Origin of the sequence: Pseudomonas morbosilactucae, from assembly GCF_023241715.1 — a bacterium.
GTDB classification, from domain to species: domain Bacteria; phylum Pseudomonadota; class Gammaproteobacteria; order Pseudomonadales; family Pseudomonadaceae; genus Aquipseudomonas; species Aquipseudomonas morbosilactucae.
On record NZ_JALQCW010000069.1, the window covers coordinates 1 to 57671 of the forward strand.

General features: G+C 66.0%; 41 protein-coding genes and 3 pseudogenes (1 of these 44 running past the window's edge). 22 read left to right on the forward strand and 22 right to left on the reverse strand.

The window, feature by feature from the left end; all coding sequences use genetic code 11:
- Together M1B34_RS24250 and M1B34_RS24255 are read left to right on the forward strand one after the other, a co-directional pair.
- The coding region (locus M1B34_RS24250) for a methyl-accepting chemotaxis protein (protein WP_268266415.1) at positions 1-487 on the forward strand (487 nt) is incomplete at its 5' end.
- Positions 488-628: 141 nt separating this feature from the next.
- Positions 629-1021 carry a VOC family protein gene (locus M1B34_RS24255; RefSeq protein ID WP_123335217.1) on the forward strand — a complete coding sequence of 131 codons (393 nt, stop codon included), beginning with the start codon at positions 629-631 and terminating at the stop codon, positions 1019-1021.
- Between the two features lie 36 nt (positions 1022-1057).
- Here M1B34_RS24255 and M1B34_RS24260 read toward each other — a convergent pair whose 3' ends face one another.
- From M1B34_RS24260 to M1B34_RS24270, 3 genes are all read right to left on the reverse strand, one after another.
- On the reverse strand, positions 1058-1531 hold the full coding sequence (locus tag M1B34_RS24260; protein ID WP_268266416.1) for a DUF6386 family protein: 474 nt from the start codon (positions 1529-1531) through the stop codon (positions 1058-1060).
- A 12-nt stretch (positions 1532-1543) separates the two neighbouring features.
- Positions 1544-1813 (reverse strand): hypothetical protein, encoded by a 270-nt coding sequence (locus M1B34_RS24265; protein ID WP_268266417.1) that lies wholly within the window; start codon positions 1811-1813, stop codon positions 1544-1546.
- Positions 1814-1878: 65 nt separating this feature from the next.
- Positions 1879-2835, reverse strand: coding sequence for a GlxA family transcriptional regulator (locus M1B34_RS24270; protein ID WP_268266418.1), 957 nt, complete (start codon positions 2833-2835; stop codon positions 1879-1881).
- Positions 2836-2934: 99 nt separating this feature from the next.
- Between M1B34_RS24270 and M1B34_RS24275 the strand changes: the two genes are divergently transcribed.
- Entirely contained in the window at positions 2935-3786 is an 852-nt protein-coding gene (locus tag M1B34_RS24275; protein WP_268266419.1) for an MBL fold metallo-hydrolase, read from the forward strand.
- On the opposite strand, the gene M1B34_RS24280 is transcribed toward M1B34_RS24275, so the two are convergent.
- Positions 3732-6116 carry a hybrid sensor histidine kinase/response regulator gene (locus M1B34_RS24280; RefSeq protein ID WP_268266442.1) on the reverse strand — a complete coding sequence of 795 codons (2385 nt, stop codon included), beginning with the start codon at positions 6114-6116 and terminating at the stop codon, positions 3732-3734. The two genes, M1B34_RS24275 and M1B34_RS24280, sit on opposite strands and share 55 nt — an antisense overlap.
- A gap of 256 nt (positions 6117-6372) precedes the next feature.
- Here M1B34_RS24280 and M1B34_RS24285 point away from each other — a divergent pair, with 256 nt between their 5' ends.
- Positions 6373-6993 carry a LysE family translocator gene (locus tag M1B34_RS24285; protein ID WP_268266420.1) on the forward strand — a complete coding sequence of 207 codons (621 nt, stop codon included), beginning with the start codon at positions 6373-6375 and terminating at the stop codon, positions 6991-6993.
- Positions 6994-6998: 5 nt separating this feature from the next.
- Here the strand turns inward: M1B34_RS24285 and M1B34_RS24290 are convergent, their stop codons facing one another.
- Positions 6999-7457 (reverse strand): Lrp/AsnC family transcriptional regulator, encoded by a 459-nt coding sequence (locus M1B34_RS24290; RefSeq protein WP_268266421.1) that lies wholly within the window; start codon positions 7455-7457, stop codon positions 6999-7001.
- A gap of 119 nt (positions 7458-7576) precedes the next feature.
- Here M1B34_RS24290 and M1B34_RS24295 point away from each other — a divergent pair, with 119 nt between their 5' ends.
- Positions 7577-8119 (forward strand): RBBP9/YdeN family alpha/beta hydrolase, encoded by a 543-nt coding sequence (locus tag M1B34_RS24295; protein ID WP_268266422.1) that lies wholly within the window; start codon positions 7577-7579, stop codon positions 8117-8119.
- A gap of 25 nt (positions 8120-8144) precedes the next feature.
- Here M1B34_RS24295 and M1B34_RS24300 read toward each other — a convergent pair.
- Positions 8145-8929, reverse strand: a pseudogene (locus M1B34_RS24300) (sulfite exporter TauE/SafE family protein).
- A 155-nt stretch (positions 8930-9084) separates the two neighbouring features.
- Complete coding sequence (locus tag M1B34_RS24305) at positions 9085-9825, reverse strand: GntR family transcriptional regulator (RefSeq protein WP_268266423.1); 741 nt, start codon at positions 9823-9825, stop codon at positions 9085-9087.
- 115 nt (positions 9826-9940) lie between these two features.
- Between M1B34_RS24305 and M1B34_RS24310 the strand changes: the two genes are divergently transcribed.
- The 3 genes from M1B34_RS24310 to M1B34_RS24320 all read left to right on the forward strand — a co-directional run bounded on the left by M1B34_RS24310 (position 9941) and on the right by M1B34_RS24320 (position 13795).
- Positions 9941-11296 (forward strand): class-II fumarase/aspartase family protein, encoded by a 1356-nt coding sequence (locus M1B34_RS24310; RefSeq protein ID WP_268262421.1) that lies wholly within the window; start codon positions 9941-9943, stop codon positions 11294-11296.
- Between the two features lie 155 nt (positions 11297-11451).
- Complete coding sequence (locus M1B34_RS24315) at positions 11452-12756, forward strand: cation:dicarboxylate symporter family transporter (protein ID WP_268262420.1); 1305 nt, start codon at positions 11452-11454, stop codon at positions 12754-12756.
- Positions 12757-12952: 196 nt separating this feature from the next.
- Entirely contained in the window at positions 12953-13795 is an 843-nt protein-coding gene (locus M1B34_RS24320) for an alpha/beta fold hydrolase (RefSeq protein WP_268262419.1), read from the forward strand.
- A gap of 59 nt (positions 13796-13854) precedes the next feature.
- Here M1B34_RS24320 and M1B34_RS24325 read toward each other — a convergent pair whose 3' ends face one another.
- The 3 genes from M1B34_RS24325 to M1B34_RS24335 all read right to left on the reverse strand — a co-directional run bounded on the left by M1B34_RS24325 (position 13855) and on the right by M1B34_RS24335 (position 16935).
- A complete protein-coding gene (locus M1B34_RS24325) occupies positions 13855-15930 on the reverse strand; it encodes a TonB-dependent receptor (RefSeq protein WP_268262418.1) in 2076 nt (691 codons plus the stop codon).
- Positions 15931-16127: 197 nt separating this feature from the next.
- On the reverse strand, positions 16128-16661 hold the full coding sequence (locus M1B34_RS24330; protein ID WP_268266443.1) for a DUF3087 family protein: 534 nt from the start codon (positions 16659-16661) through the stop codon (positions 16128-16130).
- A 79-nt stretch (positions 16662-16740) separates the two neighbouring features.
- Positions 16741-16935, reverse strand: a complete 195-nt coding sequence (locus M1B34_RS24335; RefSeq protein ID WP_268266424.1) for a hypothetical protein — start codon at positions 16933-16935, stop codon at positions 16741-16743.
- A gap of 300 nt (positions 16936-17235) precedes the next feature.
- On the opposite strand from M1B34_RS24335, the pseudogene M1B34_RS24340 reads away from it, so the two are divergent.
- From M1B34_RS24340 to M1B34_RS24380, 9 genes and pseudogenes are all read left to right on the forward strand, one after another.
- Positions 17236-25937: pseudogene (locus tag M1B34_RS24340) on the forward strand (glycoside hydrolase family 94 protein).
- 77 nt (positions 25938-26014) lie between these two features.
- The gene (locus M1B34_RS24345; RefSeq protein ID WP_123335167.1) at positions 26015-26746 is read left to right on the forward strand and encodes a Crp/Fnr family transcriptional regulator; all 732 of its coding nucleotides are present in this window, start codon (positions 26015-26017) and stop codon (positions 26744-26746) included.
- A 112-nt stretch (positions 26747-26858) separates the two neighbouring features.
- The gene (locus M1B34_RS24350; protein WP_123336074.1) at positions 26859-27557 is read left to right on the forward strand and encodes a Crp/Fnr family transcriptional regulator; all 699 of its coding nucleotides are present in this window, start codon (positions 26859-26861) and stop codon (positions 27555-27557) included.
- 202 nt (positions 27558-27759) lie between these two features.
- Complete coding sequence (locus tag M1B34_RS24355; RefSeq protein WP_268266425.1) at positions 27760-28188, forward strand: hypothetical protein; 429 nt, start codon at positions 27760-27762, stop codon at positions 28186-28188.
- Positions 28185-29672 (forward strand): ATPase domain-containing protein, encoded by a 1488-nt coding sequence (locus M1B34_RS24360; protein WP_268266426.1) that lies wholly within the window; start codon positions 28185-28187, stop codon positions 29670-29672. Before M1B34_RS24355 ends, M1B34_RS24360 begins: the two co-directional genes overlap by 4 nt.
- A gap of 3 nt (positions 29673-29675) precedes the next feature.
- Positions 29676-31289 (forward strand): diguanylate cyclase domain-containing protein, encoded by a 1614-nt coding sequence (locus tag M1B34_RS24365; protein ID WP_268266427.1) that lies wholly within the window; start codon positions 29676-29678, stop codon positions 31287-31289.
- Between the two features lie 230 nt (positions 31290-31519).
- Positions 31520-34030: a sensor domain-containing protein gene (locus M1B34_RS24370; RefSeq protein ID WP_268262512.1), complete on the forward strand. Its 2511-nt coding sequence runs from the start codon at positions 31520-31522 to the stop codon at positions 34028-34030.
- Between the two features lie 198 nt (positions 34031-34228).
- Positions 34229-34834, forward strand: coding sequence for an SCO family protein (locus M1B34_RS24375; protein WP_123335160.1), 606 nt, complete (start codon positions 34229-34231; stop codon positions 34832-34834).
- Entirely contained in the window at positions 34834-35319 is a 486-nt protein-coding gene (locus M1B34_RS24380; RefSeq protein ID WP_123335158.1) for a copper chaperone PCu(A)C, read from the forward strand. The genes M1B34_RS24375 and M1B34_RS24380 overlap by 1 nt, the downstream gene beginning before the upstream one ends.
- Positions 35320-35395: 76 nt before the next feature.
- Here M1B34_RS24380 and M1B34_RS24385 read toward each other — a convergent pair.
- The 5 genes and pseudogenes from M1B34_RS24385 to M1B34_RS24405 all read right to left on the reverse strand — a co-directional run bounded on the left by M1B34_RS24385 (position 35396) and on the right by M1B34_RS24405 (position 41842).
- A pseudogene (locus M1B34_RS24385) lies at positions 35396-36882 on the reverse strand (PepSY domain-containing protein).
- Between the two features lie 49 nt (positions 36883-36931).
- On the reverse strand, positions 36932-39097 hold the full coding sequence (locus M1B34_RS24390) for a TonB-dependent receptor (RefSeq protein ID WP_268266428.1): 2166 nt from the start codon (positions 39095-39097) through the stop codon (positions 36932-36934).
- Positions 39098-39215: 118 nt separating this feature from the next.
- Positions 39216-39599: a DUF2946 domain-containing protein gene (locus M1B34_RS24395; protein ID WP_268266429.1), complete on the reverse strand. Its 384-nt coding sequence runs from the start codon at positions 39597-39599 to the stop codon at positions 39216-39218.
- Between the two features lie 172 nt (positions 39600-39771).
- A complete protein-coding gene (locus M1B34_RS24400) occupies positions 39772-40677 on the reverse strand; it encodes a universal stress protein (protein WP_123335151.1) in 906 nt (301 codons plus the stop codon).
- 91 nt (positions 40678-40768) lie between these two features.
- Complete coding sequence (locus M1B34_RS24405) at positions 40769-41842, reverse strand: NAD(P)-dependent alcohol dehydrogenase (RefSeq protein WP_123335149.1); 1074 nt, start codon at positions 41840-41842, stop codon at positions 40769-40771.
- Positions 41843-42063: 221 nt separating this feature from the next.
- Here M1B34_RS24405 and M1B34_RS24410 point away from each other — a divergent pair, with 221 nt between their 5' ends.
- Positions 42064-43200 (forward strand): HlyD family secretion protein, encoded by a 1137-nt coding sequence (locus M1B34_RS24410; RefSeq protein WP_268266430.1) that lies wholly within the window; start codon positions 42064-42066, stop codon positions 43198-43200.
- Entirely contained in the window at positions 43197-44798 is a 1602-nt protein-coding gene (locus M1B34_RS24415) for a DHA2 family efflux MFS transporter permease subunit (protein WP_268266431.1), read from the forward strand. Before M1B34_RS24410 ends, M1B34_RS24415 begins: the two co-directional genes overlap by 4 nt.
- A 9-nt stretch (positions 44799-44807) precedes the next feature.
- Here M1B34_RS24415 and M1B34_RS24420 read toward each other — a convergent pair whose 3' ends face one another.
- The 7 genes from M1B34_RS24420 to M1B34_RS24450 are packed head-to-tail and all read right to left on the reverse strand — an operon-like array spanning position 44808 to position 55241.
- Positions 44808-46892: a hypothetical protein gene (locus tag M1B34_RS24420; RefSeq protein WP_268266432.1), complete on the reverse strand. Its 2085-nt coding sequence runs from the start codon at positions 46890-46892 to the stop codon at positions 44808-44810.
- Complete coding sequence (locus M1B34_RS24425) at positions 46889-48016, reverse strand: VWA domain-containing protein (RefSeq protein ID WP_268266433.1); 1128 nt, start codon at positions 48014-48016, stop codon at positions 46889-46891. The genes M1B34_RS24420 and M1B34_RS24425 overlap by 4 nt, the downstream gene beginning before the upstream one ends.
- Entirely contained in the window at positions 48013-50469 is a 2457-nt protein-coding gene (locus M1B34_RS24430) for a DUF5682 family protein (RefSeq protein ID WP_268266434.1), read from the reverse strand. Before M1B34_RS24430 ends, M1B34_RS24425 begins: the two co-directional genes overlap by 4 nt.
- Positions 50453-51553: an ATP-binding protein gene (locus M1B34_RS24435; RefSeq protein WP_123335136.1), complete on the reverse strand. Its 1101-nt coding sequence runs from the start codon at positions 51551-51553 to the stop codon at positions 50453-50455. Before M1B34_RS24435 ends, M1B34_RS24430 begins: the two co-directional genes overlap by 17 nt.
- A gap of 21 nt (positions 51554-51574) precedes the next feature.
- A complete protein-coding gene (locus M1B34_RS24440; RefSeq protein WP_341870557.1) occupies positions 51575-52132 on the reverse strand; it encodes a DUF4132 domain-containing protein in 558 nt (185 codons plus the stop codon).
- Complete coding sequence (locus M1B34_RS24445; protein WP_268266435.1) at positions 52114-54951, reverse strand: DUF4132 domain-containing protein; 2838 nt, start codon at positions 54949-54951, stop codon at positions 52114-52116. Before M1B34_RS24445 ends, M1B34_RS24440 begins: the two co-directional genes overlap by 19 nt.
- A complete protein-coding gene (locus tag M1B34_RS24450) occupies positions 54948-55241 on the reverse strand; it encodes a hypothetical protein (protein WP_268266436.1) in 294 nt (97 codons plus the stop codon). Before M1B34_RS24450 ends, M1B34_RS24445 begins: the two co-directional genes overlap by 4 nt.
- Before the next feature lie 294 nt (positions 55242-55535).
- On the opposite strand from M1B34_RS24450, the gene M1B34_RS24455 reads away from it, so the two are divergent.
- From M1B34_RS24455 to M1B34_RS24465, 3 genes are all read left to right on the forward strand, one after another.
- The gene (locus M1B34_RS24455; protein WP_123335131.1) at positions 55536-56042 is read left to right on the forward strand and encodes a sigma-70 family RNA polymerase sigma factor; all 507 of its coding nucleotides are present in this window, start codon (positions 55536-55538) and stop codon (positions 56040-56042) included.
- Entirely contained in the window at positions 56042-57001 is a 960-nt protein-coding gene (locus M1B34_RS24460; RefSeq protein WP_268266437.1) for a FecR domain-containing protein, read from the forward strand. The genes M1B34_RS24455 and M1B34_RS24460 overlap by 1 nt, the downstream gene beginning before the upstream one ends.
- 107 nt (positions 57002-57108) lie before the next feature.
- On the forward strand, positions 57109-57671 hold the 5' end (the start) of the coding sequence (locus M1B34_RS24465; protein WP_268266438.1) for a TonB-dependent receptor. 1861 nt of this gene lie beyond the right edge of the window; 563 of the gene's 2424 nt are visible here — the first part of the coding sequence; the start codon lies at positions 57109-57111; its stop codon lies beyond the right edge, outside the window.

A 57671-nucleotide genomic window follows, 5' to 3' on the forward strand; every position in this document is an offset into this window, starting at 1 on the left:
CCATTGCGAGCAGACCAACCTGCTGGTCCTCAACGCCGCCATCGAAGCCGCTCGCGCCGGTGAGCAAGGCCGTGGTTTTGCCGTGGTCGCCGATGAAGTGCGGGCCCTGGCCCATCGCACCCAGACCTCGACCGTTGAAATCGAAGGCATGATCAACACTGCCCAGGCCAGCGCCACCTCGGTGGTCGGCACCATGAGCCGCAGCCAGACCCAGGCCGACAGCACCCGTGCCCTGGCCCAGGCAGCCGGTGCCGCGCTGGTGTCGATCACCGAAGGCGTGGCGCAGATCACCGAGCGCAACCTGGTGATCGCCAGCGCCTCCGAAGAACAGGCCCAAGTGGCTCGCGAAGTTGACCGCAACCTGGTGAACATCCAGGGCCTGTCCGCCCAGACCGCGACCGGCGCCCACCAGACCAGCGCCTCGAGCCATGAGCTGTCACGCCTGGCGGTGTCGTTCAACGCGTTGGTGGCCAAGTTCAAACTCTAAGGCCGCGCTGACGGCAAGGCCTGCCGCCCTGGCAGGCCTTGCACAGCAGACACGCCGGCGATGGGCTGAGAGCAAGCAGTCGATCAACGCCCGGACAGTCTGCTAGGGTGCCTGACAGCCTCCACGCTCAGGAACACCCCTATGTTTTCCCATGTATTCATCGGCGTTAACGACTTCGACCAGGCCCTGGCCTTCTATCAGCCCCTGGTGACGCTGTTGGGCCTTGAAGCCAAATTCATCGACCCGCAACACCCTTGGGCCGGCTGGCAATCACCCGGGCAAGCGCGCCCGCTGTTGGTGATTGGCCGCCCGTTCGATGACCAACCCGCCTGCGCCGGCAACGGCCAGATGATCGCCCTGCTGGCCCCGGATCGCACCACGGTCGACCGCGCCCACGCCCTGGCCCTGAGCCTCGGCGGCCAATGCGAAGGCGCCCCGGGCCTGCGCCCGCACTACCACGCGAATTACTACGGCACCTACTTCCGCGACCCCGAGGGCAACAAGCTGTGCCTGTGCTGCCACGATCCGTTGTGATGGCGGGTATCGAGTCGGTCGCGACGGATTAAGCCCTCAAGGCATGGGCAAACGTGGGGTCGCGGCAAAGGCATTGCCGGCGACCTCGCTTGACGGTGCGTACTCCACCACCAGCCGCTCAGGCGTCGGGCGAAAGACCTGCACGTCCACGGTGCCGCACTGGGCAAACAGCAAGACCCCGCCATACACGGTTTCCGGCCCCAGGCCGTCGGCTGGCACCTGTTCGCCGGCACCGATGTACAGGCAGCCGGAACGCACGTGCAGGCGCGCCGCCACACCTTCGGCCAGGCCCGAACGCCCCAGCCCCTGATACACCTCGACGTCGTAGTCGCCATCGCTGCCCAGGTTGGCGAACAGCACATGGCCGAGGTTGATCTCCAACACTTCATCCTCGGCAATGGACCACCAGTCCGCCGTATCGGCGGCTCGATGGGCCAGGCAGGCCGGGTCGAAGATCGCCAGGGTCGCGGTGTCGGTGGCAAAGCGGGTGTGGGCGTAGACGGGGTTCATCAGGGGCGGCTCTCAGCTCAGAAGGTCCAGGGCGCGTACGCGGGCCAGCAGCGGCTCGACCAGGGCGGCCGGCAAACCCGGTACACTCAGCACCAGCACGTGGTACCAGGGGTTGGGGTGGCGGCTGTCAAAGTCAAAATGGCAGGCGTAACTCCCCAGCTCCGCCACGCAGGCGCACAGCTCGTCGCCGGCATCGTCGAAATTGCCAGGGCCGTAGCGCGCTTCGATCAAGCGCAAGGGAATGCTCAGGGTCCAGCGGGCTTCAGGTATCGGTTTGGGCATGGGTTCAGACACAGAATCAGCGTCGGCGGCCGGGGCCAAATTGGAGCACAGCCCCAGGGCCGCCGTCACCCCGCCGCGCCATAGCGCTGGCGATAAGGCAGCGGTGCCAGCCCGGTCTGCTGCTTGAACATGCGGCTCAGGTTCGAGTCGCTGCTGAAGCCCAGCGCCGCGCTGATCTGGCTCACCGACAGGGTGCTGAACAGCAAGCGCTCACTGACCTGATTGAGCTTGACCAAGCGCATCCACGTCCCCACCGCCTGGCCCTGCTCCAGCCGCACCCGGCGCGCCAGGCTGCGCTCGGACACGCCCATGGCCAGTGCCAGGCGCGCCACGGTGGCCTGCTCTGCCGGCGTCTGTTCGACCCACAGTTGCAGGCGACGCAGCCAGGGGCTGTCTTGCTGGATCAGGCTCAAGGCGGCAAAGACCGGGTGCGGCTGCACCGGGCGCGGCAACACCAGCAACTGGTTCAACTGCTGCATGCGTTCCGCGCCCAAGTGGCGCTGGATCAACTCCTGGGCGATTGGCAGGTAGCCACCCACACCGCTGGCCGTGGCCACGCCGCGATCAAAGACCCAAGTGCGCTCGCTGCGCCAATCCACCTCGGGAAACTGCTGCAGCATGGGTTCCAGCAACCACCAGGTCAGGGTCGCGGCGCGGCCCTGGAGCTGGCCACTGGCAGCCAGTAACACCACCCCGGTGCAATAGCTCCACAGCTGCGGGCCACGCTGGCGCGCCAGGGCTTGCAGCAACTCGCCGCTGGCCGCCAGGGTGGCGCTGACCTCGGCCGCCGACTCGGCCCAGAACCCCGGGATCAACAGGCCATCGAGGGGCGTCTGCTCCAGGCCCGCCTCGGCGCTCAACAGCACGCCGTGGGCACAGCGCACCGGGCCCGGCGCCAGGGCCACGAACAGCGGGTGGAACAACTCGCGCCCGGCGTGGCGGTTGGCGCCGTGCAACAGGTCGGCAAAGGCCAGCAAGCCGGCGGGCATGCAACCGGGGTACAGCAACAGGCCGATGTTCATCCGAGGCTCCGGCAGAAATTGAATGCAGATTGTCAAAAACCGCCATTCTGCAAGGCACCGCCCACCAAGACAATGCAGCCTTCGCCACCGAGGTCTGCCATGCGCCTTCATCAGCTTCGCAATGCCACCCTGATTATCGAATCCGGGCCTTATCGGATCCTCCTCGACCCCATGCTCGGCGCGCGCCACAGCCTGCCGCCGTTGCGCCTGCTACGGCCGCTGCAGCGCAACCCGCTGGTGGACTTGCCGGATTCGGCGGCAGCGGCCCTGGCGTCAGTGACCCACTGCCTGCTGACCCATTGCCAGAAAGGCCATTTCGACCACCTGGACCGGGCCGGGCGGGAGTTCCTGCGCCAACGGCAGATCCCGGTGATCTGCACCGCCCACGACGCCCCGTACCTGCAAGCGCGCGGGCTCCGGGTCCAGGTCCTGCCCACCGCACACGGGCAGCCGACGGCCTTTCTCGACGGGCAGATCCACACCCTGCCCTGCGTCCATGGGCGCGGGCTGGTCGGGCGATTGATGGAGCACGGCGTGGGGTATTTCATCGAATGGCCCGACGAACCGAGCCTGTACCTGTGCGGCGACACCCTGCTGACGCCGGCCCTGCGCGACTTTATCCAGGCCCATCAACCCGAGGTCTGCGTGGCGCCGGCCGGCGGCGCGCATTTCGACCTGGGCGGCGAGATCATCATGGGCATTGAAGAGCTGCTTGAATTGCGCCGCCTCAGCCACGGTCAGGTCGTGGCCAACCATCTGCAGGCGCTGAGCCACTGCCCGGTCAGCCGCCAGGCCCTGGCTGCGGCGGCGCACCGGGCCGGGCTGGCGCAACGGTTACTGATTCCAGAGGACGGCGAGGTCCTGACCTTTGCCAAGAATGGATTGAGTGCTGGGACTCAAGCAGGCCGAATGGCCTCGCTCAACGCCTCGGCCAGGGCCGCCACCGAGTAGGGCTTCTGCAAAAACACGAACTCTTGCGTATCGCCCTGGGCCAGGGCCGGGCTGAAACCGCTGGTGAGAATCACCGGCAACCCGGGGTGTTGCTGGCGAATCTGCTGGGCCAGTTCCACACCGCTCATGCCCGGCATCACCACATCGGAAAACACCGCTTGGAAGGCTCCGGCATCCTTGGCAAGCCAGGCCAGGGCCGCAGCAGCGCTGGTGGCCCATTCGGTGCGGTACCCCAACTCCGTCAGGGCCAGGGCCAACAGGCCGCCCACTTCGGGGTTGTCTTCCACCACCAGCAGGGTCGCGCCCTGGCCATCCAGGTTGACCGCCACCGAGCGCACCTCGGGCTCGGCCCCCGGCGCCTCCAGGGAACGGGGCAAGTACAGGGTGAAGCGCGTGCCCTGCCCCGGCTGGCTCTGGACCAGGAGTTCGCCGCCCGATTGCTTGGCGAAACCGAACACCTGGGACAGGCCCAGGCCGGTGCCTTTGCCCACCTCTTTGGTGGTGAAGAACGGTTCGAAAATCCGCTCGATCTGCAACGGGTCGATGCCCGAGCCGTTGTCCGTCAGCGACACCGCGACAAAGTCCCCCGGCACCTCGCCCTGGGCGCCATGGGCCGGGGTGCTGTGCGCTCGCTCCACGGCAATCACCAACAGACCTTCGCCTTGCATCGCGTCGCGGGCGTTGACCGCCATGTTGATCAAGGCAGTGTCAAACTGACCGGCGTCGGCATGAATAAAACACGGCTCCTCAGGCAGCTCGATGCGCACCTCGATGCACGAGCCAATCAGTGGGTTGATCATCTCGCCCAGGGCCTGGACGCTGCGCCCCACATCAAACACCTGGGGCCGCAGGTTCTGCTGGCGGGCGTACGCCAGCAGCTGGCCGGTGAGCTTGCTGGCGCGATCGACGGTGTCGGAAATCGCGTCGATGTACACCTGCCGGCGCTGCTCGCTGAGGTTGCGCCGCAGCAGGTCGGTGGACGAGCGGATCACCGTCAGCAGGTTGTTGAAGTCATGGGCCACACCTCCGGTGAGCTGCCCCACGGCTTCCATTTTCTGCGCCTGACGCAATACGTCTTCGGTCTTGCGCAGGGCCAGGGCAGCCTCGCGCTCGGCCTGGGTGTCGCGGCCCACGGCGTGGATGTAGCTGCGATCCGGCACGGCTGTCCAGGACACGCTGCGATAGGAACCGTCCTGGTGCAGGTAACGGTTTTCAAAGTTGCCGACGCTGCTGCCCTGGGCCAGATCGCCGGTGACGGCCAGGGTCGCAGGACGATCCTCGGGGTGCACCAGTTCGTGGAAACTGCGCCCCACCAGTTGCTCCTGGCTCCACCCCAGGAGTCGGGTCCAGGCCGGGTTGGCAGCGACAATGCTGCCGTCGAAACGGGCGACGATCATCAGGTCGGCGGACAAGCGCCAGATACGGTCGCGGTCCTGGGTGCGCTCCTGGACCCGCTGCTCCAGGGACTCATTGACCCGGCGCAGCTCTTCCTCGGCCTCGCGGGTGGCGGTGACATCGCGGGAAATGCACAGGATCTTCTCCGGTTGCCCGGCTTCGTCGAACATCGGCGAGACCTGCACATCCCACCACTTGCGGTTGCCCAGCAGGGTGTTGGCCGCCTCCAGAAAGCGCGCCGAACGGCCGTTCTTCGCCGCCTCGATGGCGGCCACGGCCTCGGCGTTGCCCTGGCCTTCCCAGAAGCTCGGCCAGGGGCAGCCGCGAATCGCGTTGAAGTCGCTGACCTCCATGACCCGCATGCCGCCCTCGCTCATAAAGGACAACTTGCCGTCCAGATCGAGGACCTTGATGCAGTCGTTGCTGGCCGCCAGCACCCGGGTATTGAGTTCGCGGGTTTCCCGCAGGCTCGACTCAGTAAGCCGCGCACGCTGTTCCAGCAACACCCGGTGAGTGGTTTCGACGGTGCAGCAAAGCATGCCCACCACCGTCTCACAGGCCTCGTCGTACACCGGGCTCATGGAGAACGACCACCAGGTCTGATCCTCACCGGGGAAGCGCTGCATGGTGATCGGCATGTCGACCAGACGACAGGCCTGGCCGGCATAGGCCTGCTCCACCAACGGCTGCACCTGGGGCCAGGCATCGGCCCAGAGGGTGTCGATGGTCTGTCCCAGGGCACTGTCCAACCGTGGGCCGAGGATCGGCCGGTAAGCATCGTTGAACAGAAAGACCCTGTCCGGCCCCCAGAGCAGGTACAGGCTCTCGGGGGACTCCAGTACCAGGCTCAAGGTATTGCGCAGCACATCCGGCCAGTGCTCGATGGCGCCCAGGGGCGACGACGACCAGTCATGGCTCCGAATGGCAGCGCCCATGACGCCACCACGCGGTGCATCGGAAGACGGGCTACCAAGAGAAGAAATAGTCATGTACCGAGCCACTTGAGGAGGGAGAGTTGTTGACGGTGCTGACCGCTGTGCCCGCGCAGAGTAACTGACACCTGTGAACGGCGAAAGTTGATCCCCATCAGCCACGTCCCGCGATGGTGCGGCCAGCAGCCTTTATTCACCGTCGACTATTGGGCATGATCCCCCGACGCCCCTCCCACGCACTTGCTCCGAGCGCTGCTGCATGAACCTCACAACCCTGATGCTCTACACCTCCAGTTGCTTTATCGGCGCCCTGATCCCCGGCCCGACCTCCTTGCTGGCCATGGCCAACGGCACCTCGCGCAACCGCCGCCTGGTGGCGGTGGGCATGGCCGGCGCCGCACTGTCGGACATCCTCATCGTCGCCGCGGTCGGCTTGGGCCTGGGTGCCATGCTGCTGGCGTCGCAGCAATTGTTCGAGGTCTTGAAGTGGCTGGGCGTGGGCTACCTGGCCTGGCTGGGCCTGCAGTTATGGCGCAGCACGCCGGCCGCCCTGGACAGCGCCCAGGTGAGTGCCGGCGCGCGTCAGGGCGAGGTGTTCCGCCGCAGCTTCTCGGTGGCCCTGACCAACCCCAAGGTGTTGCTGTTTTTCACCGCCTTCCTGCCGCAGTTCGTCGACCCCAGCCAGCCGACCCTGCCCCAGTACGCGATCCTCGCCCTGGTGTCGGCCGGGGTCGATATCCTGGTCATGGCCCTGTACGCCGCCGGCGGTGTGCAAGCGGCCCGCTACCTGACCGCCACCGGCATGCGCCGCCTGAACAAATGCTGCGGCGCCACCCTGCTCTCCCTCGCGACCTTCCTGGCCCTTTATCGCCGGGCCTGAAGCCCCTACTCGCGCACCTCGGCCAACACCTTGCGCGGGTAGCTGGCGAGGATGATCGAGGTGGTCACCGCACCCAGGGCCGCCAGGCTGTCGATGATCTGCTCCAGGCGCTCCATTTGCGCCACCACCACCCGCAGCACAAAACAATCTTCCCCGGTCACCCGGTCGGCCTCGATGATTTCCCCGGTCTGCTCGAAGGTCTCCAGGCAGCGGCCGATCTGCGCGTGGCTGGTGCGCAGGCGGATCAGGGCGCGGATCGGCCGTCCGAGCAAGGCATGATTGACCCGGGCGCTGTAGCCCTCGATCACCCCCAGGTCTTCGAGACGGCGAATGCGCGTGGTCACTGCCGGTTGCGACAGGCCGATGCGCTTGCCCAGCTCGGTGCTGGTGATGCGCCCATCCTGCTGCAGGGTTTCGATAATCCGCCAATCCAGGCGGTCCAGTTCGGGTGACTTTGGTTTCATTTGTCGGGCCTGTGATTTTCCAGGAATAGCGGCGAAATCTACCAAGCTTTCATGGGTCACGCGCTGTTTTCAGCGTCGCCCGGGCCTAAGCTTTGGGCTCTTTTCAAGGAGTCAGGCGAATGGACAAAGCGGTGCTGGTGATACCCGGAATCGGCAACTCGGACGCGGCCCACTGGCAGAGCCGCTGGCAGGCCAGGCACCCCGATTGGCAGCGGCTGCAGGTGCCCGACTGGAAGCGAGTGGATTGCGCCGACTGGGTCGCGGCCATCGACCGCCAACTGCTGAGCATGGGCCCCGAAACCCTGGTGATTGCCCACAGCCTGGGTTGCCTGGCGCTGGCCCATTGGGCCGCCGCCGACACCCGCCAGGGCCGGGTGCGCGGGGCGTTGCTGGTGGCGGTGCCCGACCCGCAGACGCAGGCATTCCCCACCGCGGCGACCGTCGGTTTCAGCCACACGCCGGTGGTGCGGTTGGACTTTCCGTGCCAAGTGGTCGCCAGTCGCAATGACCCCTATGCCGAGCTTGACTACGCCCGCGACTGGGCCGCGCGGCGCGGTGCGCAACTGCTGGAAGTCGGCGCCAGGGGGCACCTGAATACCCGCAGCGGCTTGGGGGATTGGGACGAGGGTTATCGCCTGCTGGAGCAATTGGCCGCCGGCTGAACCGGCGACCGCCAGCAGCACTGGCTCAGAACGCCAGCTTGAAGCCGATGGAGAACAGCATCACCGCGAGGAACGGCCGCAACAGTTCATCGGAGACCCGGCCGGTCATGTGGCTGCCGACCCAGATGCCCGGCAAGGAACCCATCAACAGAAAGCCCAACAGGCTCCAGTCCATATTGCCCATGCTGGCGTGGCCCAGGCCGCCACCAGGGTCAGGGGCACGGCGTGAGCAATCTCGGTGCCCACCAGGCGCTTGGTGGCCAGGAACGGGTAGAGAATAAACAGCGCCACGGTGCCCAGGGCGCCCGCCCCGATGGAGGTCAGGGCAACCATGGTGCCCAGCACCAGGCCGGTGACCACGGTCAAGCCGTTGAGGTTGCGATCGCTGAGCTGGTAGTGATCACCAGCGTGCCGCTGGGCAAAGGCCAGCAGCTTTTTCTTGAACAGGATCGCCAGCGCCGTGAGCAGCAGCACAAAGCCCAAGGCTTGCTTGATCACCGAGTTCAAGGCTTGCGGGTCGCTGTCCAGGTTCTTCAGGAACCACAGGGTCGCCAGCACCGCCGGCACGCTGCCTAAGGTCAGCCAGCCGGTGATCTTCCAGTCGATGTTCTTGTTCTTCTGATGCACCAGCACACCACCGGATTTGGTGATGGCGGCGTACAAGAGGTCGGTGCCCACGGCCGTCGCCGGGTTAATGCCGAACCACAAAAGAATGGGGGTCATCAGCGAACCGCCGCCGACGCCTGTCATGCCTACGATAAAACCAACGATCAGGCCCGCTGCAACAAAACCAAAATTACCGACATCCATTAACCATGTCCTACAAAGGGCCATATAAATTTCAGGCGGCAGCATAGCGATTTTTCTTATAACGACTTATATCAATATGATCTGAATTTATAACCAGATCACCGGCAGCCCGGGCGGCCGCAATGGGCAGCCGCCGCAGCCAAGCGCTGGCGGGGTCAGGCCACCGGGGTCTTTTCGCGTTTCATCTGCATGGTCAGGGTGAAGCGGTCATCGGGGTGGGTGGTCTCGGAGACTACCATCAGCGCCCCCTGCTCATCGCGGTAATGCCGGGTGATTTTCAGGCCGGGGGCGGCGGCCTCGGCATTCAGGCGCTTGGCAATCTCCGGGGTCAGCAGCACCGCACGCACTTGCTGGTCCACCACCTCGATATGGCGGCCGAAATGCTCTTCGATCAGGGCGGCGATCAACTGCTCGGGACGTTCGCGCGCCAGTTCAATCACCTCGGCGTAAATATCCTGGGCGTAGACATCGGTCCAGCACAGCGGCGCTTCCGGGTGCTGCTGGTCGATACGGATGCTCGACACGCAAAAGTAGTGCTCCCCCGGCTCCAGCCCCAGGCGCCGGGCCTCGGCGATATCGGCCACGAAATGGTGCACGTTCTGAATGCTGCGGATCTGGGTTTCCGCCAGGTGCGCCAAGTCCGACACCGAATCCAGGGACTGTGAATACCCGCCCCGTGGCGTGCTGGCCTCGACCCGGGTGCCCACCCGCTTGCGCCGCGACACCAGCCCCTGGCTCTGCAACTGGGTAATGGCCGCGCGCACGGTGTGGCGGCTCACCTCGTACAGCTCACACAGCTCGAACTCGGTGGGCAACAGGCTGCCCACGGGGTAGCGCCCACTGGCGATCGCTTCCATCAAATCCTTCGCCACAACCGCATAGCGCGTCTGGTTCATACCTTTCATCAGTCCCGAGCGTTCAACGAGTTGACAGTGTATCAGCGGCCACGTAAGAATTATGTACGTACATATTAAATATGTCCGATCAATAACAACATATCAGGATTGACCCATGTCCAGCACCGTCTTCGACTCCGCCCTGTTCCGTGACATGTTCGGCACCGCCGAAATGCGCGGCGTGTTTTCCGACAAAGCCCTGATCGAACGCTACATCGAAGTGGAAGTGGCCCTGGCCCGCGCCGAGGCCCGTTGCGGGGTGATCCCGGCCGAGGCCGCCGAGCAGATCGCCGAACTGGCCACCTACGAATCCCTCGACCTGGCGTTGATGCAGCACGAAACCGAAATCGTCGGTTACCCGATCCTGCCGTTGGTGGAACAGCTGTCCAAGACCTGCGGCGAAGCCGGGCGTTATGTGCATTGGGGCGCCACCACCCAAGACATCATGGACACCGCCGTGGTCCTGCAAGTGCGCGCTGCCCTGGCCATCGTCGAGCGTGATATCCAGGCCGTGCGCGGGCTGCTGGCCGAGCTGGCGCTGCGTTACCGCGACACGCCGATGGCCGGCCGGACCCACCTGCAGCACGCCCTGCCGATCACCTTCGGCTACAAGTGCGCGGTGTGGCTGAGCATGTTTGACCGCCACGCCGAGCGTCTGGTGGAGTTGCGTCCACGGGTGGAAATCGGCCAATTCGCCGGTGCCGCGGGCACCCTGGCGTCCCTCGGCGACAAAGGCCTGGAAGTGCAGGAAGCGTTGATGGCCGAACTCGGCCTCGGCGTGCCTCAGGCCACCTGGCACGTGGCCCGGGACGGCCTGGCCGAAGCCCTGAACTTCCTCGGCCTGGTGACCGGTTCCCTGGGCAAGATCGCCCTGGACGTGATGATGATGATGACCAGCGAGCTGGGCGAAGTGTACGAACCCTTCGTCAAGGGCCGTGGCGCCAGCAGCACCATGCCGCAGAAACGCAACCCGATTTCCTGCGAACTGATGTACGCCGCCGCCAAGGGCGTGCGCCAACACGCCGGGCTGATGCTTGACGCAATGATCCAGGACTTCGAGCGCTCCACCGGCCCGTGGCAGGCCGAGTGGATTGCCATCCCCGAAGCCTTCGCCCTGAGCGCCGCCTCCCTGGGTCAGGCCAAGTTCATGCTGGCCGGCCTGGAAGTGCGCACCGAGCGCATGCGCAAGAACCTCGACATGACCCAGGGCCTGATCGTGGCCGAAGCCGTGATGATGGGCCTGGCCCCGGCCCTCGGTCGCCAAGTGGCCCACGACGTGGTGTACGCCGCCTGCCGCCTGGCCAACGACCAAGGCACCAGCCTGCTGGACGCCCTGCTGGCCCAAGGCGAAGCCACCGCCCAACTGGACCTGGCCGAACTGCAGCGCCTCACCGACCCGGCCAACTACCTGGGCCTGGCGCCGCAGATGGTGGACATCGCCCTGGCGCGCGAGGGTGCCGTTCCCCGCTGACCCCGAACGCCCTGTAGGAGCCGGCTTGCCGGCGATCGCGGTGAGTCAGTCACCTGATGCATCCATTGCCAGGTTGCTGTCGCCGACTTGCCGGCTCCACAGGGGTTCTCCGCCGTTTTCAGTACCCGAACCATAACAACAATGAGATCACAGACATGTCATCCACCCCCGCAAAAAAACCGTTCTACAAGGACCTGACGTTCCAGGTCGTCGCCGCCATGTTGCTGGGCATCGCCTTCGGCTTCCTGGCGCCGGAATGGGCGGCCAAGTTCAAAATCCTCGGCGACATCTTCCTCAAGCTGATCAAGACCGCCGTCGCCCCGCTGGTGTTCTTCACCGTGGTCCACGGCATCGCCTCGGCGGGCGATATCAAGCGTGTCGGCAAAGTCGGCCTGCGCGCCCTGATCTACTTCGAGGTGGTGTCCACCATCGCCCTGGCCATCGGCCTGTTGTGGGGCAACCTGCTGCAGATCGGCTCCAGCATGCACGACGCCCACCCCAGCAGCGCCGCGGCTGCGGCAGCCAGCGCGGCCGTTGCCAAGGGCCATGCGCCGGCCTCGACCATGGACTTCATCTACGGCATCTTCCCGGACAACTTCGTCGGCGCCTTCGCCGGTGGGCAACTCTTGCAGGTGCTGGTGATTTCGGTGCTGTTCGGCTTCGCCCTGCTGGCCCTGAAACCCGAGCGTCGTTCGGTGATCGAGGACGGCCTGAACCGCATCTCCGAGTGCTTCTTCGAGTTCATCAACCTGATCATGAAGTTCGCCCCCCTCGGCGCCTTCGGCTCGGTGGCCTACGCCGTCGGCAGCAACGGCACCGCGGTGCTGATGTCCCTGGCCAACCTGGTGCTGATGTTCTACGTCTGCGTGGCCTTCTTTATCTTCGTGGTGCTGGGCGTGGTGTGCCGACTGTCCGGGTTCAGCCTGTGGCGCTTCCTCAAGTACATCAAGGATGAAGTCTTTATTGTCCTCGGCACCGCCTCTTCGGAAAGCGCCCTGCCGCGCCTGCTGCAGAAGCTGGAGAAATTCGGCTGCTCGAAACAGAGCGTCGGCCTGGTGCTGCCCACCGGCTACGCCTTCAACCTGGATGGCACCTCGATCTACATGTCGCTGTGCGTGCTGTTTATCGCCAACGCCTACGGCGTGCCCCTGAGCTGGGAACAACAGCTGGGCATCATCGCCATCATGCTGGTGACCTCCAAAGGCGCAGCGGCGGTGTCCGGCGGCAGCTTCGTGGTGTTTGCCGCCACCGTCACCGCCATCGGCGTGCTGCCCGCCGAAGGCCTGGCACTGCTGTTCGGCGTGTACCGCTTCATGTCCATGGCGATCGCCACCTGCAACACCATCGGCAACAGCGTGGCGACGGTGGTGGTGTCCAAATGGTCGGGGGAATTCACCGAGCAGCAGGCCAAGGAGGAATACTCCCGAGTGCTCGGACGCAGCCCGCAAGCGGCGCTGTAACCCAACTCAGCCGCCACTGGAGCGGGCTCCGGCGGTGTCGCCGGCCCGCTTCATCGCCTGTTCCTCCGGCCAGGCGATGGTCCGCCTTAGATCACACCCGCTGCAGGTCATAAGCAAAAGGCCTAAACAGCCCTCATCTCAAGCCTGGGCGGATTGGCTACGCTGTACTGCCCTCCCCTTCAGACAGGACCGTCCCATGCCCCTACGCTTGCTCGCCACACTCTGCCTGCTCGGCGCCCTGACCAGCGTCCAGGCCGCCGAACGCTGGCAAACCCTGCCGCCGACCCCGGCGCCCGTTGCCACGGCCCAATCCGGCTATGCCCAGGTCAACGGGGTCAAGCTCTACTACACCAGCACCGGCCAGGGTTCGCCGGTGGTGCTGCTGCACGGCGGTCTGGCCAACTCCGACTACTGGGGTTTGCAGGTCAAGGCCCTGGCCGCGCAGCACCGGGTCATCACCCTAGACAGCCGTGGCCACGGCCGCAGCTCGCGAGACGCACGCCCCTTCGGCTACGACCTGATGGCCGATGACGTGGTGGCGGTGCTCGACCAATTGAAGATCCCCAAGGCCGACATCGTCGGCTGGAGCGATGGCGCCATCCTTGGCCTGGACCTGGCCCAGCGTCACCCGACCCGCGTCGGCAAGGTGTTTGCCTTTGCCGCCAACAGCCAGACCTCGGGGGTCAAGGACAACGTCGACAAGGATCCGACCTTCGCCGCCTACATCGAACGGGCCGGCAAGGAGTACGCCAAGCTGTCGCCGACACCCAAGGAATATGACGCTTTTGTCGAGCAGATCAGCCATATGTGGGCCAGCCAGCCGAACTGGAGCGACGCCGACCTGGGCAAGATCCGCACCCCGGTGCTGATCGTCGACGGCGACCGCGACGAAGCCATCAAGCGCGACCACACCGAATACCTGGCGGCAACCATCCCCGGCGCCGGGCTGCTGATCCTGCCCAACGCCAGCCACTTCGCCTTTCTCCAGGACCCGGCGCTGTTCAACGCCGCACTGCTGCAGTTCCTCGCCCAGCCCTGACAGACCGCCACCCCGTCCGGCGCCCAAGACGGGCGCCGGACCTGTCGCCCATATGCGCCTTAGAGGTCGTAACGCAACGCCATGCCGAAGGTTCGCGGCGCGCCGACATCAATGATGTCGTCGTCGCGGTCGGCGTCATCACGGTTGTTGGTGACGTATTGCCTGTTGAAGGCATTTTTCACGTACGCCGAGACCGCAATGTTGCGGGTGACTTTGTACTCGCCATTGAAGTTGACCAGCACGTAGTCATCGCTCTTGCGCACACCGCTGACGTTGCCCGTCGAGTCGAAATCGTATTGCGACGGGCTGCGGTCCTGGTAGGTAACGTCGGTGTTGAGGCTCAGGCCATTGTCGAAGCGATAGGTGCCCCCCACCGACAGCTTGTACTTGGGCGCGTAGAGGAAAGACTGGCCGCTCATGTCCTGACCGTTGCCGGTGACGAAGTCCTTGTACTTGCCATCGGTATAGGCCGCACTGGCGGTAAGGGTCAGCTGCTGGCTGAGGTCTTTTTCAATGAAGACTTCCAGGCCCTTGATGTCGCTACTGCCAGCGTTGAACACGTGGACGAAGTTGCTGGTGCTGTCGAGCACGCTGACCTGTTGGTCTTTCCAGTCGGTGTAATAGAGGTTGGCCCGGGCCCGCAGGCTCTTGTCGAACCAGGCACCGCGATAGGACAGCTCGTAGTTAGTGGTGTATTCCGGATCGTAGGCTTCGTGCCCGCCCCCAGCTCGGACGTTGACGCCTCCGCCACGATAGCCTTTCTGCACCATGAAGCCGACGAACTGGTCTGTGGCCAATTCATGGTCGATGCCGATTTTCGGCAAAAACGCGTTGAAGGATTTGTTGACCTGGCCAGGGCTGGAGAAATCGTCCTGGTCGACGTCGGTGTCGTTCTGCTCGTGGTCCAGACGCAGGCCGGTGATCAGGGTCCAGCTCGGGGCGAAGGTCCAGTTGAGTTCGCCGAACAGCGCCTGGTTTTCAATCTGTGTGTCGCCACGGGTGGCGCCGAACAACTGGCTATTGACCAGCAAGCGGTCGTGGAACTCATTGCGGGTGCGGCCGTAATAGGCACCGACAAAACCCCGCAGGCTGTCGCCCTGGTAACCCAGGCGCAGCTCCTGGCTGAACAGCTCGCCGTCCTGCCTGCGCAGCACCACCTGGTTGGCGTCGGCGCTCTGGTCGAAGTCCAGCCGGGCGCTGTAGTCGGTGCGGGTATTGGCGGTGAGGCTGGTCAGGGTCCAGGCGTCGTTCAGGCGGTAGTCCACCTTGGCGCTGACGGTGTCCTGCTTGAGGCTGTCATACACCTCAGTGTCGGAGGCGATCTTGTAGTAGCGCACCTTGCCATTGCTGCGCAGGATCGAGTTGTCGCCCTGGCGGTGCTCGCCGTGGGCGTAGGTCAGCAGCACATCCACATCATCATTGGGCAGGATCAGCAACTTGCCCCGGGCGTTACTGGTGCGACGCGGGTTAGCGTCGTCGTCCCGAGTGATGTTGCGGATGTAGCCATCGCCTTCCTGATAGTCCACGGCGATACGCCCGGCAATCTTGTCGTCCACCAAGGCACCGCCACCGGCCACGGCCGTGCCGCGTTCACCGTAGTTGCCGACGTTGGTCTGGGCTGAAAAGGACGGTTCGAATGTGGGGTTCTTGGTCTGGATGACCACGGCCCCGGCCAGTGAGTTGCGGCCCTGGGTGGTGGACTGCGGGCCGAGGAACACCTCGACCTGCTCCACGTCCCAGAGTGGCGTCGGGCTCAGGGTCAGGGCTCGGTTGGGCTGCTGGGCACCGTCGATAAAAACCGAGACTGCGCCATTGAGGGTGGCCGGGCCCTGGTCGTCGAAGCCGGACACCGGCACCCCACGAATGCCCCAGTTTTCGTTGCCGGCCTGGGTGTAGACACCCGGCGTGCGGGCAAATACATCCACCAGGCTTTGGTCCGCGTGCTCACGCAGCTCTTCGTCGGTCACCACCACCACGCTGGACTGGGTCTGCTCCAGGGTGCGGTTCATTTTCTCGCCGGTCACCGTCACCGGTGCAATCTCCAGCGGCTCTGGCGCAGGCGCGGCCCAGGCGCTGTTACCCAGGCACAGAGCCGACCCCGCAGCCCAGGCCAATGTGTGCTTCTTGATACCCATGATTCGCTCCACCCACGTCGTTTTTTATGTTTTTGACGGTTGGCCGATGGCGGTTAGCCCCAGCGCTGGCGGAGTCTATAGGATTAATCTTGAAAATTGAATGATATTGATAATCCATCTCATTCATGTTTTTTCAGCTTGATGTATCTCCTTCGACACAGTTCACAAACGAGGATCAATGGAACAGCACAATGGCTTCAACGCGCCGCCGGAATACGTTTCACCGCTTCCAGCCATTGCGGGTCGAGGCGTGGTTGGTCGCTGTCGATGCCCAGGGTTTCCAGGCGTTGGCGATGGGCGTCGATGGCGCGCTGTTCCTGGCTGAAGGCGCTGGTGTTGGCGTCCAGTTGGTGCATCTGGCTCAGGCCCTGGTGATAGAAGCGCAACAGCTTCAGCGCCTCTGGGTTGTCAGCGCTGACCCCGGCTTCGACCTGGTGCATGACGTTGGTCACGCGCATCAGGTTGCGCTTGAGCCGCCAGCCATAGACCGCCGCAGCCATCCAGGGTTGGCTCCAGAATACTTGGCGCACCAGCAGGGCACTGAGCAAAAAGCCCACCGCCACGCCCGCGATGTTCAGGCGCAGGTTGTCGCCGCCCGGGGTGCCCCAGGTGTACACCGCCAGGCTAGACAGGAGCATGGCCAGGCTGAGGAAAATCAGAGCGATGATCAAGGTGCTGCGACGGGTCTGGCGGCGATAGAGGACGGGGTCGAAGGCGTGGATTTCGAACATGGCGTTGGTGGACTCGGCGGTGAAAATGACTGGCATTATCACCGCACTCGGCCGTACCCAGGCAGATTAAATACCCGCCTCAGTTACGGCTCACCGGCTGGTTGAGAAAGCGGTTCCAGTCCTCATAGGCCTGGTGCTGGCGCTGGCTGGCGAGGTCCCATTGCTCGCCGCTGGTTTGTCGGCAAGAGACCAGCCTCATCATTTCGTTGGTGGCCGCGTCCAGTTCGATCAGCAGCTGGTGGGATTGGAACCTGAAGTCGTCGAGATCCTGCATGTGAAGGTTCGCCTGTGATTGGGCCCGACAACGCATTCCACGCCGCCATACGCCCAGCAAAGGGTCGACACCCCCAAAGGGCGAATGATGTTAACCAGCCGATGAGCGGTCAAACCCCGCGATCAAGGCGGCTATGTTCGTCAGCGCACAGACAGCCCCCCACGCTTTGACCAGACTCGAACCCTGAGAAGTTGCGTCTTGCATGGCCCTCGCGACCCCCGGTCGGAGCGCCGGCCCTGCCCCATTTCCTGCCCGCCCGTGGCCATCGGCCCGTGCCGGGCACGCCCTGCCAAGGAACACATGGACAGTCATTGGACCCACGCACTCTTTCGGTTCTGGCGTCTGCCTGCCGCTTACTACCGCCAATGGCATGATGCCCGGCGCACGTTCACCCACGAGCCCCTGCTGCGCTCGGAACTGTTCAACGCCGAACAGATGGCCCGCCACGGCACCCTGCTGGCCCAGCAACACCGCCTCAGCCAGGACAACCACAACGACGGGCTGCTGGCGCGCCTGGCCGACAACGCTGCGACCCTGGCCAGCAGTTGCAAGGCCCTGAGCAGCGCACCGCTGTCCACCCGGCGCAGCACCCCGGCCGCCGAATGGCTGCTGGACAACTTCTATCTGGTGGAAGAACAGATCCGCACCACCCAGAGCCATCTGCCCCGTGGCTACAGCCGGCAACTGCCGCGCCTGGCCGAAGGCGCCTCGGCGGGCCAGCCACGGGTCTACGACATCGCCCTGGAAACCATCTCCCATGGCGACGGACGCATCGACGCCGACAGCCTGAGCCGCTTTGTCGAGTGCTATCAGAGCGTGATGCCGCTCAAGCTCGGTGAGCTGTGGGCCATTCCGATCATGCTGCGCCTGGCGCTGATCGAGAACCTGCGCCGCGTGGCCTCGCGGGTCATGGCCAACTGGGACGAGCGCAACCTGGCCAACGACTGGGCCGACCGCCTGATCGAGACCGCCGAGCAGGACGCCAAGAGCGTGGTGCTGACCGTGGCTGACCTGGCCCGCTCCGAACCGCCGATGACCGCCTCTTTCGTCGCCGAAATGGCCCGCCGCCTGCAAGGGCAGAACGCCGCCCTGGTGCTGCCCCTGGCCTGGATCGAACAGTTGCTGGGGGAGTCGGGGCTGAACATCGAACGCCTGGTGCAACTCGATGCCCAGCAACAGGCCGCAGACCAGGTCTCCATCAGCAACAGCATCGCCAGCCTGCGCCTGCTGTCGTCGACCAACTGGCGCGACTTCGTCGAGCGCCTGAGCCACGTCGAACAGGCCCTGCGCAGCGACCCGGCAGCGGTCTACCCGCGCATGGACTTCGCCACCCGCGACCACTATCGGCACGTACTCGAACGTCTGGCCCGGCGCTGCCCGCAGAGCGAGGACCAAGTGGCCCTGGCCGCCATTGACCTGGCCCGCCAGGGCGCGCCCGACTCGGCCGAGGCCGAGGTCGCCCGGCATGTCGGCTACTACCTGGTGGGCCCCGGCCGCACGCGACTGGAACAGCGACTGGGGGCCAAGGTGCCCATCGGTACACGCTGGCAACGCCTGCTGGTGCGCGCGCCCCTGAGCTTCTTCCTGGCCCCGGTGCTGGTGCTCTCGACACTGCTGGCCTGGACCTTTCTCCAGGCCATCCACGACGAGGGCCAACCCTATTGGGTGCTGGCATTGCTGGGGGTGCCGACCCTGCTGATGAGCAGCCGCCTGGCCATCGGCCTGATCAACTGGCTGGTGACCCTGACCGTGGCGCCCTGCATCCTGCCGCGCCTGGATTACAGCGAAGGCATCCCGGCCGACGCCCGGACCCTGGTGGTGGTGCCGACCCTGTTCGCCAATGCCGCAGACGTCGAAGAACTGGTGGAAGGCCTGGAAGTGCGCTTTCTGGCCAACCGTGATGCGCACCTGCATTTCGCCCTGCTCAGCGACTTCATGGACGCCGCCAGCGAAACCCTGGCCGAAGACGCCGCGCTGCTCGGCCTGGCCCGGCAACTGATCGAGGCCCTGAACCGCAAGTACCCCGACACCGGCGCCGAGCGTTTCTTCCTGCTGCACCGGCCACGGCGCTGGAACGCCGCCGAAGGCTGCTGGATGGGTTACGAGCGCAAGCGCGGCAAACTTGCCGAACTCAACGCCTTGCTGCGGGGCCAGGGCCGCGAGCGCTTCTGCCTGATCGTCGGCGCCTTCGAGGCCCTGCCGCCGATCCGCTACGTGATCACCCTGGACACCGACACCCAACTGCCCCGGGATGTGGCGCAGCAATGCGTCGGCGCCATGGACCACCCCCTCAACCACCCGCGACTGGACCCGCGCAGCGGGCAGATCAGTGCCGGCTACGCCATTCTCCAGCCACGGGTCGGCATCAGCCTGCCCAGCAGTGCACGCTCAGCCTACGCTAGGCTGTTCGGCAGCGAGGCCGGGTCGACCCCTACACCCGAGCCGTCTCCGACGTGTACCAGGACCTGTTCGAACACGGCTCCTTTATCGGCAAGGGCATCTATGCCGTGGACGCCTTCGAGCACGCGCTCAAGGACTGCTTCCCGGACAACCGGGTGCTCAGCCACGACTTGATTGAGGGCTGCTACGCCCGCTCCGGGCTGCTCAGCGATGTGCAACTGTTCGAGGAATACCCGTCGCGCTACAGCGCCGACGTCAAACGCCGCCATCGCTGGATCCGCGGTGACTGGCAACTGCTGCCCTGGCTGCTGCCGTGGGCCTGGGCGCGCAAAGGGGTGACGCGCAACCGCCTGAGCGCCCTGGCGCGCTGGAAGATTGCCGACAACCTGCGCCGCAGCCTGGAGCCCGCGGCCTTCCTGACCATGCTGTTGTGGGGCTGGCTGGGCACCAACCAGCCCCTGTCCTGGACCTTCGCCGTGCTGTTGCTGGTGCTGATCCAGCCCCTGTCCAGCGCCCTCCAGGAGCTGATGCAGAAAACCGTCGACGTGCCCCTCGAACAGCACCTGGGTGCAGCCTTCCAGGCCTGCGCCCAACAGTTCACCCGGGCCCTGCTGCCCCTGGTCTGGCTGCCCTATGAAACCTGGTACAGCCTCGACGCCATTGGCCGCACCCTGTGGCGCATGCTGTTCAGCAAGCGCCGCCTGTTGCAGTGGCAGCCCTCGCGGGAAGTGGAGCGCAGCCAGGGCAACCCCCTGGCCGAGCTGTACCGCAGCCAGTGGATTGCCCCAGCCCTGGGCCTGGTGCTGCTGGCACTGTTGCTGCCCACCCCCGACGTGCTGCTGGCAGCCGGGCCCTTTATCCTGCTGTGGCTGGCCGGCCCGGCGATCGCCTGGTGGCTGAGCCGACCTTCGTCCCAGGCTGCGTTCCACCCGTCCAGCGACGAACTGCGCTTTCTCCACCGCCTGGCGCGGCGCACCTGGGCCTTCTTCGACCAGTACGTCGGCCCGGCGGACCACTGGCTGGCCCCGGACAATATCCAGGAACAGCCTCAGGCGGTGGTCGCCCACCGCACCTCGCCGACCAACCTGGGCATGGCCCTGCTGTCGCACCTGGCAGCCCACGACTTTGGCTACCTGAGCAGCAGCCGCCTGCTGCACCGCCTGGACCAGTCCCTGGCGAGCATGGCCTTGCTTGAGCGTTACCGCGGGCACTTCTACAACTGGTACGACACCCAGACCCTCAAGCCCCTGCCACCGCTGTACGTATCCACCGTGGACAGCGGCAACCTGGCCGGGCTGCTGCTGACCCTGCGCCCCGGCCTGCTGGCCCTGGCCGACCAACCCTTGCCCGCGGCGCGCCTGGCCACCGGGCTGGCGGACACCCTGGAGGTGTTCCACGAAACCCTGCGCGATGCCGGCCTGACGCCGCACGCCACCGAAGCCCTGATTCAGCAGGCACGCAGCGTGGCGACCCTGGCCGAGGGTGCCGAGGCCGGGTTGCAAGCCCTGCTTGGGCAGATCGAGCGCACCGACTTCCCCACCACCACCGCCCTCGACGAACCGGCCTTCTGGCAACAGGCATTGCTGGCCCAGGTCACGGACATCCGTGAAGAACAGCAACGCTTTGCCCTGCCGCCCCTGCTCGATGGCAGCCCCGCTCCGGTCTTGAGCTGGCGGCAACTGGCCCAGCTGCAACCCGAACACTGGGCCCCGGCCCTGCAGCCTCAGGTGCTGGCGGTGCGCGAGCTGGCCAGCGAGCGCCTAGCAGTTGTCGCCCGCCTGGCCGAGCAGGTGCAGCGCATGGCCGAGATGGACTTCGGCTTCCTCTACGACGTCCGGCGCAACCTGTTCGTGATCGGCTACAACGCCGACGAACGCAAGCTCGACGCCGGCTACTACGACCTGCTGGCCTCGGAAGTGCGCCTGACCAACTTTGTGGTCATCGCCCAGGGCCAACTGCCCCAGGAAGGCTGGTTCTCCCTCGGCCGTCTGCTCACCAGCCATGGCGGCCAGCCGGTGCTGCTGTCCTGGTCCGGCTCGATGTTCGAATACCTGATGCCGATGCTGGTGATGCCCAACTACCCCGGTACCCTGCTGGACCAGACCTGCCGCGCCGCCGTGACCCTGCAGATCGAGCACGGCCAGCAACTGGGCATTCCCTGGGGCGTGTCCGAGTCGGGCTACAACACCCTGGACGCCCACTTCAATTACCAATACCGGGCCTTCGGCGTACCGGGCCTAGGCCTCAAGCGCGGCCTGGGTGAAGACAGCGTGGTGGCGCCCTACGCCAGTGTGCTGGCGCTGATGATCGCGCCCCAGGCCGCCTGCCAGAACCTGCAACGCCTCAGCGAACTGGGCCTGGGCGGACGTTTCGGCCTTTACGAAGCCGTGGACTACACCCCGGCGCGCCTGCCTCGGGGCCAGAACTACGCAGTGGTCAAACAGTTCATGGCCCACCACCAGGGCATGAGCCTGCTGGCCCTGGCCTGGCGCCTGCTGGACCAGCCCATGCAACAGCGCTTCGAGTCCGACCCGCAGTTCCAGGCCACCGCCCTGCTGTTGCAGGAGCGGGTGCCGAAGACCGCCGCCCAGTACCTGCACGCCTCCAGCGCCCCGGCCGCCGACGAAGCGGCGCGCGGGCACGAAACCAAGCTGCGGGTGTTCGCCGACCCGGACCGCAAGCGCCCCGCCGTGCAACTGCTGTCCAACGGCCGTTACCACGTTATGGTCAGCAGCGCCGGCGGTGGCTACAGCCGTTGCCAGGAACTGGCGGTGACCCGTTGGCACGAAGACAGCACCTGCGATAACTGGGGCCAGTTCTGCTACCTGCGGGACGTCGCCAGCGGCGCTTTCTGGTCCGCCGCACACCAACCCACACTGGGTCGCCCGGAAAGCTTCGAGGCAATTTTCACCGACGCCCGGGCCGAATTCCGGGTCCGCGAACGGGACTTCGACAGCCACTGTGAAATTGTCGTGTCCCCCGAGGACGACATCGAACTGCGGCGCCTGCACATCACCAACCGCGGCCGCAGCCGACGCAGCATCGAGGTCACCAGCTACGCCGAAGTGGTGCTGGCCAGCGCCCTCAGCGACGCCATGCACCCGGCCTTCAGCAACCTGTTCGTGGAGACCGAACTGCTACCGACCCTACAAGCCATCGTCTGCACCCGCCGGCCCCGGGCCAGCCACGAACAGGCGCCATGGATGTGCCACCTGCTGGCCGCCCACGGGGTGGACATCGACAGCATTTCCTATGAAACCGACCGCGCGCGCTTTATCGGCCGCAGCCGCAGTGTGGTCGCCCCGGCCGCCCTGGACCGCGACACCGACACCCTGTCCGGCAGCGCCGGGCCGGTGCTCGACCCGATCGTGGCGATCCGCTGCCGCATCAGCCTGGACGCCGGGCAAACCGCGACCATCGACTTTGTCACCGGGGTCGCCAGCCACCGCGACGGCTGCCTGCAACTGATCCACAAATACCGCGACCGGCACCTGGCGGACCGGGTCTTCGACCTGGCCTGGACCCACGGCCAAGTGCTGTTGCGCCAACTCAACGCTTCCCTGGCCGAAGCCCGGCTGTTCGAACAGATGGCCGCCTCGATCCTCTACGCCAACGTCAGCCTGCGCGCCGACGGCAGCCTGCTGCTGAGCAACCGACGCAGCCAGTCGGGGCTCTGGGGCCAAGGCATTTCCGGCGACTTGCCGATTGTGCTGTTGCAGGTCGGCGACCTGGGCAACATCGAACTGGTGCAACAGATGGTCAAGGCCCACGCCTACTGGCGACAAAAGGGCCTGGCGGTGGACCTGGTGATCTGGAACGAAGACCAGGCCGGTTATCGCCAGCAATTGCAGGACTTGATCATGGGCCTGGTGACGTCAGGCAGCGAAGCCAGCCTGATCGATCGCCCTGGCGGGATCTTTGTGCGCCCGGCCCAGCAACTGTCCAGCGAAGACCGCACGCTGATGCTGGCGGTGGCGCGCCTGGTGATCAGCGACGGCCGTGGCAGCCTCGCCGAGCAAGTGCAACGGCGCCGCGCCGACCCGCTGCTGGCACGCTTGGAGCCCAATCTGGAACGGCGCGAGCCAGCGCCACGGCTGGCCGCCATCGCCCGCCCCGCGACGCTGATCCTCAACACCCCGTTCGGCGGTTTCAGCCCCGACGGCCGGGAGTACGTGATGCTCCTGCAACCCGGGCAACCGACCCCGGCGCCCTGGGCCAACGTCCTGGCCAACCGGCAGTTCGGTACGGTGCTCTCGGAAAGCGGCGGCGCTTACACCTGGAGCGAGAACGCCCACGAGTTTCGCCTGACCCCATGGCACAACGACCCCATCAGCGATCCCAGCGGCGAAGCCCTGTACCTGCGCGATGAAGACACCGGGCACTTCTGGTCACCGACCCCGTTGCCCTGCCCCGGCAGCGGCAGCTATCGCACCCGTCACGGCTTCGGCTACAGCGTCTTCGAGCACGAAGAAGACGGCATTTATTCCGAACTCTGGGTGTACGTGGCGCTGGACGCGCCGATCAAGTTCTCGCGCCTGCTGATCCGCAACACCAGCCCGCGCACCCGGCGCCTGTCCGCCACCAGTTATGTGGAATGGGTGCTGGGCGACCTGCGCAGCAAATCGGCGATGCACGTGGTCACCGAAAGCGACCCGTTCAGCGGCGCGCTGTTTGCCCGCAATGCCTTCTCCATCGAGTTTTCCGGGCGCGTGGGTTTTCTCGACACCGACGCCACGGGCCGCAGCTTCAGCGGCGACCGCACCGAATTCATCGGCCGCAACGGCAGCCTGGCCAACCCGGCCGCCATGGGCCGGGCCCGCTTGTCCGGGCGCTCCGGCGGCGGCTTCGACCCCTGTGCGGCGATGCAGGTCAGCCTGGAACTGGGCGAAGGTGAAAGCCAGGAAATCATCTTCCGCCTCGGCGCCGAGCAGGACGCCAAGGCCGCCACCCGCCTGGTGCAGAAATACCGTGGCAGCCGTCCGGCCGCCGCCGAACTGGACGCCGTGCGCCTGCATTGGCGGACCCTGCTCGAAGTGGTCCAGGTCAAGACCCCGGACCCGGCCATCGACGTACTGCTCAACGGCTGGCTGATGTACCAGGTGATCGCGTGCCGCTTCCTGGCGCGCAGCGGTTACTACCAGTCCGGCGGCGCCATCGGCTTTCGCGATCAGTTGCAGGACAGCATGGCCATGCTCCACGCCGACCCGGCGGCAGCGCGCCGCCACCTGCTGCTCTGCGCCGCCCACCAATACCCCGAAGGCGATGTGCAGCACTGGTGGCACCCGCCCCAGGATCGCGGGGTGCGCACCGGCTGCTCCGACGACTTCCTCTGGCTGCCCCTGGCCACCAGCCGTTACGTGCAAGTCACCGGCGACCGCAGCGTGCTCAACGAGCCGGTGGGCTTTGTCGAGGGTCGAGCCCTGAACATCGGCGAAGAGTCCTACTACGACCTGCCGGGCCACAGCAGCCAACAGGAAAGCCTCTACCAGCATTGCCAGCGCGCCATCGAGCACAGCCTGGCGCGGGGCACTCGCGGCTTGCCGCTGATGGGCACCGGCGACTGGAACGACGGCATGAACCGGGTCGGCGAACAGGGCCTGGGAGAAAGCGTCTGGCTGGGGTTCTTTGCCTATGAAGTCCTCCAGCAATTCGCCGCCACCGCCCGGGCCAACGCCGATCCGGCCTTCGCCCAGCGCTGTGAAGACCAGGCCAGCGTCTTGCAACCGAGCCTGGAAACCCACGGCTGGGACGGCGCCTGGTACCGCCGCGCGTACTTCGACAACGGCCAGGTGCTGGGTTCGGCGGCCAACCAGGAATGCCGCATCGACTCCATCGCCCAGAGCTGGTCGGTGCTCTCCGGCGCCGCCAGCGAGGCACGTCAGCGCCAGGCCATGAAGGCCCTGGACCAGCACTTGGTGCGGCGTGAGGCCGGCGTGGTGCTGCTGCTCGACCCCCCCTTCGACCAGGGCCAACTGGACCCGGGCTACATCAAGGGTTACGTGCCCGGGGTCCGGGAGAACGGCGGCCAATACACCCATGCCGCGATCTGGGCCTGCATGGCCTTTGCCCGTCTGGGCGACAGCGCCCGGGCCTGGGAACTGCTGCGCATGATCAACCCGGTGAACCGGCGCAGCGCCGAAGAATTGGCGGTGTACAAGGTCGAGCCCTACGTGATGGCCGCCGACGTCTACGGCGTGGCGCCCCACACTGGGCGCGGCGGCTGGACCTGGTACACCGGCTCGGCGGGCTGGATGTACCGGCTGCTGCTCGAATCCCTGCTGGGCCTGGTGCGCCAGGGCGACAGCCTGCGCATCGAGCCACTGCTGCCGCCCCACTGGCCGGGCTTCAGCCTGGACTACTGGTTCGGCGCCACCCGCTACCACATTGAGGTGCACCAGAGCCCCGGGGCGGTGCACAGCATCCGCCACAACGGCGTCCTGCTGGCTGAGCCCCTGCTGACCCTGCGTGACGATGGTCAGGAACAACAGGTGCTGGTGACCTGCGCGCCGGCACCCGACACCCAACCCGCCCCCCTGTCCGACATAACGCCCGACGGCAGTGGCGCCCCCCGGGTCAGCCCCGACGTGGAGGCCAAATCATGACCGACATGAGCACGCCACGACGGCTTCTGGACTACCCTGAACCCTCTGGAAACCCTTCTCCTACGGTGGCTTTAGATATGTTGCAAGCACACAAGCCACGTCAGAACCACTTGCTCGACGCACTCCCGGAGCCGGTGAAGCAGCGCCTGCTGCCAGACCTGGAACTCATCACCCTGAGCCTGGGCCAAGTGCTGTTCGAGTCCGGCGACATTCCACGCCACGTCTACTTTCCCACCGACGCCATCGTCTCTCTGCTGTACGTGATGGAGAACGGCGCCTCGGCGGAAATTGCCGTGGTCGGCAACGAGGGCCTGGTAGGCGTCGCGGTGTTCATGGGCGGCGAAAGCACCCTCAGCCGGGCCATCGTGCAGAGCGCCGGGCACGCCTTTCGCCTGCCGGGGCCACGGCTCAAGGAAGAGTTCAACCGCCACGGCGAAATGCTCCTGCTGATGCTGCGCTACACCCAGTCGCTGCTGACCCAGATGGCCCAGACGGCGGTGTGCAACCGCCATCACTCCATCGAGCAGCAGCTGTGCCGCTGGCTGCTGCTGTCCCTGGACCGACTGCCGGGCAACCAGTTGCTGATGACCCAGGAACTGATCGCCAACATGCTCGGTGTCCGCCGCGAAGGGGTGACCGAAGCGGCAGGCAAGCTCCAGCGCCTGGGGGTGATCGAGTACAGCCGCGGCCACATCCGGGTACTCGACCGCGCCCACCTGCAGCGCCTGAGCTGTGAATGCTACGCCGTGGTGCACAACGAAACTGCGCGCCTGCTGCCCTACTTGCCCGCGCCCCGCGCCGACGACTGAGCCCCGACAGGCACTGTGTGCCGCAGCGCACAGACCGCGCTGCGGTTCCTGCGCACACTGCCCGCAACCCATCACGCTGTCCCCGCCTCAGGACACTCCCATGCTCAGGGTCATGCCCCCACGTCACGCCGACAATCTGCTGATCCAGGGCCTGCCCGACGCAGAGAGGCAGTGGCTGCTGGAACGCTGCGAGTCGGTGGAGCTGCCCCTTGGCCAGGTGCTGTGGGAACCGCGCCAACCTCTGCAGCACCTGTATTTCCCGCAGACCGCATGCATTGCCTTGCGGGTCACCCTGAACCATCACCCCCCTCTGGAAATGGGCCTGTTGGGCAATGAAGGCATGCTCGGCGCCACCCTGGCCCTGGGCCTGGACACCGCGCCGCTGCGGGCCGTGGTCCAGGGCGCCGGCAGCAGCCTGCGTGTAGCCCCCACGCAACTGCACGACGCACCGGGCGAGCACCCGACGTTTCAGCAGGCTCTGCACCAGCAGGTCTATCGGCTTCTGGAGCAGCTGTCGCAAACCGCCGCCTGCATCCACTTTCACCCCATCGAACCGCGCCTGGCCCTGTGGTTGCTGATGATTCACGACCGGGCCCACGCCGATCATTTCCAGATGACCCATGAATGCCTGGCCAAGATGCTCGGTGTGCGACGCAGCGGCGTGACCGTGGCCGCCGGCGCCCTGCAGCAGCGCCGACTGATCCGCTACAGCCGCGGCCAGATCAGCATCCTCGACCGCCCGGGGCTGGAAGCCGCCTGCTGCGAATGCTATGCCGCCCTCAACCCGCCTCGCCTCCAGGCCCGGGCCTGAACCGAGTACGCGGCCAATGTGCGCTAACAGACAGACACAGGCTGACTACCGCGCCAGACTGGTCAATCTGAACGCCCGTTGGCCGGCGAATCGGCGCAGGCGCAACCTGGCAACGATCGCCGCCGGTTGAAACACTTCAACAAGCCGGGCCGATCAGGCGTACTGTCCACCCCCTCATCGCAATAATTAGTGACCACAGCTCATGGAAAGCGAAGAGAACCCAAGGATTACCGAGGCGCTGACACGCCGCGCCGGCCGTGATCCGACAGCTGCGCAGATCGCCGGCGCAACCGTGGCGACCCTGCAAGACCTGGACGCTGCGCTCACCCCGGTCATCGGCCAGCGCGGGGTCGCGGCCCTGTATCGGCGCAGCCTGCACCTGTGCGCAACGTCCTGCGAGGACCTCAGCGGGGTCCACGAGAGCGTGCAGAGCAGCATGGACCTGGCCGCCTTTGAGCGGCTCCTCGCCCAGCACAGCAGCACCTACGCCTTCAGCGTCGGTGTCACGCTCCTGACCACGTTCAACGAGTTGCTCGCCACCTTGGTCGGCCCCTCGCTCACCGAACGTCTGCTTCGTTCCGTGTGGGAAAAATCTTTCAGCGGTACGCCCGCGCAGGACATTTCGCCATGAGCAGCAAAGTCACAATCAACCGTCTGGCCACTGGGGTGCCCGGGCTGGACCAGATACTGGGCGGCGGACTGCCAGAGTTTTCCTTCAACCTGATCGCGGGCCCGCCGGGCTGCGGCAAGACCACCCTGGCCCACCAGATGATGTTCGCCCTGGCCACGCCCGAGCGGCCGGCGCTGTACTTCACGGTGCTCGGCGAGCCGCCGTTGAAAATGCTGCGTTACCAGCAGCAGTTCGACTTCTTCAACAGCGAGTCGATCAACCAGTCGGTGCGCTACATCAACCTGGTAGACGACACCCTGGCCGGTGACCTGGACGAGGTGCTACGACGCATTGTCGCCGAGGTCGAGAGCCATGGTCCGGCCCTGGTGTTCGTCGATTCCTTCCGTTCGGTGGTGCTGGCCAGCCGTACCCAGGACAACCCCAACAACAACTTGCCGCAGTTCGTCCAGCAACTGGGCATGTTGATGACCACTTGGCACGCCACCACCTTTCTGATCGGCGAGTACTTCACCGAAACCGACACCAACCCGATCTTCACCGTGGCCGACGGCCTGATCTGGCTGCGCCAGAGCGTCCAGCGCAACTCCATGGTGCGCAAGATGGAAATCATGAAAATGCGCGGCCAGCCCACACTGCCGGGGCTGCACAGTTTTCGCATCAGCAACGCCGGGCTGAAGGTCTTCTCTCCCTGCTCGCACCTTGATCCGCCGGCCCCGGCAGTGCCCGAGGCCGAGCGCTCGCGCCTGTCCATGGGCATCGCCGAACTGGACGCAATGCTCGGGGGCGGCCTGCCCAGGGGTTATTCGCTGCTGGTGGCCGGGCCGTCGGGCTCGGGCAAGAGCCTGATGGCCGCGGCGTTCCTGGCCGAAGGCGCGCGCGTGGGCGAAACCGGGGTGATCGCGGTGTTCGAGCAGCGCCCCAACCGCAACCACAACCCGCAGTTGGTGCAGTTGATCGACAGCGACCAGGTGGGCCTGGTGGACAGCCGCGCGCCGGACCTGTCGATCGAGGAAATCGTCCACCTGCTGTTGGATGAAATCCATCGGCTCAAAGCCACCCGGGTGGTCATCGACTCGCTGTCGGGCTTCGAACTGGCCCTGGCGCCGACCTTTCGCGAGGACTTTCGCGAGTCCCTGTCGCGCCTGGTCACCGCCCTGACCCAAACCGGGGTCAGCGTGCTGATGACCTCGGAGCTGGAGGACCGCTACACCGACCTGCGCTTCAGCCCCTATGGCACGGCCTTCATGACCGACGCCATCATCGTCCAGCGCTACATCGAGGTGGACAGCCGCCTGCTGCGGATCATGGCGGTGGTCAAGGTGCGGGCCAGCACCCACTCCGACCAGCTGCGCCTGTATGACATCAACGCCGAGGGCATCCGCATCGGCCAGATGCTGCCGGACCGCGAAGGCCTGCTGGGCGGCCGACCTGCAGCCAAACTCGCCGCGCCGCGCCCCACGGCGGCCGACCACGACGGTGGATAAGCCATGACCATGAAGGACGCACCTGGCACCCAGCAACAGGCTCTGGCCGTTGCCCGGGAAGAACTGGCCCTGCTGGATCAGCAGGCCATGGAGCTGCGGGCCACCCTGACCCATCTGCAGGCCCAGGTGCGACACACACAAAATCATTTGCGCGAGCTGGACCCGGCCAATGAGTTGCTGGAGGCCAACGAGGCGCTGGTGATGCGCCTGTTGCACGCCCAGGATGAAGCCGCCAGCGCCACCCGAGCGCTGAACGAGATCGCCCAGTCGATAGGCATCGACGAACTGACCAACCTGCCCAACCGTGGGCAACTGCTCAAGCGCATCGAACACACCATTGCCCATGCCGTGCGCCTGGGGGATGGCTTTGCCGTGCTGTTTCTGGACCTGAACAATTTCAAGAGCATCAATGACAACCTCGGCCACCGGGTTGGCGACGCCGCCCTCAAGCAAGTAGCGCAATGCCTCAAGGCTTCGGTGCGCGAGACCGATACCGTCAGCCGCTATGGCGGTGACGAATTCCTGGTGCTGCTCAACAACATCTGCAGCAAAGCCGATGTGATCACCGTGGTTGAAAAGATCATCGACGCCCTCAACGTCACTCGGCGCATCCATGAACACCCCCTGAGCCTCAAGGTCAGCATCGGCATCTGCCGCTTTCCCGAGGACGGCGAAAACCCGCAACTGCTGATCGACCAGGCCGACGCGGCCATGTACCGGGCCAAGCGCCACGGCGCCGGCGGTTTTCAGTTCCACGACGACCCGCAGCACCATGACCACGACATCTGTGGCCAGCCACCCCGAGTGCTGGTGGTGCCCGCCCCCCACGCGCAGCAACAAGCGCACCTGGATCACCTGCGCGAGGCCAACGAGCAATTGGTGCTGGCGGCCCTGGGCGCCCAGCAATTGCAATCCGGGGCGGAACTGGCGCTCCAGCAACAGCAGGACCTGCTGGCCAAGGTCGCTCACGAACTGCGCAACCCCTTGACGCCCCTGAGCATGTCCGCCGATCTGCTGTTGCGCATGAAGAGTGACGAGCTGCCACGGATCCAGGCGATCATCGAGCGCCAGGTCAAGCACATGTCGCGGCTGGTGGAAGACCTGCTGGACGTGTCCCGGGTCAACGCCGGCAAGTTGCGCCTGGACCGCCAGCCCCTGGACTTGGCGGACATTCTCCAAGAAGCCCTGGACACCTGCCGGGCAGAGATCGACCTGCGCCAGCAGCAAATGACGGTGCACATCCCCCAACAGCCACTGGCCCTATACGGCGACTCCCTGCGCCTGGCACAGATCTTTTGCAACCTGCTGGGCAATGCCGTCAAGTACACCCCGCGCGAGGGCCAGATCACCCTGGACGTGAAGGTTTCGGCGCAGTGGGTACAGGTCACCATCAGCGACAGCGGCATTGGCATCTCGCCGACGATGCTGCCGTTTATTTTCGAGCCCTATGTGCAGGACGCCCACGCCATGAGTTTTGACGGCAACGGCCTGGGCATCGGCCTCACGGTGGTCCGGGAGCTGGTGCTGGCCCATGACGGCGAGGTCACGGCCCACAGCGACGGCCTGGGCCTGGGCAGCCAGTTTGTGATCCGCCTGCCGCTGCTGCCCGCCCCTTAGCCAAGTCACCCGCTCTACCCCCTCTGCCACCTGTCGGCCGATACCCGTCTATGCTGCGCGCGGGTCCTGATTGAGTCGGGCGGATGTACGGCCGCGACCCAAAATCAGTACCAAGGAACTATTGTCTGGAAAAATAACCTTTGCTATTGAGTCGGGCGTTTTCGCTTGGCCCCTGTTCAGCGATCCACTTTGCCCTGCTTATTGGCTTCGGCCAGCCCGTGTTGAGAGACCTGTCGATGATAGAAAGCCCCGATGTGATGTACCGCCTGCTGGTCCAGAGCGTGATCGACTACGCGATCTACATGCTCACGCCCGACGGTATCGTCAGCAATTGGAACGCCGGGGCCCAGCGGGCCAAGGGCTACCGTGCGGAAGAAATCGTCGGCGAACATTTCTCGCGTTTCTACAGTGCCGCGGAACAGTCCGCCGGGCTGCCGCAGAAAGGCTTGGAAATCGCTCGCGCAACCGGTCGCTATGAAGCCGAAGGCTGGCGCCTGCGCAAGGACGGCACATCGTTCTGGGCCCACGTGGTGATCGATGCGGTGCACGACGATGACGGCCAGTTGATCGGCTTTGCCAAGGTCACCCGCGATTGCACCGAACAGCGCCGGCTGCTCCTGGAACAACGGGAACAGGAGCGGCACTTCCGCCTGCTGGTGCAGGGGGTCAAGGACTACGCGATCTACATGCTCGACCCCCAGGGCCACGTGGTGAACTGGAACGCCGGTGCCGAACGGGCCAAGGGCTACCGCGCCGAGGAAGTGGTGGGCGAGCATTTTTCGCTGTTCTACACCCCCGAGGATCGCCTCGCCGGCCTGCCCCACCAGTGCCTGGAAACCGCCCGCCGCGAGGGCCGCTTCGAAGCCCAGGGCATTCGCCTGCGCAAGGACGGCACGCCGTTCTGGACCAGCGTGGTGATCGAGGCGATCAAGGATGAAGACGGCCAGTTGATCGGCTTCGCCAAGATCACCCGCGACATCACCGAACGCCGCCAGTACGAAAACGATCTGTTGCAGGCCAAGGAACTGGCGGAGCGCCAGAGCGAGAAAATGGCCTCGCTGTCGCTGTTCCTCGACTCGGTGATTTCCAATATTCCCTCCAGCGTCATCGTCCAGGACGTGGGCTCGCGGCAGATCCTCCTGGCCAACCCCCAGGCCGAACGCCTGTTCGGCGGCGAGCGTCGGCAGATGGTCGGGCGCAGTGTGCGCGAATGCCTGACCCCGGTGATGGCCGAGCATGTGGAACAACTGACCCAACACTGCGTGGAGCATGACGGCCTGCACCTGAGCCAGCAGCGCCTCGACACCGCCCTTGGCCCCCGGACCCTGCGCACCCGCAGCCTGCTGGGGCAAAGCCCGGAAGCCAGTGGCCGCTATGTGCTGCAGATCGCCGAGGACGTCACCGATGAAATCGCCGCCCACGCGCAGATTCATCACATGGCCCACCACGACGAACTCACCGGCCTGCCCAACCGCACCCTGTTCCACAGCCGCCTGGAACAGGCCCTGCAAGAGGACCACGAGAGCGAACGGCTGACCGCCGCGCTGTGCCTGGACCTGGATAACTTCAAGAACATCAACGACGCCCTCGGCCACGCCTTCGGCGATCGCTTGCTGCGGGCCCTGGGCCAGCGCCTGCGCGGCGCCCTGCGCGACCAGGACACCCTGGCGCGGCTGGGCGGCGACGAGTTCGCGATTGTCTTGCCCAACCTGGCCAATGCCAGCGATGCCCAGGCCACCGCCCAGCGCCTGATCGACGTGGTGGCCCCGGCCTTCATGATCGACGGCCAGAGTTTCTGCGTCGGCCTCAGCGTCGGCATCGCCCTGGCCCCCAGCGATCACAGCAGCGCGGCGCAGTTGCTGCGCTACGCCGACATGGCCCTGTACCAGGCCAAGCGCAACGGGCGTAACCGCTACGAACACTTCCATGCCGAACTGGACGAGGCGGCGCGCCGCCGCCGGGTCATGGAGACCGAGCTGCGCACCGCCCTGCACCTGGGCCAGCTGCAACTCTATTACCAACCCATCGTCGACAAACAGACCCAGCAGATTTCCGGCTACGAGGCCTTGATGCGCTGGGAACACCCGAGCAATGGCCTGATCCTGCCCATGGACTTCATTCCCATTGCCGAGGACACCGGGCTGATCCACGAAGTCGGCGCCCGCGCCTTGAACCTGGCGTGCCAGGAGGCCGCGCGCTGGCCCGAGGGGCAATCGGTGGCGGTCAACCTGTCGCCGGTGCAGTTCAAGAACAGCGAACTGGTGAACGTGGTGGCCCTGGCCCTGGCCGATTCCGGGCTCGCGCCGTCGCGCCTGGAACTGGAGATCACCGAATCGGTGCTGCTGGAAAACAGCGAGGGCAATGTGCGCACCTTGCGCGCCCTGAAAGCGATGGGGGTGTGCATCGCCCTCGACGATTTCGGCACCGGCTATTCCTCCCTGGGCTACCTGCGCTCGTTCCCGTTCGACCGGATCAAGATCGATAAATCCTTTGTCCACGACATGGGCGAAAGCCGCGAAGCCTTGTCGATCGTTCGCGCCATCACCGGCATGAGCAGCAGCCTGCTGATCAAGACCACCGCCGAGGGCGTGGAGACCCGCGAACAGTTGGAACAACTCAGCGCCGAGGGCTGCTCGCACTTCCAGGGCTACCTGTTCGGCCGGCCGGTGCCGGCCAGCGAACGTTGCCGGCAGCACCAGCACTGGCTGAGCGGCAATATGTCGCACAAGGACGACGACTAACCCGAACGGGGCCCGCCGTTGTGGGGATCACCCGCAAGGCCACGCTGGTCAAACCCGGGGCGCGGTGCACGCCGCGCTCGGGTCCGATCGTCGAAAGTGCAAGCCTCGGCCACTGCACGCTTGGTAACATGCGCCGCTTCCAAGGCCTGACTCGCCGCCACCCAGCGGCCCCTCAGGCGCCTCACAGGACGCTAATCCATGAGTGTGTTATTCACCCGCCGCCAGGTTATCGGCGGCATGAGCCTGCTCAGCCTGGGCCTGCTCGCCGGTTGCGACAGCAGCAATAAGTTGAACTTCAAGTACGGCAAGGATCTGAGCGACAAGATCATGGGCCGGACCTTCAAACTGACCAACTCCCAGGGCGAGCCCCGCCTGCTCAGCAGCTATCGCGGCCTGATGCCGATGGTGTTCTTCGGCTTCACCCAGTGCCCGGCCGTGTGCCCCACCGCCCTGGCCCGCGCCGTGCAAATCAAGAAACTCATGGGCCGCGACGGCGACCGCTTGCAGGTGGTGTTCATCACCCTGGACCCGGAACGCGACACCCCGGAAGTGCTCGACGCCTACGTCAAAGCCTTCGACCCGAGCTTCGAGGCCCTGTACGGCACCCTGGAACAAACCGCCGCCACCGCCAAGGAATTCGGCGTGTTCTACGAAAAGATCCCCAGCGGTTCGACCTACACCCTGTCCCACACCGCCACCAGCTATGTCTTCGATTCCCGGGGCGAGCTGCGCCTGGGCCTGTCGGCGTCCCTTAACGCTCAAGAGTGCGCAGAAGACCTGCTCACCGTCATGGAGGTTTGCTAATGCCTGTCACTGTTAAACGCCTCAAACAACTGGCCTTGGGCCTGTCCCTACTGGGCCTGGCCGCCCACGCTTCGGCCCAGACCCTGGTCAGCGATGCCTGGGTCCGCGCCACCGTGCCCGGCCAGCAAGCCAGCGGCGCCTTCATGACCCTCACCGCCGACAGCGACAGCCAGCTGCTCAGCGTGCAATCGCCGGTGGCCAAGACCGTGCAGATCCATGAGTCGAGCATGAAGAACGATGTGATGAGCATGCAGCCGGTCGCCGCCGTGGCCCTGCCCGCCGGCAAGGCCGTGACCCTGGAACCCCACGGTTACCACGTGATGCTGATCGACCTGAACGCGCAGATTAAGGAAGGCGACCAAGTGCCGCTGACCCTGACCGTGGAAAACGCCAAGGGCGAGAAACAGTCGATCCAGGTCCAGGCCCCGGCCCGCGCCCTGACCATGCCCGACCACAGCCAGATGCACGATCACAGCAAGATGTAATGCCCGCCGCCCCGGTGGCCTTGCACCACCGGGGCGGGGCGCGCCTCGTCTCAACCCTGACCCCAATCTCGACCTCTCAGACGCGACGCCGCCCCCGCGTCTGTCGGCGCAGCCGACGCCAACCCAGCACCACGCCCGTGACGCTGATCAGCAAGCCACCCAGGCTCAAGACAATCATCCAAACGTCCCACAAGGGCCGCGCGGCCAGCAGTGGCCAGTAATCCCAACTGTGCAGCAGCGCGAACAGCCAGCGCGAGGCACGCCGTGGCTGATCCAGTTGAGCGACGATGGCGCCGGTGTACAGGTCCAGGTGCAGCCAAGTCTGCGCCGGGTCATCGAAGCGCACGCGCAAGGCCGGCAGGCGCTGTTCCAGGTGGCCGAGCATGCTGTGGGCTTCACGCCCGTAGTAATAGAAGTCGTAGGCCTGCAAGGTCTGCACCTGCAAGGGCGCCTGGGGGCGAATGGCCCACGCGGCGTCTTGCAGGGTGTGCGGGTCGAACTGGCGCTGCACCTGCCGATCGACCATGGACAGCACCCGGGTGCGCCCTGCCCCGTCATAACCGATCAGGTAACCCTGGCCACCGATCAGCCGCCACTCCAGCTCCCGGGCGTCGAGGCCGTCCTGGCGAAACAACATCAGGCCCTCGGCGGCGGATAGCGGAAACGCCGCCGCTTTCAAGTCGCCGCCCTGGTAGGCCGCCACCGACAACGGCCGGGCGCTGCTGAACAGTTGCCACGGATTCATCGACATCAGGCCGCTGAAAATCCAGGTCAAGGCCAGCACCCCGAACAACAACCCGCCCACATGGTGCCAACGCGCAGCGCCCTGGTACGGCGTGCGCGCACCGCTGCGATAAGGCCGCCGGAAACGCCAGCGCATCACCCCGAGCAGCAGGCCCAGGGCGGTCATCAACGTGGCCGCCAGGGACAGGTAGATCACCAGGTTGCTCCAGGCGCCGTCGATGCCAATCCCGCGCAGTGGGTACAACCAATGCAACCAGGCGCCCAGCCAATTCCACGCCCGTTCGCGGGCCGTGGCATCGCGCACCACCTCGCCGGTCTGCCCGGAGACATAGAGCCAACGCGCCTCGGCATCCGCCACCTGCACGCGCCACAACGGCCGGTCCACATCCAGTGCACGGGACAGGCTCCAGGCATCTTGCTCCACCCAGCCGAGGTTTTCGGCCGGCGCCTCGGGGGCGTATTGTCGAGCGGCCGCCAGGGCTTGAGGCGCATCGGTGGCGGCCCGTCGCTGGCCACTGCGGGCATTGATCGCCACCTTGCGCGGGCCGGGGTAAACCAGGATGTAGGTCGGCGCGCGGCCACGCTGGTCAGGCGAATGCTCAGGGGCGCGGGGTCGCTGCCGGCCGCACTCAACACCTGGGCCAGCTCGACGCAGCAGCCTGGCGCCGCCAGCACCGGCAGATGCGCCAGGTGCTCCCGGGGCGTGAGCTTGGGGTAGCCGACGTACAGCATCACCAGCCCAGAGATAAACCACAGCGCCATAAACAGGCCGGCCACAATGCCCAGCCAGCGGTGCCACAGGTACAGATAACGTTTCATCGTCCCCCCTCACAGGTGACCGGGGCGTTTAGCGCCCCGGTTCCGCGGTTCAAAAGCGCGTTTGCAGCGCCAGTTCGAAGGTTCGTGGGGCTCCCAGGTAAAGCATGCTCGACGAGGTCCACTGGCCGTAAACCTGGTCTGTCAGGTTGCGCACCCGGGCCGTGACCCGCGTATTGGCATCGACCTTGTAGCCGACAAAAGCGCCGAAGATCGTGTACGACGGCGCGTAACGGGTGTTGGCCGCGTCGGCATACATCGCCGACACATAGCGGCTGTCACCGCCGATCTGCCAGTTGGGGTCCAGGTCATAGGTCAGCCACAGGTTGGCCACGGTGTCGGGGATGTTGGTCGGGGTGTTGCCCTTGCGCGACAGGGTGCGGCCGCCGACGTTTTCATTGAACTCGTCGTAGCGCGCATCGACGTAGGCGAGGTTGCCTTCGAGCAACCATTGCGGGGCCAGGCGCAACGATGCCGCCAGTTCCACGCCCCGGGACGACTGCTGGCCCACCGGCTGGGTGAAGCCGGGGTTGGCCGGGTCCGCGGTGGCCAGGTTCTTGCGCTCAATGCGGTAGGCCGCCACGGTGGCCGAGCCGCGCCCGTCAAGGAAATCGAACTTGCTGCCGACCTCCAGTTGGGAACCGGTGCTCAGGTCAAAGTCGCGCACCTGGCCGTAAGTGGCGGTGCTGAGGATGCCGGCCGGCGGATCGGCTGCTGTGCTGTATTGCACGTAGACGTTGGCCGTTGGCGTCAGGTCGTAGAGCAGCCCCAGGCGCCCGGTGGTGGGCCGGTAGACGCGCTTGAAGAACGCCGGGTTGGCATCGGTGACGGCGCGGTAGTTGGTCACCTGCAAGTCGATCTGGTCATGGCGCAGGCCGCTGAGCAGGGACAGGCGCTCGCTCAGTTGCAGGCGGTTTTCCAGGAACAGCGCCCAGGTGTCCACCTGGTTGCGGCGGTTCTTTTCAAAACCCCGGGTCATGCCCGGAATGTCCCAGAAACCGCCCGGCTCGAAGTGGCCCGGGTCCACGCTGTCGACTCGCGCCGGCAACGAACGCGGGTAGTTGCTGGAGACGTTGTGGCTGTAGTCCAGCCCCGCCGACCAGCGACTTTCCAGGCCGAACAGACGGCCCTCGTGCAAGAGTTCGAAGCGGTTGCCGTTGAGTTCCTGGTCGTGCCGTTGCAGCAACGCCCCGGAGCGATTCACGAGGCTGTTGTCGGCGGTGTAGGCGTAGCTTTCGAGGTTGCGAAAATCCCGCGCGGCATTGTAGTAGTACAGGGTGTTGCGCAGCGAGGTCGCGTCATCGAAGCGGTAGTCGACGATCGAGCGTAGCCAGCGCACCCGCTGCTCGTAACGGCCATCGGCAACGTTGTAGTTTTCAAAGCGCCGGCTTTTATCCACTTTCATCGCCCCGCCCAGAGGGTTGAGCACCGGGGTGCCCCAATAGGGGCTGTCGACGCTTTCGTTCTGGTATTCGAACGCCAGGGTGTGGGACAGCTGGTCGTTGATGTCGCTGAGCAGGGAAAACGCCAGGGTCCAGGCATCCCGTTGCTCGCGGTCGACGTAACCGTTGCTGGTGGTGTGGCTGACATCCAGGCGGGCGTAATGCAGCGGGCCATCGCCGCTGTTGAGGCCATGGTTGAAGCCCAGGGAGGTTTCGCTGTTGTCGTAGGAGCCGTACTTGATCCGCGCCTCATTGAACGAGGCGCCCCGCACCGGCAGCTTGGTCACGTAGTTGATCGAGCCGCCCACGGCGCCGGCGCCGAACAGGAAGCTCGACGGCCCGCCCACTGCCTCCGCTCGGTCGTAGATCCAGCTGTCCACGGGGCGCGCAGCGATGGCGTCGTACTGCACGGTGATGCCGTTGAACAGCTGGGTGATCTGCGCCCCGGAGAAGCCCCGGTAGGACACCGAACCGGCCGACCCTGGTGGCGACGCGGCATTCAAGCCCGGCACGCCGCGCAGCATGTCCTGGGTGTTTTGCGCGCCACGCTGCTCGATCTGCTGGCGGTTGACGATACTCACCGAGGCGGGGGTTTCCCGGGGGCTCAGCCCCAGGCGCGAACCGGTGTGGGACGGCGTATCCAGCAACAGGCCTTGCGGTTCTTCAGTTTCGCCTTCGATCCGCACTTCCGGCAGATCCAGCGGCCCTTCGGCCAGAACGTTGAACGACAGGGCGCACAGCAGCGCCGCGCCGGGGGAGCGATACACAGACTTCATGACTGACACTCGAAAAATGACCAACACAGATCGCCCGGCCGAGCGCGCGACAGCGCACGCAGGCCGTAGGCAAGCGACGAGTACAAGGGGCTGCCGCGAGGGCGGCCCAGGGGGAAGGTCAGAGGGCGGGAGGTGCCCGGGGGTTGGCGCCGGGCCAGCCATGGCGGGGTGGCGCTTTGCTGAGCTGTTCAGGCCAGAAGCGGCGCGGTCGCCTGGCCAGCAGCAACCAGCCCAGGCAGAACATCAGGGCGATGCCCAGGCTCAGGGCCGAGCACAACGGGCAACTGAACGTGGCGGACCATTGGGCAGCCGCCTGGTCGCTGAAGTCGCCGTCCAGGGCCGGGCCCGAGTTGCCCATGGCGGAACAGAACTGGCCGCCAACGCCATTGAGCTCCAGGCCGAGCATCTGCCCGTGCCCCAAACCGCAGGCGAACACATTGAACAGGACGCAGAAATACAGGGTCCAGGCGATCAATGGGCGATGGGGATGGGAGGCGTTCATGGCGGCGAATTAAACAGCGAATCGGCGAGCTTTTAAATAGCGCATGGCCACCTATCGGCCGCGGGCCGATCCGGCAGTCGCGCGGTTCGGACATTTATAGCGCGGCGGCACGGGTGGCGGTATCGGACAGGAACGAAAGCCCCGGCAGCCCAGCGGCCGACGGGGCCAGGCCTCAGGCCAGGGGTTTGACCGCCAGGATGCTGCCCGGCATGGAGTACAAGGCACGCTCGGTGGTGCTGCCGATCAGCCGGCCGAAGCCGGTGCGGTGCACCGTGCCCATGACCACCACGTCCACCAGGAAGTCATCGACAAAGCGGGTCAGCCCCGGCACCGGCGGGCCACTGATAAAATGCCGCAGCTCGACCGGCACCTGGTAGCGCTCGGCCAAGCGGATAAAGGCCTCCTGCAGGGAGTCCCGCAGTTCATCCAGGCAGTTGGCGCTCCAGGCCCCCGCCCCCACCGGGGTGACGCCTTCGAACACCGGCGTCAGGTCGTAGGCATACACCAGGTGCAGTTGCGCATCGCACTGCAGGGCCAAGGCGTTGGCAGTCTGGATGATCAGGTCGTTGTGCCCTTCGGCCTGGGTGCCCACGGCGGCCGCATCCACGGCGGCGACGATGCGTCGAGGCAGCGAGTGCGGGGCCTGATTAACCAAGTGCACCGGCACCGGGCAATCGCGCAACAGGTGGCAATCCAGGGGCGTGACAAACACCCGCTTGAGGGCCGACTCCAGGGCCACGTCCTTGATCAACAGGTCCGGGCTGAACTCGCTGACGTACTGCAACAGGTCCTTGAGCGGTTGGGCGCTCCACAGCACCTGGGTGGTGACGTCCACGCCCTGATCGCGCATCCACTGCGCCTCGACCAGCAGCCAGCGTTCATGGCGTTGCAGGTAGGCCTCGCGCTCGCTGTCCTCCAGGTGTTCTTCCCACAGGTAGCCGCGGGCTGGCGGCTCCACCAGCACCAGCACATGCACCGCCGCACCGCTGGCCTGGGCCAGGGCAGTGGCTCGGCGTGCGGCGGCGGACTGGTGTTGCACAGGGTCGAGGATCAATAGCAGACGCTGGTACTGGCTCATGGTGCACCTCCGGGGAACAGAAAGGCGTGCAGTGTCGAACCAGGGCGCGCAGGCCATCTTGATATGCATCAAGGCCGCCTGCGCCAACGCCTCACGGGGTGATCGCGACCTTCATCACACCGTCACGCTGGTGGGCGAACAGCTCGTAGGCGGCCTCGATGTCGTCCAGCTTGAAGCGGTGAGTGACCAAGGGCGAGAGGTCGACCTGAGCGCTGGCCACCACCGCCATCAAGCGGCGCATGCGTTCCTTGCCGCCAGGGCACAGGGTGCTGAGGATGCTCAGATCGGCCAGGCCGGCGCCGTAGGCGTCCAGGGGAATGCGCAAGTCCGTGGAATACACCCCCAGGCTCGACAACTTGCCGCCGGGACGCAGCACCCGCAGCGCCGACTCGAAGGTGCCTTGGGTGCCCAGAGCCTCGATGGCCACATCCACGCCCCGGCCATCGGTCAGCGCGAGGATCTGCTGCACCACATCACCGTCCTTGAAATCCACCACGTGGGTGGCGCCTAACTGGCGCGCCACGGTCATGCGCGCGGCCACGGTATCGACCCCGATGATGGTGGTGGCGCCCTTGAGCCGGGCCCCAGCCACCGCGCACAGGCCGATGGGCCCCAAGGCGAACACCGCGACGCTGTCGCCAATTTGCACATCCGCCCGTTCGGCCCCGGAGAACCCGGTGGACATGATGTCCGGGCACATCAGCACCTGCTCGTCGCTCAGGCCGTCGGGGATCGGGCAGAGGTTGGCCAGGGCATCCGGCACCCGCACGTATTCGGCCTGGCAGCCGTCGATGGTGTTGCCGAACTTCCAGCCGCCCGCTGCACGAAAACCGTGGCGCGTGTCCGGGCCGTCCTGGGCGCCGCAGCCGCACAGGCAGGCGTAGCTCTGGCCGCTGGGGGTGATGGCGCCGGCAATCACCCGCTGGCCCTCGACAAAGCCGCGAACCTGGGACCCCAGGCGCTCGATGACCCCCACCGGTTCGTGGCCGATGGTCAGACCCTTGGCCACCGGGTACTCGCCCCGCAGGATGTGCACGTCGGTGCCGCACAGGGTGGTGGTGGTAATGCGCACCAGGGCGTCCAGGGGACCGATCTCGGGGATGTCCTTGTCGTCCAGAACAATGCGGTTTTTTTCGACGAAGATCGCCGCTTTCATCTTGGCCATGGGCTGAAACTCCTTGAAGGGGGACGACCCGGTGGGGTGACCGGGGCCGGGACACAGGCTGCGCGCCCGCGAAAGGACGGCCCTTGATCATGGTCAAGAAAAGCCCCCCTGCCGCGAGCTCCCGCCCACCAACTGACGACCGGCGCGGAAAAGAGACTTGCCACAAAATATTACAAGCATCATATTATGATCGTAATAACATCTTCCCTCGGGTACCCACCATGACCAGCCTCTCTTCTGCCGACCCCGCCACCGACCTTGCCGTCACCCCGGCCAACGCCCCCAAGCGCGGCAAACGCCTGCTGGTACTGGCCCTGGGCCTGGCCGCCCTGGTGGCATTGGCGCTGTACGTGGCCTATTGGTGGAGCCACGGACGCTTTATCGAAACCACGGACGATGCCTACATCGGCGCCGAGGTGACGGTGATCGGGCCCAAGGTGCCCGGGTACATCGACCAGGTGCTGGTCAGCGACAACCAACAGGTCAAGGCCGGCGACCTGCTGATTCGCCTCGACGACCGGGATTACCGTGCACGCCTGGCCAAGGCCGAAGGTGCGGTAGCCGCCCAGGAGGCCTTGCTGGCCAACCTTGACGCCACCGAACAATGGCAGCACGCGGTGATCAGCCAGGCCCGCGCCGGCATCGATGCCACCGCCGCCGAGATGAGCCGCTCGCGGGACGACAACGCCCGCTACAAACGCCTGGTGGGCAGTTCGGCGGTGTCGGTGGAAAGCGCCCAGCGCGCCGACGCCACCTTCAAGACCGCCCAGGCCCTGAACACCCGGGCCCAGGCCGAATGGCTGGCCACCCAGCGGCAGATTGAGGTGATTGCCACACAAAAACGCCAGGCTCGCGCCGCACTGGCACAGGCCAAGGCCGAGCGCGACCTGGCCCAGTTGAACCTGCAAGACACCGAACTGCGGGCCCCGGTGAACGGGGTCATCGGCAATCGGCGGGCACGGGCCGGCGCCTATGCCGTGGCCGGCTCGCAATTGCTGTCCCTGGTCCCGGCCCGCGGCTTGTGGGTGGACGCCAACTTCAAGGAAGACCAGTTGCAACACATGACCCCGGGCCAGCGTGTGGTGGTGCGCGCCGACGTGCTGCCGGGGCGCGAGTTCCACGGCCGCCTGGACAGCCTGGCCCCGGCCACCGGCGCGCAATTCAGCGTGCTGCCGCCAGAGAACGCCACCGGCAACTTCACCAAGATCGTGCAACGGGTGCCGGTGCGGGTAATCCTCGACCCGGCGGATGGGGTGCTTGGCCAGTTGCGCCCCGGCCTCTCGGTGACCGCCGCCGTGGACACCCAGACCGTGCCTGAGGCGCCGGCCGTGGCCCTGACCGAGTCCCGCGCGCCATGAGCCAGGCCAGCGCTGCGCCGGCGACGGCCGCCCTGCCCTTCAACGCAACAAGCATGAGCACGGCGACCAAAGTCCTGGCCTTTGCCAGCATGTGCGTGGGCATGTTTATCGCCCTGCTGGACATCCAGATCGTCTCCGCCTCGCTGCGCGATATCGGCGGCGGCCTGTCCGCCGGCACCGATGAGACGGCCTGGGTACAGACCAGCTACCTGATCGCCGAGATCATCGTGATTCCGCTGTCGGGCTGGCTGTCCCGGGTGTTCTCCACGCGCTGGCTGTTTTGCGCCTCGGCCGTGGGTTTTACCCTGGCCAGCCTGCTGTGCGGTGCGGCCTGGAACATCCAGAGCATGATTGCCTTCCGTGCCCTGCAAGGGTTTCTCGGCGGCTCGATGATCCCCCTGGTGTTCACCACCGCATTCTTTTTCTTCAGCGGCAAACAGCGGGTCATCGCCGCCGCCACCATTGGCGCCGTGGCCTCCCTGGCGCCCACCCTGGGCCCGGTGATCGGCGGCTGGATCACTGATGTTTCATCCTGGCACTGGCTGTTCTACATCAACCTGGTGCCGGGCATATTCGTCGCCGTCGCGGTGCCGCTGCTGGTGAAGATCGACCAGCCGGAACTGAGCCTGCTCAAGGGCGCCGACTACCTGAGCATGGTGTTTCTCGCGCTGTTTCTCGGCTGCCTGGAATACACCCTGGAGGAAGGCCCACGCTGGAACTGGTTCAGCGACAGCACCATCCTCAGCACTGCGTGGATCTCCGGCCTGGCCGGGCTGGCCTTTATCGGCCGCACCCTGCACGTGGCCAACCCGATCGTCGACCTGCGGGCCCTGAAGGATCGCAACTTCGCCCTCGGCTGCTTCTTTTCCTTTGTCACCGGCATCGGCCTGTTCGCCACCATTTACCTGACCCCGCTGTTTCTCGGCCGGGTGCGCGGATACGGCGCCCTGGACATCGGCCTGGCGGTGTTTTCCACGGGGGTGTTCCAGGTCTTGGCGATCCCCCTTTACGCGTTCCTGGCCAACCGTGTGGACCTGCGCTGGATCATGATGGCCGGCCTGGGCCTGTTCGCCGTGTCGATGTGGGACTTCAGCCCCATCACCCACGACTGGGGCGCCCGCGAGCTGATGCTGCCCCAGGCCCTGCGCGGCATCGCCCAGCAACTGGCGGTGCCACCGGCAGTGACCCTGACCCTGGGCGGGCTGGCCCCGGCACGGCTCAAGCACGCCTCGGGGCTGTTCAACCTGATGCGCAACCTGGGCGGGGCCATCGGCATTGCCGCCTGCGCCACCATCCTCAATGACCGCACCAACCTGCACTTCACCCGCTTGGCCGAACACTTGAACAGCCGCAACGAGGCCCTCAACCAGTGGCTGGACCAGGTCGGCGGCCACTTCGCCAGCCTGGGCCAGACCGGGGACGCCGGGCTGACCGCCAGCCTGCACCAGCTGTGGTTGCTGACCTACCGCGAGGCGCAGACGCAAACCTATGGCGACGCCTTCTTGATGATCATGCTGTGTTTTATCGTCGCCACCGCCCTGGTGCCGCTGATGCGCAAGGTCGCGCCACCCGCCGCGCCGTCGGCCGATGGTCATTGAAGGAAAGCATTAGCTCGCCGCAAGGTCGGCCCCTGACGCCTGCAAGTATTGATATTGCAGGCACAGGTAGTGGGCAATGATCAGCCGCGCAGGCACACCGGCGTCCTCAGGCCCACGCTCGAAGGCGCTGTAGCCCGCCGCCCGCAGGCTCGCGCCCCGTTGTTGCAGGGCCTGGCCGATGCCCGGCGCCACGTGCGGGTCCACCCCACGCTCGGCCTGTTGGCACAGCCACCCGGCCAACTCCGGCAGCAAGTGGCCCGTCGTTGGCTGCGGCTCGTACTCGGTCTCATCCTGGGGTTCACTCTGCTGCTCGATATCGGGCTCATCCGTGACCGCCAATGCCATCACGGGCTCGCCCGAAGGCGCCGGGTCGAAATGCAGGGCATCGAGCAAAGTGCCGTCTGCGACAGCACTGGGGCGGATCAGGCTCAGGGGCTCGGCGATCAGCGTGCCCGCCCGTTCAAACACCCGGGCTACCAAGCGAGTGCCCTCGACCCAGGGCTCGCTGGCCAGTTGCTCGATGCGGCCGATGGCATGCCGGCCGTAGGCCGAATAGACCAACTCCACCCACAGGGTGGCGCCGCTGCGGTCCAACAACGGCCAGACCAGGACCTGGCGCGCACGGTCAAACTGCACAGCCCCCACCGCGGCGGGCTGCAACAGCGTCCAGTCATTCATCGGCCTGACCGGTGTCAGCAGGCTGCGACGCTGGGCCGAACGGGCCTGGAGCAAGGCGTTCCAATCCTGCGCCGCCGGCAACTGGCCGCACTGCGCCGATGACAGGGGTTCAAGCAGCGTGGCCTGTACCGACTCGGCCACCGACAAACGCCCCTCGCCATTGACCTGCCCCCCCATCAACGACAACCGGCGCCCGCTGGCATGGGCCGGCGACAGCAAGCCACTCCAGGGCCCCGCGCTGCGGTAGCGCGTCAGCGGGTTGAAGCTGCGTTGCAACACCGGCCGGACCTCGGTGCAGGATAAAAAGCCCTGCTGCGCGGGGCTCCAGAACACTAGGCTCAAGCCTTGATAACCGGACGCCGAACGCCAGGCACTGGCCCCCAGCCCCCAGAGTTCCAGGGCCGCCGATGGCGTGTACTGACTGCGAGCCTGCCCCAGCAAACGCGCCGGTTCTTCGCCACGCTGCGCCGCCGTCTCCAGGGCCTGGAGCAAGGCGTAACAACGGCTGAGTTCATCGAACAGGCGCTGGCCATCGGCCCCCGCTGCCCGCTCCAGCAACAGTTGCACCTGATCGGCCAAGCGCCGCAACGACAGGGCCAAGCGCGGGTAATCGGCGCCCTGGGCCCAGACCGCCAGGGTCACATAGCGCTGTTGCATGGCCGAGGACAAATGGGCCAGGCCCACCGCCACCGACTCCTCCAGCAACTGCCGCGCGCTTGCGCGCAAACGGCGGCGCGCCGCGTCACGCAAGATGGGAGTGGACTCGGCGTTGGCAGCGCCCACCGGCTCTGGCGCGATCAGTTCCAGGCCTTGCCAGCGGCGCAGCGCCAGCACCGCCGCAACCTGGTATTTCTCCAGGGCGCCACTGCGCTGATCGGCCAACATCCCGCCCAGGGGCCCGCCCATGTAACGCAGGGTCAGCGGCGGCGTGCCCAGGGTCAGGGTCAGGTTCTGCTCGCCGGCTATCTGCAGCCCGTGGGGCTGATCCAAGTCCATGACGAACTGCCAGGCCCAGCGATAACCGGGCTTGCCCGCGTGTTTCAGCAGTTCGACCTGGGGCAGTGCAAGCAGGGTTTGAATCAGCGCCTGGCGCTGATCCAGCGCGGGTTCGGCCGCCAACGTCTCGCCCGGTTCGGCCAAGATCTCGCGCAAGCCCAGCGCGGCGGTGAGTATGTGTTGGCACACGCCGCTGGCCGGGCAACTGCATTGGGCAAAGGCCGGGCCCCGTAGATCGAAGCGCAGCTGATAAGCACCGCACTCCAGCAGCAGCTGGTCAGCGCCCTCCTCCAGCAACCGTGGCGGGCTGCTTTCCAGGTCTTTGTAGGCACGGCGCAGCAGGCCGCGGTTGGCCAGGGCGACAAAGGCTTCGTCGTCAAAGCTCAGTAGTTGCGCCAGCAGCGCCGGGCGAAGGCTCATGAAATCACCTTGAGCAACCAATGGGCCAGGCGCCGGGGGCTCAGGGCGGCGACCTGCATGCCGCAGGCCGCAAGGCGGGTGGCCATCTGGCGGTCGTAATCGGGGTTGGCTTGATCGTCCAGGGCAGCCAGCCCCAGCAGGGTGACCCGGGCTTCGGCCAGTTGCTTGACGGTGCGCAGCAGCTCGTTGGGCGAGGCCCCTTCATAGAAGTCACTGACCAGCACCAGCACCGTGCGCTGGGGGTTTTCCAGCAACTGGCTGCAATAACGCAGGGCCTTGCCGATGTCGGTGCCGCCGCCCAGTTGCACGCGCATCAGGGTTTCCACCGGGTCATCGACGTATTGGCTGAGGTCCACCACCTGGGTGTCGAACACCACGATCTTGACCCGCAGCGCCGGCAGCCCGGCGAGGATGCCGGCCATCACGGCACTGTGGATCACCGAGTCGGCCATGCTCGCGCTCTGGTCCACGCAAAGGATGATGTCCCAGGGCAAACGCCGGCTGTTGCGCTGGAAAAAGTACAGTTTCTCCACCACCAGCCGCTGACGCTCGACGTCGTAATGCTTGAGGTTGCGCCGCACGGTGCCCAGGGCATCGAAGTTGCGGGCAACCGCCATGGGCGAATGGCGCTGACGGTTGAGGCGCCCGGACAGCACCTGACGCACCTGCGGCTCCAGTTGCTGGCGAATTTCTTCCACCACTTGGCGAATGATCCGTCGCACCAACTGCAGCACATCGCCCTGCAAGTGCCCGCGCAAGGCAAGCAAGGTGCGCAGCAGCTGCTGGTTGGGTTCCAGGCGCTCCAGAGCCTGGGGGTCGGTGACCAGTTCGGTCAGGCTGTAACGGTCCAGGGCGTGCTGCTCGATCACCTCCACGGTGTCCACGGGGAACAGCTCGCGGACCTCGCCAAGCCAGGTCACCAGGGTCAATTGTGTGGGGTCGAGGGAGCCGGACCGGGCCTCTTCACGCAGGCCCCGGCCCTGGTATTCGCGGCCATAGAGGTATTCCAGGGCCACGTCCATGCGCGCTGCCCGGCCTTCCAGGCCCGCCCCGCCGGCCGCATCGCGCAGGGGTTTGTCGGCGTATTGGCCCAGCACCAGGCGCCAGCGTTCCAGGGGTGTCATGGCGTCACCCAGGCGTCGAGACCGTCTGCCTGCAGCACCAAGGCCAGGCTTTGCGACAGGCGCAGGTTGGCCTGGACCTGCTCGGCCTGCAACGCTCCGTGGCGCAGCCGCCCCAGGTCCTCGGCACCGTGCAGGCTCGCGACCTGCCGGGCGATACGGTCGGTTTCACGGGGGGTCATTTCGGCAAAGGCCAGGCGCAGTTCCGGCAGGCAGGCGACAAACTGCGCCTCGCCCCACTGATTGAGCAAGCGGTCCAGCACCTCCAGCAGGCTGGGAATCTGCCAGGCGCTTTCGCGGGCGGTGGACAACAGCCCGCGCAGGTAGGCCACCGCCTCCTTGGGTTGCCGCTGGCCGTGCAGATGCCCGGCCAACTCACTGGCCAACCGGGCTTCGTCCAGGCGCCCGGCCAGGTACAGCAAGCCGGCACAGGCCCCGCGCAGCAACAGGTTGGGCTGCTGGTGCAACTGGCTGACCATGGCCCAGTACAACTGCCCATCCAGCTCCGCTCCGGTGGTCCCGGCCAGCAACTCGCGCAATTGCACCAGGCAGCCGATATGGCCCAAGGCATCCGCCTCACCCACGCCTTGGGCGCCCAGGTACGTGGCGCGCTGATAGGCGCTGCGCAGCAAATCCGCCAAGCCCGGCAGATGTGACGCCTGCAGCGGCTCGCGGGACTCCAGCAGCAACGCGAGGCTGGTGCTGGCCGCCACCAGCGAGGCAAATACCGGGTCCGCGCCGATGGCCTGGCCCAGGCGCTGCAAGGGGACCGCCACCTGCTCATGCAGCCCCAGCACACAGGCCTGCACCAGCAAGGCCGCAGCGCCTCGGGCGTCGGCCACGTCCGCCGCAGCCTGCTGCTCCAAGCGCATGGCAAAACGAGTGGCCACTGCTTGCGGCAGGTTCACGCCGTAGATCGACGCCTCCACCAATGCACCTTCGGTGCCGGCTGACCAGGCGTACTGCCAGTGTTCCTGAAGCAGGTGCAGCCCCTGGCCGCTGACAAAGTCCGGGCCGCCGGTACGCCAGGCGAACGGAATGCCCAGCAACTGCAGGCCATGCAGCAACTGGCTGGTGCGCCGATGATCGGCGCGCCGGTACAGGCCCAGCACCACCCGCCGCGGCTGCGAATCGTGGAGTTTCAAACGCTGGCGACGTGCGCGGTATTCCACATCCTTGACCAGGGGCGGCGTGCCGGCCCCGGGCGGCACCCGGCCCAACGCCTGGCCGGTGAAGCAGGCCGTGGCCGCCTGGCGTACCCAGGCCCCGTCGGCGTCGGCATCGCCCTGGATAAAGCAACTGAGGATGGCGTCCTCGACGTCCACCCGGATCGGCGCATCGCGGTCACGCAAGGTGGCCAGGCGCAACATCTGTTCGTAGGCCGCCGTGAGGGTCGGCAGCGGCAGCGCCAGGCCCTTCTCCCGGAGTGCTTCCACGACCTCGAACAACAGGTCCAGGGCCGCCTCTTGCCGTGGCCGGGCCGGCGCCTGGGCGCTGCGCGATGAGTGCTTGAGCTGGGCCTGCCACAGCCGCTGATGCCAGGCCGGCGCGGTCATGCCTGCGGCATAACCATTGAGGCGCTCCAGGCGGTCGAAGCTGTAGCGGATCAACGCACTGGCTTCATCGATCAGCCCTTCGCGGCGGATGTTCGGGCGTTCGACAGCGGCAGCCAGCAAGCCCGGCATCGCCACTGCGTGCAAGCCACCCACCACGGCCAGCACCGGCCCGTCCCCCGGGCGTCGGGCGGCCAGGGCCTGCTGGATATGCCAGGCCATCTCCGTTTCCCGGGCCAGGGTGCCGTCGGCGTGCAGCTCGTCGGGGCGGCAATCCAGGCGCGCCAGTTGGCAGTAAGCCGCGACCCGGGTCAGGTGTTCGGGCCAGTCGCCACGGGTGGCCGGTACTTCGAACAGGTGTTCCCAGAGTTCTTCATGGTCGCGACAGCCCAGTTGGCTGGCCAGACGCTGCAAGTGTTCGCTGCGACGGTAATGGCCTTCGTCGAGCAGCGAGTCCTGGCCGGGCTCGGCCTCGGCCGGCGTCGCCTCCAGCGCACATTGTTCGGCGAAGTCGAGGTCGATAAAGCGCGCCGCAATGCCTTGTGCGGCGGCAGCGCGCAGCGCCACCAACTCCGGCGAATAATCACAGAACGGGTAATAGGCCGCCCGCCGCGAATCGGCCGTTGCGCCGCCCACGGCGTAGGTGTAGATCGCCAGGGGCATCTGCGCCTCGGGGTGCACCAGCAACGGCAGCAACGGGCTGAAGGATTGCGGCCCTTCCACCAGCACCACGCTCGGCGGGTGGCTGGCGAACAACTGCTGCAATTGCCAGGCACAGCCGGGGCTGTGGTGGCGCACGGCGAACACAATCAGCTCATCACTGACCAGGCTCTGGCCCAGGGCGCGCAGGCTGGCACTGTCTAGCTCGGTGCCGGCCAGAGCCGTGTCAGCGATCCAGCTCACGCCGCGCCTCAAGCACCCGCTGCCATTGCGGCTGACGCTGGGCACGCTGGCGCACCACCACGTCGAAGTAGTGGCGCAGCTTGCCGCCGTCTTCGGGGTTGTCCTTGAGCACGGTGCCGATCAATTGCCGGGCAATATGCTCGCCGCCGACTACGCCGTTGCCAAAGTAATGGGCATCCAGGCTCGCGGCATAGCCCACCGCCACCGCCTCGGCGGCCGACATCACTGCCGTCGGTTTCTCCAGCACCGTGCCTTCGGCGGTGGCGCCGTGGCGCAGGTCGTTGAAAGCGGTCACCAACAGTTCAAGTACGTCGGGGCTGAAGTCGACCTTGACTTGGGCCTGCTGCAACAGGGCTTCGGTCTGCTCGCGCACCAGTTGGCTTTCCAGGCGCCGGTCGCTGATGGGGCGCACCGTTTCAAAGTTGAAGCGGCGCTTGAGGGCGCTGGACATCTCATGCACCCCTCGGTCTCGCAGGTTGGCGGTGGCCAGGACATTGAACCCCGGGGCGGCAAACACCGTGGCCTCTTCGCCCTTGAGTTCCGGCACGTGCAGCACCTTGTCCGAGAGCAGGCTAATCAGGCTGTCCTGGATCTCGGGCTGCATGCGGGTGATTTCCTCGATCCGACACAGGCTGCCACTGCCCATGGCCTCGTACATCGGGCCACGCACCAAGGCTCGCGGGGTCGGGCCTTCGGCCAGCAGCAAGGCGTAGTTCCAGGAGTAGCGAATCTGTTCTTCAGTGGTCCCGGCGGTGCCCTGCACGGTGCACAAGGACTGCCCGCAAATGGCCGCCGCCAGCAGCTCGGAGAGCATCGACTTGGCGGTGCCCGGCTCGCCCACCAGCATCAGCCCGCGGTTGCTCATCAGGGTCACAATGCAGCGGTCGATCAGCGCGTCGTCGCCGTAGAACTTGCGCCGCACCTGCAGCGCCCCGTCACCGAGGATGAAGCTGCGCACCGCCCGGGGTGACAGGCGCCAACCCTGGGGGCGTGGCCCGCGGTCGTGCTGTTGCAGGCGCGCCAGCTCGGCAGCGTGGGCCTGCTCGGCCGGGGCCTTGAGCAGGGAGGCGGACGCTGGGGTCATGGGCGCGATTCCTCTACGGCATCAATATTCACTTTTCTTTTCCCAGTCGGGGTCGAAACCTGTGCCCTGGGCGGCGATCAAGCGCAGGTCGTTGTAGCACTCGGACAGCAGGATGGTCGGTACCTCGGCCAGCGGCAGGCTGTAACCCTCGCTGTAGAAGGTCAGGTCCACCAGGGCCACGGTGCGATTGCTCTCGGGCAGCGGGTTGCCGGTAAAGCGGATGTCGGCCGACAGCCCGAGGCTGACAAAGAACTTTTCATAGGTGTAGAACCAGCCGGCATCCTCGGTCGCGCCCCGGGTGTAACCGAGCTTCAGGGCGCGGCTGCGCAGGGCGAAGGTTTCCAGCAGATGGCCCTTGAAGTCCTCGATGGAATGGGCGTCGCCCTGGCCTTCGGGCAATTGATAGACGCCCTTGCCCAACTGCTGGAACAGCGGCGCCACTTCATAGTCCACCAGGTGCTGCTGCCACTGGGCCAGAGCCTCGGCGCTCAACAGCGAATCGTGGGCCAGGCGCACCCGGGCCTCGTCGGCTAGGGTCAGCGGGTTGTCCTCGACATCGGTCAGGCTGCCATCGTCCAGCGGGCGGAAGCTGCCAGCACCTGCTCATCCTCGACCTGCACCCAGACCAGGCGCTGCAACAACCGGCGCATGATCGGGTGCTGGTTGAGGTACCGCTGCCAGTCGGCATAAGGCCATTCGCGCCCCGTGCACAGGGCTTCGTAAAGGCGCTCGGTCTGCTGCTTGACGAGGCTGGTCAGGGACTTCTTGGCGTTGGCGAATTGCTTCTTCGCTTCCTTGGCTTCGTCGGCATCGTCGTCCTGACGCGGGTCGGGCAAGGCGGCAATTTTTTTGCCATCGGGGTTGTACAACTCGATCTTGAAGTCGGCCAGCAAACGGGCGCTGAACACTCGCTCGCCGTAACTCAGCTCCAGCAGCCCGTTCTCGTCGAAACCGGCCGACGGCAAGGTGCGGTCAGCCAGTTCCGCCAGGGTCCAGTTTTTGCGTTCAGCCAAGGCCCGGGCCTGCAGGATGGCTTCTTCCTGAAAGCCTGCGGTGCGAAAGCGACTGGCAATGGACAGCAATAGCTGGGTCGCGGACGGGTGCTCGACCCAGGCCAGCATGGCGATCAGCGCCTTGCCCTGGGAGGCACGAGTGCCATAGAACTCCTTGAGGTAGCGCCCGGCCGGGGCCGCCGCCTCTGCACCGGCACAGGCTGCGACCACGGCCAGCAAGCCTTTGCTGGCGGCCGCCGAGCCTTGGGGCTGGCGCATGAAGCGCGGCAGGAAACTCGCGGTCAGCGCCTCCAGGCTCTTGCCCAGGTGCGGGCTGTCTTTGTAGTCGTCGGGGTAACGCTGGATGAAAAACAAGGTGTTCGAAGCATGGCGTTCGGCCAACTGCCGGGCCTCTTCCAGGGGGATCGGCCGGGTGTCTTCAGCAAGCCAGGCGTCCAGCACGAACTGGCCGAAACGCTCGCGGCCGCGTGGTTCGAACATCCCGCAGAAACGCCGCAACAAGGCCCCCGGCTGCGCCGATTTGAGCTTCACCGCCTGGGCCAGCAGGCCTTGGGCCGCCAGGGCCGGAACCGGCTCCTGGGTGTCGGCCCAACGCAGTTCGGGCAAGGCGTCCCAAGGGAACCAGGCCAGGTCCTTGGGCGCGCCCTTGGCCATGGCCTTGCTGGTGTCCGTGACCCATTGCTGACGGTCCAGGTACTGCTCCACCGGCTGACCGAGCTGTTCCAGGGCTTCGATCATGGCGGTGCGCACGCCATCGTTCTTGTCCTTCTTCAGCGCCTGCTCCAGGGCTGGGATGGCCGGTTTGTGGCCCAGGTTGCCGAGCCATTTGGTGGCCAACAGCTTGACCTCGGACTTGCCTGAGCCCAGGGCGGCAATCAGGTGCGCCTCTTTGCCCGGCAGCCGCTCCAGGGCACGCTGGGCCTGGACCCGCTCTCCCTGGTTGGAGCCCAGGGCGATCTCGAACAGGCGGCTGACCAACTGCGGCGGGGGCGGCGTCATCTTGACGATGCCGCGGTACAGCGAGTCGGTGGAATACACCTCAAGGTCAATCAGCGCCTGCTCCAGCCAAGCCACGTGCAAGGCAAAATACGGCGCCACGGCCTCGGCGTCCCACGCCTGGGCCAGGGCACCGTTAAAGCACTCAAGCAACAGGACGTCACCGCTGCGGCCACTGTCTTCGAGCCTCTGGGCCAGGGCCATCAGGCTCAGAGACGGGTCCTGCTCATGCACCCGGTCAAAGGTCGAGCAGGCGATGTTCTTCAGGCGACCTTCGTCGTTGCTCAGGAAGTGGCAGAAATCCAGGACCTTGAACGCCATCGCTGCGCTCAAGTCATCACTGTCAGCGAACGCCTCCAGCGCCGAACGGGAGAAATACTCGCTCGGGTCCGGCAGTGAACGCCCGGCTGGCGGCACCGCCTGCGACGAGGCGAGGAACGCCTTGAGCTGGCTCAGCGCCTCGGCGCTGTAGACGGGCCACAGGTCCAGCTCGTCAGCGGATTTACCCTGCGCCGACGTCGCGTTGGACTCAATCTTGTGCTGGTTGTATTGCTCAATCGGTTCATTGAGATCCGCCCACAGTTGGTCGAGCACCTCGACCCGTTCCGGCGTCATGGGCACCGCCCAGTCAATCACCGCACCGCTGTACTGGACCGGCCCCTGCTCGGCCGCAGGCTCGGCGGCCCACTCAGCCAGCAGCCCGCGCACCGAGGCCGCGCGGTCGGCCTCGGCCAGGGCGCGGGCCTCGGCGCGCAGTGCCCCATCCTCCAGCTGGTTGGCCAGGGCCCACAGCAGGCGCAAAGCATGGCCACGCTGATCGGGCTTGCCGGCCTGGATCATCTGGCTCAAGGGTTGCAGGGCGCCACGCTGGCAGTGCAGCAACAGAGGCGCGGCCTGTTCACGCACCTCTTTGTTGCCGCCACAGGCCATTTCACACAGCTCCCCGGCCATGCGGGTCATCACCGGCGGATCGAGGTCGGTCATCAGGTTCATGACCTGGAACTTGAGGTACATGTCACCCGCCAGCAGCAACGGCCGCAACGCCTCGACATGGCGCAGCACCCATTGCGAATAGCCGTCCATGTAAGGCACCAGGTAAATGCCATAACCCGGGCGATAGGCGTCGTTGGAACCGCTGAAACAAGCGGTCAGCAGCGCCGAGGGCGGCAGGTGCGCCTCCAGCAACAGGGCTTCCATCAAGGGCGCGCTGATACGCTGGATGATCCGCGTCTCGTCGGTCTGGGGGTCGCGAAACAGCTCGACGCTATGGGTCAGGAGCAGTTCCGGCCAATGGCAACCGTCGTCCATGGCGATCCCGAAACGATGGGCCGGGCAGGCCTCCAGCACCCGTGCCCAGCGCAGCAGCTGGGCCGGATCGACATCGGTCATATCGTGATACAGCCGCGGCCCGAGACTGCGACCCGGCAGGCGTGCCCGCGCAGCACATTGAGGTAATTGGCGACCGCGTAGCGCTGCCCCAGCTCGGCCAGCACTTGCGGGCCATCGCCCTGGCGCACGTAGGTCAGGATCGCTTCGGCCAGACCGGGCCGGCCGCCGTCCTCGGGCAACTGGTCAAGGGGCGCAAGGTAGGTCTGCAGGCGTTGCAGCCAAACGCTGGTCGTCGCTTCGGCCGGCGCTGCGCCGGTCCCACCCAATACCTTGCCAATCCATTTGAGCATCTGTCGTCCTGTTCACTGAGGGTCCATTTCGGGCTCGCAGGGTATAACACAATGCCCATGGACGGCAGGGGGGGCGGCATGCTCGGCCAACGCTCTGGACCGCGCACCAGCGACATTGGTTTGCCAGGAATGGATGCCGAGCGGGGCCGCAACCCATGATCAATGCCGGCGAAGTTCAACGGTCCCGCAGGCCTGCACGGGTGCCGCTTGCCAGGGCTCGGTCCGCGCCACTAGAATGCGATCAATTCTTAATTACACTCAGGCCTGGATGCCCGAACCGAGTCCCAGCCCCCCATGCCTCCCGCTGACCCGCCCCTCAATCAACAGATCCACACCCTCTATAGCGAACACCACGGCTGGCTGCAGGCGTGGCTCAAGCGCAAGTTGGGCAATGCCTGGGATGCGGCGGACCTGGCCCATGACACCTTCCTGCGCCTGCTCAGCCGCCCGCTGACCCGGCCCCTGGGTCATGAGCCCCGGGCGCTGCTGACCCACATTGCCAAAGGCTTGGTGGTGGACCGCTGGCGGCGCCAGGACGTGGAGCGCGCGTACCTGGAAACCATCGCGCACCTGCCGGTCGAAGAGGTGCCCGGCCCGGAAACCCGCCTGCTGATACTGGAGGCGCTGTGGCGCATCGAAGCCCTGCTGCGGGAGATGCCGGCGGCCACCCGTGAAGCGTTCCTGCTGTCGCAGATCGAGGGCCTGACTTACCCACAGATCGCCGCCCGGCTGGACCTGTCGCTGATCACGGTCAAACGCTACATGCGCAGTGCCTTCATCACCTGCCTGAGCGTGGCCTGATGAACCCGAACAGCATTGACCCGCAGATCCTCGGCGAGGCCGCCGACTGGCTGGTGCAATTGCATTCCGGCACCGCCACTGCCGAAGATCATCAGGCGATCCAGCAATGGCGTAGCCGCAGCGCCGCCCATGCCCAAGCCTGGCTGCGGGCCGAGGCGATCCTTGGTGACTTGCGCAATGTTCCTGCCGGCATCGCCGTGCAAACCCTGCAACGGGCCGAACGTCGCGACGGCTTGAGTCGGCGCCAGACCCTCACCCGCCTCGGACTGTTGCTGCTTGCCGGCCCCGTGGGCATTGCCTGCCAGCAAGTGTCGTGGGAGCAATGGACCGCCGACCAGCGCACCGCCGTCGGCGAACAGAAAAACCTGCAACTGCCCGATGGTTCGCACCTGCTGCTCAACACCGACAGTTCCCTGGACATCGCCTTCAACGCCCAAGAGCGCCGGGTCCGCTTGCTCACCGGGGAAGTGCTGATCAGCACCGCCCAGGACCCCGGCAACCGCCCCTTTATTGTGCAAACCCCGCAAGGCACGGCCCGGGCCCTAGGCACCCGGTTCTGCGTGCGGATCAACGGCGTACGCAGCCAGGTCTCGGTGCTTGAGGGCGCGGTGCAAGTCAGGCCGCAACAGCTGGGCGAGCAAGCCCTGATCAACGCCGGCGAACGCCTGAGTTTCAAAAGTGATCGACTCGACCCGCTGGAACCCTTCGCCGCCAGCAGCCTGACCTGGGACAAAGGCATGCTGATGGCCAACAACCTGCGCTTGGCGGAACTGCTCGACGAGCTCTCGCGCTATCGCCCCGGAGTCTTACGCTGCGCCAGCGAAGTGGCCGAGATCAGGGTTTCCGGAGCGTTCCCCCTGCGTGACACCGAGGCCAGCCTGGGGTTGCTGCAAGACACCCTGCCGTTGCGGGTCAGCCGCCTGACGCGCTTCTGGGTGTCGGTGGACGCCGCCAGCTGATTCTCACGCTCGAAAAATAAATACGCGGTGGCTGATACCTTTTTCCGTCTCGTTCGGTGAGTGGAATAACCCCCCCCCTTATTCCACGCGTTGCACAGGAACCCCGAATGACTCCCAGGCCCCTGCATTCATTGACTGTTTTCCCCCTCAAGGCCCTGGGCCTGTCCGTGACCCTGGCGCTGGGTGCCCTGCTACCGACCGCGCAAAGCCTGGCCGCCGAGGACAGCTCGGCCAGCGTCCAGCGCTACGCCATCGCTCCCGGCCCCTTGAACCAGGTGCTGGCGCAATTCGCCGCCAGCGCCGGGGTGCCGCTGTCATTCGACCCGGCCTTGCTGGGCAATCGCCAAAGCAGCGGCTTGCAGGGTGAATACAACGTGCAGGAGGGTTTTGCCCGCTTGTTGCAACGCAGCGGCCTGAGCCTGAGCAGCGGCGCCAACGGCTACACCCTGGTGCCCCAGGCCAGCGACGGCGCCCTGGAATTGGGAGCGACCACCGTCAGCGCCCAAGCCGACGACGGCGATGACAGCTACGCCGGCGGCCAAGTGGCCCGGGGCGCACGCCTGGGCGTGCTGGGCAACCAGCAACTCAAGGATGTGCCTTTCAGCGTCACTGCCTTCACCGCCAAGACCATCGCCGACCAACAGGCCCAGACCGTGGGCGACGTGTTGCT

Excerpts from the sequence above, each read along its gene's own strand:
- M1B34_RS24255 (WP_123335217.1), top strand. The coding sequence starts at position 629 with ATGTTTTCCCATGTATTCATCGGCGTTAACGACTTCGACCAGGCCCTG.
- M1B34_RS24260 (WP_268266416.1), bottom strand. The coding sequence starts at position 1,531 with ATGAACCCCGTCTACGCCCACACCCGCTTTGCCACCGACACCGCGACC.
- M1B34_RS24265 (WP_268266417.1), bottom strand. The coding sequence starts at position 1,813 with ATGCCCAAACCGATACCTGAAGCCCGCTGGACCCTGAGCATTCCCTTG.
- M1B34_RS24270 (WP_268266418.1), bottom strand. The coding sequence starts at position 2,835 with ATGAACATCGGCCTGTTGCTGTACCCCGGTTGCATGCCCGCCGGCTTG.
- M1B34_RS24275 (WP_268266419.1), top strand. The coding sequence starts at position 2,935 with ATGCGCCTTCATCAGCTTCGCAATGCCACCCTGATTATCGAATCCGGG.
- M1B34_RS24280 (WP_268266442.1), bottom strand. The coding sequence starts at position 6,116 with ATGGGCGCTGCCATTCGGAGCCATGACTGGTCGTCGTCGCCCCTGGGC.
- M1B34_RS24285 (WP_268266420.1), top strand. The coding sequence starts at position 6,373 with ATGAACCTCACAACCCTGATGCTCTACACCTCCAGTTGCTTTATCGGC.
- M1B34_RS24290 (WP_268266421.1), bottom strand. The coding sequence starts at position 7,457 with ATGAAACCAAAGTCACCCGAACTGGACCGCCTGGATTGGCGGATTATC.
- M1B34_RS24295 (WP_268266422.1), top strand. The coding sequence starts at position 7,577 with ATGGACAAAGCGGTGCTGGTGATACCCGGAATCGGCAACTCGGACGCG.
- M1B34_RS24305 (WP_268266423.1), bottom strand. The coding sequence starts at position 9,825 with ATGAACCAGACGCGCTATGCGGTTGTGGCGAAGGATTTGATGGAAGCG.
- M1B34_RS24310 (WP_268262421.1), top strand. The coding sequence starts at position 9,941 with ATGTCCAGCACCGTCTTCGACTCCGCCCTGTTCCGTGACATGTTCGGC.
- M1B34_RS24315 (WP_268262420.1), top strand. The coding sequence starts at position 11,452 with ATGTCATCCACCCCCGCAAAAAAACCGTTCTACAAGGACCTGACGTTC.
- M1B34_RS24320 (WP_268262419.1), top strand. The coding sequence starts at position 12,953 with ATGCCCCTACGCTTGCTCGCCACACTCTGCCTGCTCGGCGCCCTGACC.
- M1B34_RS24325 (WP_268262418.1), bottom strand. The coding sequence starts at position 15,930 with ATGGGTATCAAGAAGCACACATTGGCCTGGGCTGCGGGGTCGGCTCTG.
- M1B34_RS24330 (WP_268266443.1), bottom strand. The coding sequence starts at position 16,661 with ATGTTCGAAATCCACGCCTTCGACCCCGTCCTCTATCGCCGCCAGACC.
- M1B34_RS24335 (WP_268266424.1), bottom strand. The coding sequence starts at position 16,935 with ATGCAGGATCTCGACGACTTCAGGTTCCAATCCCACCAGCTGCTGATC.
- M1B34_RS24345 (WP_123335167.1), top strand. The coding sequence starts at position 26,015 with ATGTTGCAAGCACACAAGCCACGTCAGAACCACTTGCTCGACGCACTC.
- M1B34_RS24350 (WP_123336074.1), top strand. The coding sequence starts at position 26,859 with ATGCCCCCACGTCACGCCGACAATCTGCTGATCCAGGGCCTGCCCGAC.
- M1B34_RS24355 (WP_268266425.1), top strand. The coding sequence starts at position 27,760 with ATGGAAAGCGAAGAGAACCCAAGGATTACCGAGGCGCTGACACGCCGC.
- M1B34_RS24360 (WP_268266426.1), top strand. The coding sequence starts at position 28,185 with ATGAGCAGCAAAGTCACAATCAACCGTCTGGCCACTGGGGTGCCCGGG.
- M1B34_RS24365 (WP_268266427.1), top strand. The coding sequence starts at position 29,676 with ATGACCATGAAGGACGCACCTGGCACCCAGCAACAGGCTCTGGCCGTT.
- M1B34_RS24375 (WP_123335160.1), top strand. The coding sequence starts at position 34,229 with ATGAGTGTGTTATTCACCCGCCGCCAGGTTATCGGCGGCATGAGCCTG.
- M1B34_RS24380 (WP_123335158.1), top strand. The coding sequence starts at position 34,834 with ATGCCTGTCACTGTTAAACGCCTCAAACAACTGGCCTTGGGCCTGTCC.
- M1B34_RS24390 (WP_268266428.1), bottom strand. The coding sequence starts at position 39,097 with ATGAAGTCTGTGTATCGCTCCCCCGGCGCGGCGCTGCTGTGCGCCCTG.
- M1B34_RS24395 (WP_268266429.1), bottom strand. The coding sequence starts at position 39,599 with ATGAACGCCTCCCATCCCCATCGCCCATTGATCGCCTGGACCCTGTAT.
- M1B34_RS24400 (WP_123335151.1), bottom strand. The coding sequence starts at position 40,677 with ATGAGCCAGTACCAGCGTCTGCTATTGATCCTCGACCCTGTGCAACAC.
- M1B34_RS24405 (WP_123335149.1), bottom strand. The coding sequence starts at position 41,842 with ATGGCCAAGATGAAAGCGGCGATCTTCGTCGAAAAAAACCGCATTGTT.
- M1B34_RS24410 (WP_268266430.1), top strand. The coding sequence starts at position 42,064 with ATGACCAGCCTCTCTTCTGCCGACCCCGCCACCGACCTTGCCGTCACC.
- M1B34_RS24415 (WP_268266431.1), top strand. The coding sequence starts at position 43,197 with ATGAGCCAGGCCAGCGCTGCGCCGGCGACGGCCGCCCTGCCCTTCAAC.
- M1B34_RS24420 (WP_268266432.1), bottom strand. The coding sequence starts at position 46,892 with ATGAGCCTTCGCCCGGCGCTGCTGGCGCAACTACTGAGCTTTGACGAC.
- M1B34_RS24425 (WP_268266433.1), bottom strand. The coding sequence starts at position 48,016 with ATGACACCCCTGGAACGCTGGCGCCTGGTGCTGGGCCAATACGCCGAC.
- M1B34_RS24435 (WP_123335136.1), bottom strand. The coding sequence starts at position 51,553 with ATGACCCCAGCGTCCGCCTCCCTGCTCAAGGCCCCGGCCGAGCAGGCC.
- M1B34_RS24445 (WP_268266435.1), bottom strand. The coding sequence starts at position 54,951 with ATGACCGATGTCGATCCGGCCCAGCTGCTGCGCTGGGCACGGGTGCTG.
- M1B34_RS24450 (WP_268266436.1), bottom strand. The coding sequence starts at position 55,241 with ATGCTCAAATGGATTGGCAAGGTATTGGGTGGGACCGGCGCAGCGCCG.
- M1B34_RS24455 (WP_123335131.1), top strand. The coding sequence starts at position 55,536 with ATGCCTCCCGCTGACCCGCCCCTCAATCAACAGATCCACACCCTCTAT.
- M1B34_RS24460 (WP_268266437.1), top strand. The coding sequence starts at position 56,042 with ATGAACCCGAACAGCATTGACCCGCAGATCCTCGGCGAGGCCGCCGAC.